The following is a 57,671-nucleotide window of genomic DNA, read 5'->3' on the forward strand; positions in this document are numbered from 1 at the left end:
GCGACATTCTCAATGACGTGCACGTCGAACTTGGCACGCTGTTGGAGCGTGAGAACGTGTTGCGCCGGGATGGGGTCGTGGAAGCGGAAACGATTAACGAGCGGTTCCATCATCACCGGGACGCGGTCCGGGCGATGGAAGGGACAATCCGTCAGGAGATGTGCGCAGATGGCCTGACCGCGCAGCAGATCGAGGACCGGGACTGGGAGGTTGTCTCACGGGCGGAGCGCCGGATCGAGACGGAGCAGCGTGCATATCTTGAGGCACACCCGGATCTGCTCGCTCGCCCTGGCGATGTGATTGACCGGTCTGAGCCTTACAGGGAGTCCAATACCGATGCAGCCCGCGCCAGCGAGATCACCCGCGAGGTCGACCGGATCATGGACGGACGCGACCTACGCATGCCCGTTGCGGACGCTGTCGCAGATGAGTTGCGCGCGCGCTATCCGGACATGCCGTCTCACCTCACCCGTGGGCTCGGCGCGACCTATGTGGCCGTCGCGCGGATACGCGACACGGAGGTCATCAATCAGGTCCGCCGCGAAACCGAGATGCGCGACGGGCTCGGGTCTGGCACGCGCGACGACATCCTCGCAACCCGCGATGAAACTGCGTCGCAGTCTGACCGTGCCGACCGTCTCGCAGACGAGATTGCGCGTGTCCTCGACCATGAGCGGGCGGGGGAGTTGTCCGCGCCCTTCGAGACCGAGGCGGAGCGGGACGCCTTCCGCGGCGAGATCGCGCGGGTGCTGGGTGACCGCCAATTGGGCCAGCTCACTTCCGGCGATGCCGATGCGCTGGACAAGGTTCTCGAGGACCGCCTCGACCGGCTCTATGTCGCCAAAGTCTACCTGCAATCGGATGCAGCGACGGCCAACACGGAGGCCTTGCGCCAGGTGGTCGATGAACTCGCCGTCGCCGAATACGAAAAACATCGCACCACAGACGTGGATGGTGATACCCAGCGGGGACAGGTCCATTGAGTGCCGCTATAGGAAAGGCGCGGATCGCGACCGGCGTTTTGCTGGTAACGCTGGTGACCGCCGCCATGGGCTATACCATTGCCTCGGCGGTGCTGACCTACCAGGATCTCGGCTTCGGGGCCAAGATCGACTTTGCCTATATTGCGCAGAACTATCTGGCGATCCTGGATCGCCGCCCCGAAGATGCCCAGCTCATCCACCTGATCATCGGCAGCTTTGCCGCCGCCGGCATGATGCTGAGTCTGGCGCTGTCGGGATCGGCCCTCACACGGTTTGGTCAGACCCATTGGCAGAGCGCGCGCGAAATGAAGGCCAACGGGTTCTTCGGTGCACCCGGGACAGGGTTTATCCTCGGCAAACTCGGCTCTCCAAAATCCCGCGCGAAATACATCTGCTCGAAGGTCTTCCCACATGCGCTGATCGTGGCCCCCACGGGTCGCGGCAAGACCACGGGCTTTGTCATTCCGAACCTGCTGACCTGGCAAGGCTCCGCCGTGACGCTCGATGTGAAAGGCGAGTGTTTCGAGGCCACGGCCCGACACCGCGCAGCCCACGGCGACAAGGTCTATCGCTTTGCCCCCACCGATTGGGAGGGCAAGCGCACGCATCGCTACAACCCGCTTCTGCGCATCTATCAACTGAAAGATCCCGCGCGCCAGCAGATGGAATTGCAGCTCTTGGCGACGCTCTTCCTGCAGAGTGACAACGACCGGGTGCAGGGGCTGCTCAAAGGCGGAATCGATCTCTTCGTGGCGGCAGGCCTGCTGGCCTTCCAGCGCAAGCGCCCCACCTTGGGCGAAATCTATCGGATCGCGGCCTCGGGCGGGAACAAGCAGAAGGAGTATTTCGCCCGCGGCCACGAGGTCGACAACAGTGCCGCCAAGCTGATCTTCGCCCGGCTGGCCTCGACCAATAACGATACGCTGACCTCTTACGTCTCGCTCCTGATGACCTCGGGGCTCGATCAATGGCAGAACCCGGCCATCGACGAGGCGACGGCGGTGTCGGACTTTGATTTCCGCACGATCCGGAAAAAGCCTTTCTCTGTCTACCTGGTCGTCCAGCCTTTGATGGTGAAGTCGCTCGCGCCCCTCATCCGGCTCTTCTTCTCCGATCTCCTCTCGGCAATGCAGGAAAGGGACCCCGGTCCTGATGAACCTTGGCCGGTGATGATCATGCTTGATGAGTTCAATCGCCTTGGCAAAATGCCGATCGTGGTCGAGAGTATTGAGACTCTGCGAACCTATCGTGGCCACCTGGCCGTGGTGACCCAAACCATCCCCGCCCTCGATGAAATCTATGGCGAGAACACCCGCCGTGCCCTGCAAGGCAATGCGGGCGTGAAGCTGTACCTGACGCCTTCGGATGAAAAGACCGTCGAGGAGCTGAGCAAGGCGGTCGGCAAAAGCACCAAGACTGTCGTTACGCGCTCGCGGTCGATTGGTAAGAACCCCTTCGAAGGGCGTAACGAGTCCATCCGCACCGAAGAGACGTCCCTGCTGCCCGAAGACGAAGCGCGGCGCCTGCCGCTCGATGAGATTGTCATGGTGATCGATGCCCAAATGCCGATCCGCGCGAAGCGGATTCAATACTTCAACGATCGATTCCTCAAGACAATTCATGATGAGCAGATAGGAGAACAGCCGCTCCCGCAGCCGGGGGGAATCGGATCCCAAGACAATCTGTCTGTAGGTGTTCAGGCGATACCCCTGTTCGAGCGATCGGATAGGGGAACAGATCAAAAGCCGTACGTCGCGAGCGCGGGTCCAGCCCGGGGTGACACACGACTGAACCAGCCAAAATATGACGGTGCAACTACTAACAAGGCCGAAGGAGTTGTACTGGCGGTTCCAGAAGAGGAACAGAGGCAGTTAGAGTTGGATTTTGAGGGACAGGAGTCGTCCGAAGATCTGGCGGTTGAGGTCGGCGATAAGCGGGTAGGGATCGCAGTGAATGATCTCGGCGAGCTTGAGTCATTGATGAAACGGGGGCAATGAGAAAATCTGCTGGTCTCAGCGCTAAAGTCTATTTTGGAAAACGCGTATAATGAGCCATACTCTCGACTGAATTAAGCCGTTATTGGTTCCAGAAAGCCTGACGATGAACACCCCGACAGGTGAAACTTCCGGGTACATAATAGCAAATAGGGGAATCTTGATTGCATGGCTGAAAACTCATTTGCAAAATACAAATATTTTTTACTTTTTGTTAACCAAGCTGCACTATCCCGCTGACGAGGGGAAGAAGTATGTCCGAGTCCAACTCAACAGTTTCAATACTGCTAAATGCGCAACCAGATGTTGACGGTTGTATCTCTTTTGAAGATGCGAGAGTAGTATCGCTGGAAATGCTCGGGGCGGATAGCAAAGTAAAATTTGGCTTCAGAACTCCCAAACTGATCACTGAACTTTTCCACGCCAATCTGAGCGATGAACTATTGACTGTGCTGATAGAATTCGGCGGTTCTGGAACACTATTGTCCATACCTGACTACGTGTTTGTAATGGATGGCTTGCTGCTGGCAAAACTTCGCGTTTTTGGTTATGAGCAAGAAGATGGAACTGTGAATGTAACAATCCGATGGGCGTTTGCTGAAGGTAATATCCTTGCAGCTTTAAAGATAGATTCCACCTATCTTTTGTCGCATGGATCGACGAATGCGCGGCTAGCGTTTGATGTGTTAGAATGCGTTTTGGAGCCAGTGTTCGATCTTACACGTTCCCAAGATACCAATGGTGTTTTTGCTTCCAAAATCGAAAACGTTGATGCCTTACTTCTCGATTTGCAATTGAAACGTGACGAGCTTGAGAAACACGCGGCTCTGCTTAAGATTTATTTGCAACACCAATTGAGTGCGGAGAGAAACGCGAGAACTGGTGCAAACTTTCTACAAAAAAAGCTTGAGTCCTTCCCTAAGTACCTGTGCTAGCGTCTGGACTCATAGCCAGTACATGACGAGCACTGCGAGAGCGACGGCGGACAGAAAGACCTTTAGACATCCGTCGTATCGCGTTGCCACACGCCGCCAATCCTTCAAACTGCCGAACATAATCTCGATCCGGTTTGACGTTGCCCCCTGATCCGGGCCGTTCAGGTGTAGAATCCGTTCTTGTTTCTTTCTGCTTGTAGTGTTGCGGTCAAGAGCGGCTGAGCGGAGCCCTTGCGGAGCTCAAGCGAAGCCGGTCGGGTGGAACGTAGCCATTGGGCGAACTCGGTTGGTGTTTGTCCGTTCAGCGACGTGTGTGGTCTTTTGATGTTGTAATCGATCCTCCATGTTTCGATGATCCGGCGAGCCTCGGCGAGGTTGCCGAAGAGGTTTTCGTTTAGGCACTCATCCCTAAGCCTGCCGTTGAAGCTCTCGACGAATGCGTTCTGCATGGGCTTTCCGGGTGCGATGTAATGCCAGCCGACGCCGGTGTCCTGGCACCATCGTAGGACGGCGTGAGATGTCATCTCGATGCCGTTATCGCTGACAATCGCGCCGGGTTTGCCCCGCCTCAGGATCAGTTCGCCTAGTTCACGGGTCATGCGCCGCCCAGACATGGAGCGGTCTACAACCGTGGCCAATGCTTCGCGAGTGCAGTCATCCACGATGCACAGAACCCGGAACCGCTGGCCGTCTGACAGGGCATCAGAGACGAAGTCCAGTGACCAGCGCTGGTTCGCCCTGTCGGGCACCAAGATCGGCCTCCTCGTGCCCAGGGCGCGCTTGCGACCGCCCCGTTTACGGACCATTGACCGTTCTTCTCTGTAGAGGCGGAACAGTTTCTTGTGGTTCACTTCGATACCTTCCCGCTGCAACAAGATGTGCAAACGACGGTAGCCGAACCGACGCCGTTCGTTGGCCAGTTCGCGCAGCCGCTTGCGCAACGCTTCATCGCCGCCATGCTGCTTCTCATACTGAAAGACAGACCTGTGCAGGTCCGCCAGCTCACACGCCCGACGCTCACCAAGACCGTGCCGATCCATCACGTCTCGCACGGCCCGTCGCTTCACATCAGGCGTCAGTAGTTTTTTGTTGCGAGGTCTTTCAGCGCGGCATTGTCGAGCATCGTATCCGCAAGCATGCGCTTCAGCCGGTTGTTCTCGTCCTCCAAGGCCCGAAGCTTTTTGGCATCCGACACGTTCATGCCGCCAAACTTGGCTTTGTATTTGTAGAACGCAGCATCGCTGATGCCGTACTTTCGACATAGCTCTTGGGCTTTCACGCCAGCCTCGTATTCCTTGATCATCCCGATGATCTGTTCGTCTGAAAATCTGCGTCTCATAGTCCATCCTTTGTTTGGACGGATCACCAGCACCTCGATGGCCTGATTTCAGGGGGCAACGTCATGATCGATGTCCCGGGGTCTTCCTGTCAGCAATCACTCTTACTGAAACCGTCAAACTTTGGTCTCAGGTCCTGACCGTGGATCTGGTCGGACCGGATCAATGATTCTCGCAGTATTCGCCGAATAGAAAGCCGAAAGCTGTGAAAGTGCAATCCGCAGAACGATCTTTCCGGACCTTGCAGACCAATCGAATTCTCTTTCGATATCCTCCATGCCTTTGAAATGACAGCAACACTGTACCGCTACATCTGCAAGCACTGGACCCAAGTAGTTCAGAGCATTCTCCAATCTTTCGCCTGGGTTGTGGAAGACAAAATCTAGTTCAGCTGACTGAGGAAAACTCTTAAAGCGATCTGCACTGTGAAAGACATCGGCAGCGGAGATCGTCAGGCTGTTCATTTCGTAGTCTTCGCGAAGAATTCTCCCTGCTTCAATCTGTTCCATTGTAAGGAAGGGGTTGCCATATCTGTCTCGCCTTCTAGCCAGAGACTGTAACGGAGCCTCCTTCCCATATCCATCGCCAGTTATCAAAACCGAGTTCCCGTGCGATACGGGTCTTAAACTGGGAAATGGCTGTCTGATGTCTGAGAATGTGCTGCTTCGATAGTTACTTTTCATACTTAGATTTCTATTGCCAGAACGCAGGTTTCGTCGGCCATATGGTGAGATTGAATATGTAAGTATTTTCTGTGTTTTCTGGTGCGAGGGTATGACCAAGCCTGATACCGCAAGTTTCTCTGCCGTTTCTGTGTCCACGGAGCAAGAGTTATTTGTTTGCCCGCTATTACTTTTGTGAATAATTGCGCAAGAAGAAAGATCCTCGGATGCAGCGAGTATCATACTCGGCTCGCTCAGTCTTTTCAGATGGTTACGTAAAGGAACACGATTTGTATGCGGTGTTTCCGAAAAACTGCCGCTGTTTCGAGAGAGGAGATCTTTTGGTCCTCTACGAGAATCACTATTGGACTGACTGACGGCACTTACAAGCCGATCAACACCGGAATAGAAAAGCGGATCAGCAAGATGGCCGGATACTTTCCGTACATTGCGCGAAACCGTTGACGGTTGTATCGACAACAGCTTTGCCGTTTCACGCATCGATAAGTTAAGCGCCTTGTAAGTTACATAGATCAAGACATGACTTGGGACCCAATCAGGCAGCATTTTATCAGGTTCCAAGAGTGTTGCATGTTTCATTTGTGGTTCCTCCGCAACAGCTGTGTCGCCGAATTGTTAAAGCTTCGTTCATACAATCAGGAATCATGGTTACTAAACCATTAACGAAGATCATACTTAAAATATTAAGGAAGCCGTTACGGCTATTTCTTCAAAAGCTTTGACGCACCGCAGGTTTTATTGCGGAACGCCTGGTAGGTTCGTTAACACTGTCAATTAACAGAGACTTACGCTGCTGCTGAGCGTTAGGTCTTTGGTAACTGGCATTGAAAAGGTGTTAAACGCCAGTTCTTTCAAGCCACTGTTTAACAACGATTTCGTCCGATTCTGTCACCACAACAAACAGTGGAGACAAAGATGTTGCATTTTTTGACTGGTGCGGAGTTGAGAAACGTTCCGGAGCTTAGGAAAAGTATGTTTAGAGATCGAAAAATACAGTTTATTGACCGACTAGGGTGGGGCTTGAAGGTCACGCAAGAACAGCTCGAAATTGATGAGTATGATCGGGATGACGCATTTTATGTAATCAATTCCGATGGTAAAAACAGACATGTTGGATCAATGCGGTTGCTTCCAACAAGTCTTCCAAACATGATCCAGGAGCACTTTAATCATGTTATTCCCGGTATTTCTTTCGCTTCAGAGAAAGTCTGGGAATGCACGCGCTTGTGTTCTGCAAAAGGGGCCTCGCCAAAAGTTGCGATCTCAGTATTGGCCGGAGCGGCTAAATTCATGGGTCATTTTGAGATCAATGCTTTTCTTGGGCTTTTTGACAAAAGAATGCATCGTACTTACCGGCGCCTCGGCATCAGCCCGATGGTGATAGGATCATCTGACTCAGTGGATGGATTAGTCAGTGTTGGCCTTTGGAGTTTTAATCACGCAACATATAAGAAGCTGGTGGAACATTCTGCTTACACAGGTGATGAAATTGAAGGGATGTTCGGAAACAACTCACTGTACAGACTAGGAGCAAAGCTTCCGATGAAAAAACAGGTTCGCACGCCGTCGTATCAAACTGAAGAACCGGTTGCGTGACGGCTGCAACAGACACACGAGTGACGGCTCCAGCGGGCTGAGTGTCAAATCCCTAACATGGCGGGTGGCATGCTGGATGCGTCGTGTATTCGTAGCGTGCCAAGTGCTAGTTCATGTCGCTCTCCGTTCGAAGGTGACCGAACTTTTCCAGCTCAAAGCTGAGTGCTTTCGGCATGGATTGTAGAAGCCGTTGATACACTGGAAGATGACGGCTTCTGCCGCTCGGCGATTTCGCCATGACTTGGGCGGTAATCCCCCCATTTTCAGAGGGGCGCTTCGGTAGAATCTAAGCTGCTTTCAATTTCTGTATCGGGGTCATCCCGCCGATCCCCATGTTTGGCCTTTCATTGTTGTATGTCCAGAGCCAGCGCTTGGCGTGCTCCTGCACCTCCTCAATGCTGTTGAAGTGATATCGCCCTAGCCATTCTGTCCGGACGGTTCTGTTATATCGCTCGACATAGGCGTTCTGCTGCGGCTTGCCGGGCTGAATGTAGATCAAGCCGATCCCTGCTTTTTCAGCCCAGTTCTGAAGTTTGGCGCTGACGTATTCAGGGCCATTGTCCACACGAATGGCCAGGGGCTTTCCGCGCCACGCAATGATCTGGTTCAATGTCCGGACCACGCGTTCTGACGGCAGCGAGAAGTCCACCTCAATGGCCAAGTCTTCTCGATTGAAGTCATCCAGCACGTTCAGTGTCCGGAAGGATCGCCCGTCTGCCAGTTGATCCGCCATGAAGTCCATCGACCAGACCTCGTTCGGCGCTTCAGGCACCGCCAGCGGCTCGGGCTTTTCGCGCTGCAGCCGCTTCCTGGGCTTGATCCGCATGTTCAGCTCCAACTCGCGATAGATGCGATAGACGCGCTTGTGGTTCCACTTGAGCCCTTTAACGTTGCGCAGATGCAGGAAGCAGAGGCCGAAGCCCCAGGTCTTCTTGGCATTCGTCAACGCAACCAGCCAATCGGCAATCAACTCGTTTTCATCGCTGAGCTTTGGTTGATACCGATAGCACGTTTCACTGATGCTAAACGCCCTGCAAGCCAAAGCGATGCTGGCGGATCGATAGCGCACCGCCCACTCGGCCATCTCACGCCTTTGAGACGGCCTCACCACTTTTTTCCAAGGGCTTCCTTCAGCAAATCGTTCTGCATGCTCTTCTCTGCATACATCTTCTTGAGCCGTTTGTTCTCTTCATCGAGTTCCTTCATCCGGGCCATCAAACTGGCATCCATGCCGCCATACTTGGATCGCCACTTGTAGAAGCTCGCACTGCTCATGCCGTGTTCCCGGCACAGGTCAGAAACAGGCACGCCGTTCTCCGCCTGCTTCAAGATCGCCATGATCTGTGCGTCGCTGTACTTCGATTTCTTCATCAGAATCTCCTCTTTCATCTTCGAGAAAATTCTACTTCCGCACACCCCTAATTTTCGGGGGATTACCGAGAGACTTCACCTAAACTGGCGGGCTCATAGACGCACATGTCTCAGGTAATGGAAAGTTCGGACCCATAAGGTAACTTCCAATCTCAACTATTTCTTTGGGACTAATGGGCTTGCGCAGCAAGTAGTCGACGCTCATAGCTTCGTTGTGATCACCGTGCTCAAAGACCGTCGCTCCAGTGATGGATAAAATTGGAATATTTGGAGACCTTATCCGGAGAAAATTTGAGAGTGAAACAGTTGCGCCATCGGTAACGAAAACGTCCAATATTGCTAGGCAATAGTTGACTCGAAGAATGCGACTCATACCGTCCGATACGGAGCGAACAGTATCTACCGAGTAGCCAAAACTGCGGAATTCCTCTGCAACCGAATGTGCAAAAACCAAGTCGTCTTCAACAAGCAAAATCTTCATGGTCACCTTCTCGTTCAACTTTTAGGTGTTTTGAACGAAAAAATTGAATAAACCGTAAATCAAAGGCGGGAACGATAAGTCAAAATGCTACAAATTCAAAAGGGGAAGTCAGACATAACAAGCGTTGACAAAAGCGCCTCAGTCGGACTGTGTCCGTAGAATATGCTTACTAGCCAAAGAGGCAGATCAGACCAAGTCGACACGACAACTGCTGGGCTTGGTGTGCTTCCAGCGCTCTGAAATCTTGACCTGCCCTCCGATGGTCCTTCATTTATAAGTTAGCTATGTTCAGGTATGATGTGCTACCCAACGCGCCCTCGGCCGTTATCAGAGTTTCCGCCCTTTGATCAGCTGCACGGGTTGGTCTCGTGCGCTGATTTCATCAGTTCCGCCGGGACCTTGTGCCCGATGGCGCTGTGCGGTCGTTCTTCATTGTAGTCTCTACGCCAAGCCTCCAACTTTTCGGCGGCATCTTCAAGACTCATGAACCAGTGAGCATTCAGGCATCCCGCCCGGAACCGACCATTGAACGCCTCGATAAAGGCGTTGTCGGTCCGGTTTTCCCGGTCGTGAGAAGTCGAGCGTGACGCCGCGCTGATGGGCCCGGAGCTCCATATCACGCGAGACAAATTCGCTGCCCTGGTCGACCCGGATCGTGTCTGGATAGCCGATTCGCCAATAGACGCGATCAAGGGTCGCGACGACATCCTCACCTCGATAACTGAACCGCGCATTGAGCACCGGCACGTATAGGGAGAAGGTGTCCACTACCGTGAGAACTCGGAACTTTCGGCCTGTGGCCAGTTGATCGTGCACTAAGTTCATGGCCCAGACTTCGTTCGGCCTGACTGCTTCCACGCGATCCTCCCGAAGCTTCACCATGACCCGGCGCTTCGGCGTCTTGTTCCTGAGCTGCATGCCCAACTCCTTGTAAATGCGATAAGTCTTCTGCGCATTGATCTCCCAACCCTCGTGCTTCAGCAGCACGTGCACACGCCGGTATCCGAACCGGATGCAGGTCAGGCATATCTCTCGGATGCGCTGTTCCGACGCGGCCTCGCCGGGCCGACGAGACTTGTAGCGACAGGTCCTAGGATCGAACCGGATCACCGCACAGGCCCGGCGGATCGACACCCGCCAATCCGCCCGTATCTCGTAGACCAGCGTCCTCTTCCGGGCAGCCCTCAAAGCTTTCGTTTGATGATGTCCTGCAGCATCTCTTTGTCCAACGCCAGGTCCACGACGATCTTCTTCAGCTGCGCATTCTCCTGCTTGAACTCTCTCAGCCGATTCATCACCGACGGCATCAGACCCGCATACTTCTTCTTCCAACTGAAAAACGTCGCCAAACTGATCCCGGCCTTCCGACAGACTTCCGCGACGGGTGTCCCGTCCTCCGCCTGCTTGATGATGAACGCCTTCTGCGCGTCCGTGAACTTCGATGCTTTCATGCGTTTCCACTCCTCTCCCAGTTAGGGAATCGATGCGGAAAACTCTAACCAAAATCGGGGGCGTTTACGGGCATCACATCAGGATACGAAATTGCGTTCGCCCGACTTAGTGCTACTGTGCGGAAGAACTCACCGCATTATCATTTTTGTCATTCGCCATACAAAGCTCAAATAACCGGCTTTGAGCTGCAGTAAGTACTTCTGCTGTGAACCGGAAATCGATTGAACTCGAACATATTTTTTCGCAATCGAAAGCGTAGTCAGTAAGGCAGTCGATCTTTTGTTTTGCACTCCACTGATACCAGTCGCCCCAGTCACATGCACGGCAAAGTAACTCTGTCCAGGTTTCCGCATCTTGCTTACTCACCTTTACACCAAGCAGTCCTGAAGACAGCGCTAATTCCAACACGTCAAACATTGAACTCTGAGCGAGGGCAGTATTGGCTCTTAGGTCGTTTGAAAGTGATCGTCTTAACGATCCTGAAAGCCATAGTTTCTCGACTAAAGGCTCGTCGATTTTCAGAAAACTGGCAATTTCATTTCGTGACAAAGGAACGTGCATTGGTACTGGAACCCATAACTTTCAATGATAAGCTAGCGGGTTTGCACTAAATTTGAGTAAATTTTCAGAATCGTATGTGTAACGTCAGCGCCCACCGGACAAATTTAGGTGTTTGAGCAACGGAGGATTTCTGGTTCATCGAAGCCATTATGGAGCGAAGATGAACAAGAAATCCGGAACATCGAAAGACGCCGCTGACAAGTTGGTCAGGGGCATCAAGCGCAAGACCCGCAAGCACTACTCGGCCGAGGAAAAGATCAGGATCGTCCTGGCGGGCCTGCGGGTCGAAGAGAGCATCGCTGCGCTGTGTCGCCGCGAGGGAATTGCGGAAAGCCTGTATTATTCCTGGTCAAAGGAATTCCTTGAAGCTGGGAAGAACTGGCTGGCGGGGGGACATGGCTCGTCAGGCGACATCCCCCGAAGTCAAGGAACTGCAATCGGAATCGGCTGCCCTGAAGGAAGTGGTTGCCGAGCTAACGCTTAAGAACCGCCTGCTCAAAAAAAGCATGATCGGGCCCTTTCGGCAGAATGCTCAGCATTCGCCTGTCAGGTAATAGATGGGGAGTTCGAAGCATGAGGTATCCCGCATCCGAGAAGCTTGAGATCATCCGTACGGTGGAAGCCTCGCACCTGCCGGTGAAGCAGACGCTGACGAAGATTGGCATCCCCAGTAGCACCTACTGCGATTGGTATGCGCGTAGGGTCGAGGGCGGGATCGATGCGCTTGCCGATCGTTCTCCATGGCCCGGATCCGTCTGGAACCGCATCCCTGATGATGTCCGTGAAGCCTTTGTCGAGTGCGCGCTGGACCACGAAGGTCTGACACCGTGCGAACTGGCGGTCAAATGTACCGACGAGAAGCGGTATTTTATCTCGGAATCTTCAGCGTATCGCCTTCTCAAGGCCGAAGAGACTACAATGAAGAAAGACAGCACAGCGCAATTGGGAACAACGTCCCAGCAGCGCTGATGAAATTGCCAGGCGCATCCAGCCCGTCTGTGTGATCAAAGGGCGAAAATCTAGCCCCGAGCGGGGACACTTCCGGTAGCATGGCAAAAGGGCGGAAACTCTGATACCGGCCGAGGGCGCGTTGGGTAGCACATCATACCCAATAACTACAGAACTAGAATTGAGTGGAAATTTTGGAGAAATTGGTCTCTAAAACAGCGATATCACTCGCTGCGAAGCGCTCGAGAAAAGTACATAGATAGCGGTTTCATGAGGTAGCTGATAGGTGACCGCTCATTTGTTTTGATGAAAGCTTCAACAGGCATTCCAGGTAAAAGTTCCTGGGCCCCTAGTTTGATCAGTTCCTTTTTGGGCAGTTCAACTTCGACTTGATAGTAAGAAGTTCCCGAAGTTTCGTCAGAGAAAACATCCGCTGATATTCTTGTGACTATTCCTTCAATTTCAGGAGATGTTTTGAGGTCCAGTGAAGGGAGCCTCACGGTTGCAGTTTGGCCCACGTAAACTTGATCGATGTGCAAGGGTTCAACCTTTGTTGAAGCAATCAGAGGTTGATCTTGTGGGACTATATACAAAATAGGTTCTGCCGGTGAAACGACGGACTGCAGAGCGTGAATTTTCGATCCATAAATAATTCCACTTACGGGTGCTCTCACCACCATATTGGACAGGGTAAAGGTGGAGTTGAGCAACCGTTGTTTGAGCTCTGCCTCATGAACCTGAAGGTCTCGTAAGGCAGAAATTGCTTCCTCCCTCATGCTACTGGACAGTGAGATTTTTTCAATTCTAAAATTGGCAATTTCGCCGTAGTATTGAGCGATAAGAGATGTCGTATTACCCAGTTCTCCGGTTAATCGTGCAAGTTCTCGTTTTAATGATGACACCCGCGAAGCAGGGGAAAGACCCTTCTCGAAAAGAACCGTGGCATCTCGGAGTTCTTCTCTGATCAGTTCTTCTTGAGTTCTTAAGGATGCCAGTTGTGCCTTCGCACCGGATATCTGGTTGAGCGTCTGCGAGATCTTTTCATCAATTTGCTCGGAGCGTCTCTTCAGAGAAACTGCGCGGGCACTAAAAAGCCGTGCCTGTCCGTTTACGAGTAACTGTACGGTTGGCTCTTGGTGGATCAAAGCCTCCAACTCATCTGAGATAGAAAACCGGGAACCGCCATCGCGCTCTGTCTCTAGTCTAACCTTCCGTGCCAGAATCTCATAGAGCTGGCTCTTAAAAATGGCAACTTCTGATCGCACTTGCGTGTCGTCAAACTCCAGTAAAGTATCTCCAGGGTTTACTGTGACTCCATCCTTTACATAAAGTTTTTTTACTACCCCACCCTGCGGATGTTGAATTACCTGTCGGTTGGATTCCACCTGAATTGTACCCCAAGCAATAACAGCGCCTGAAATATTGGAATGCATGCCCCATAACAGAGAGGCTGAAAGCAGTAGGAACGTGGTCGTAAATCCTATAACTAGGGGAATTCTTACAGACCAGTTTTGTTCTTTTTCCATCATTATGCCTGAGCCTGTATGTTCTGAGGAGCTAAAGAGGTTTTGTCTTTCCTATTGCATGCAGTTTCCAGTATCTGAGCTTGTGGGCCGTTCGCGATGACTCGTCCTCCATCGATGACAAGCAATCGATCACATTCTGCAAGCGCGTTAGTTCTGTGTGTCATTAGAATCACCGACTGCTTTCTTTTCTTGGCCGTTCTGATTGCTTGTTTCAGTGCTTCCGACCCGTCGCTGTCTAGAGCGGAATTCGGTTCGTCTAGAACCAGCAACACTGGATCTCCATATAGTGCGCGTGCTAAGGCGACGCGCTGTTTCTGGCCCCCGGACAAATATCCAGCGCTGCCGTTTACGACTGTGTCATACCCATCGGGTAGTGATAGAATCATATCGTGAGCATTCGCTTTTTTGGCTGCTTCAATGATTTCGGAGGATACAGAGTGCGGCAAGAAGCGAGATATATTCTCAGCAATTGAGCCGGAGTAGAGTTCAACATCTTGAGGTAGATAGCCAATGTATCTACCAACATCTTCCGAACCATACTGTGACAGCGTGGCGCCGCCCAGCCGTATTTCACCTAAAGTTATCGGAAGAGTTCCTAGCATCGCCTTTGCTAATGTACTCTTTCCTGAACCGCTCTTCCCAATGACACCCAGTACTTCACCTTCCTTCAATTCAAAGGAAATATTTGACAAAATTGGTTTTTGGGTTGTGGGAGCTCTGGCTGTAACACCGGTAACCTTCAAATTTGCGTTTGGACGGGGAAGCTTGACCGGCTCAACTATTTCCGGAAAGCTTGACAGAAGAGCTTTCAGTTCTTGCCAAGACTCTCGAGCCTGCTGGACTACGTTCCACTGGCTCAGCGTCTGCTGCATCGGAGCAAGTGCCCGTCCCACCAAAATAGAGCTTGCTATCATAGCACCGGCTGACAGTTCGTTGTGCAATGCCAAGTAGGCACCTGTTGCAAGCATTGCGGATTGAAAAAACAGTGTGAACGACTTGGTTGCTGAAGAGAAGAAGCCGCTCCAATCGCCGGATTGGACAGTCAAACTTTCAGCTTTGTCCCTGGCCGAGAGCCATCTTCTTGCGATCGACTTGTTCATTCCCTGCGCAAGAATATAGTCGGCTGAATCACGCGCTTGGTCAGCGAAGCCTTGAGCAATCACCCCATGCTTTTGAGCTTCTATTCGCGTGCGCTGGGACAAACCATTATTGAGAATCGTTGCAAGCATCAAAGCAATGCACCCTGCAATTGCAAGCCAGCCCAATAGTGGATGAAAAACAAAAATAATCATCAGAAAGAGTGGCGTCCAAAGTACATCAAAAATCGAAATCACTACCTGTGAAGAGAACAATGCTCGAACGTTTTCAAGATCTTTAAGCGCGCGCGATGGACGGAGGTCCACCGGGAGCTTAGAGGCGCGGTCAACCATTGCCAAAAACACCCGCTCTTTGAACATTGAGAACAGACGGCAGCCAAACCGTGTTACTAAATGCGCCCTTACGCAGTTCAAAACTGCCATGCAGGCATAAAGAATGGTCACAAGCAGAAACAACGTGAGCAGGGTTTCTTGTGACCTAGATCCCAGTACACGGTCGTATACCTGGAGCATGAACAAAGGTCCGGTCAGCATCAGTAAGTTACTGAACACACTGAAAAAAAATGCAGCAGCAAGCAACCAAATGTTTGCTTCGAGCGCTGTACCAAGTTCTGATCTTGCACTGATTTTGGAAATTCTCATGTCGGAGTTAGAACCCAGCCGGTTGCTTCGATCTTGCTGAAGTGTCTTTCACAAACTTAAATTCATAGTTAATTCTTCCGTCAATTTCTGTCTAAATTGGGCTTTCCTTCGATCGGTAGGGCGACAGTGTGACTGGAGGTCTCTAGACTCGTCTGTTCTGCACCAGGACCGCACTGACGGTTGTTCGAAATCGACACTGGTGCAAACAGGGAGATCGTCTGAGGGCAAAGAATAAGTTTGACTATAGGAATTTGCTGCTGCCAATCTGGAAGCGCGTAAAACCAAGGCGCGCCGACTACAATCACAACCGGCCTCACTCCAGCCTCGCTGGCATGACGCCATACGAATATGTTAACCGGTCAAATGGAGGCCAAAACCTGCACAGAGCTAACCTATGTACGCGGACTCCAAGGGGATCAGGTCACCCTGTGTCCAAAAATTGACAGTTTCTTGTCCAATACTTTGGCTAAACCCGACGAAGGAAGTCGTGCGGCACAAACACAACTCTGTTCGCGCGAAAGCTAATATCTTTACAGTTTTTTAACCAATTCTCGTCCACGGTTTTTGGTAGACTATGAACGAGGAAGATGAATGCAAGAAGATAATTGGCTGCTCTCTGCCCTGTCCGACTTAAGAGCATATTCGGAAGATAGTAATTTACCAAATCTGGTTGTTGGATTACAGCACGTCATTGCAACCTATGCTGAAGAAGCATCGCTATCTTCTGATGAGGCGAAACAGCTATTGAAAACACTGAGTTCTTGAGAAACTACAGTGGTCAAGTTTCCTTAAGCTCAGGTCCCAAAAATTGGTTTAATGTTGAACTACTGGCATGGTCCAGAGCTCTCAAAGTCTGGGGAGTTTATGAGTAATCTTTATTGGCTGACAGAGGCGCAGACGATGCGTCTTCGGCCGTTTTCCAAGAGGCCTTAGGTGTACAAGAGTTGATGACCGGCGTGTTCTGATGGATAATTTCTTTTTTAATCACAATGGTTTACGTTCGCGATGCGCCTGCCGCCTATGGTTCGTCAAATACTTTGTATAGCCGTTGGAAGCGCTGGAGTAACTTAGGAGTATTTGCTGCGATCATGAAAAATCTGGCAGGGGAAACCCGACAATAATTCCATATCGATTGACGCGAACTACCTGAAAGTACATCGCAAGGCTTCAAGTCCGAGGGTGAAAAAGGGGGCGTGGACGCTTGATCGGACAAACGAAAGGGGCAGAATACCAAGTGACCCAGTCCCCTGAAATTAGGCCACTGAGGTGCTAGTAATCCGTCCAAGCAAAGGATGGACTACGAAACGCAGATTTAGCGACGAACAGATCATTGGGATGATCAAGGAGTACGAGGCTGGTGTTAAGGCGCAGGAGCTGTGTCGGAAGTACGGGATCAGCGACGCTACATTCTACAAATACAAAGCCAAATTTGGCGGGATGAATGTATCTGATGCGAAGAAGCTGCGGGCGCTTGAAGACGAGAACAATCGACTGAAGCGCATGTTGGCAGACGCGATGTTGGACAACGCCGCGCTGAAGGACCTCGCGACAAAAAAACTACTGACGCCTGATGTGAAGCGCAGGGCTGTGTTGGACGTGATGGACCGGCACAGCCTGTCGGAACGTCGGGCGTGTGAGCTGGCTGATCTTCACCGATTAGTCATTCAATATACGAAGCAGGATCAGGGCGATGAAGACCTGCGCAAGCGGCTGCGCGAACTGGAGAATGAGCGTCGCCGGTTCGGCTATCGTCGTTTGGGCATTCTACTGGCTAGGGAAGGCTTTGAAGTGAACCATAAGAAGCTGTTTCGGCTGTACCGTGAAGAAGGGCTGGCGGTGCGCCGCAGACGGTCGCGCAGGCCTATTCTGGTGCCGGATCGCGCCAATCAGCGCTGGTCGCTGGACTTCGTGTCTGACGCTTTTGAGGATGGCCAGCGGTTCCGGGTGTTGTGCATCGTGGATGACTGCACGCGAGAAGCACTGGAGACGGTCGTGGATCGCTCATTGTCAGGCACAGGGATGACCCGCGAGCTGGATGATCTCATCCGACGACGTGGCCAGCCGGACATGATTGTCAGTGATAATGGGACGAAAATGACATCCCATGCGGTACTGCGATGGTGCTAGGATACCGGCGTTGGCTGGCATTACATCCTACCGGGAAAGCCGATGCAGAACGCGTTTGTGGTGTCGTTCAACGGTAGGCTCAGGGACGAATGCTTGAATGAACACGTCTTCGGCAATCTCACCGAAGCCCGGAAGGTCATCGAAAACTGGAGGATCGACTACAACACACAAAGACCACACACACATCGCTTTGCGGGCTAGGATCAGCCGTTTATGCCAATCTCAACCTTGCCATCCGGCCTGCTTCGCCTGAGCTACGCGAAGGCTCCGCTCAGCAGGCCTTGACCGCGACCATATCAACAGGAAGAAACACGAACGGATTCTACACCTGAGCGGCACGAAAACGCGACAGGTCCAGTTCCAACACATTTACTCTTCGAGACATTCGAACTCTTGGTCTATCGAGTGCGGCTTGTCTTCAGTCTGGGAGCTACTCAAGACTCCTTGCATCTGCTCTATCACTTTTCTCATCGCTATAGCTGTATTGGCAAATCCTTGCAGTTGTGCTTCCTCCAACACGGAATAGGCATGCGATAACGCTTCTTGACTATTCATTTAGGAATACCTCCCCATAAGGTGGATCTCAAAAGGTGGTTAACTGATAGGCAATGAATACTAATAAAACGTAAATCTACTGGTCAGTAGAACAAAAAACACTCTGGATGGGGTGTTCACACGAATAAAACTAGCCGCTAGGTTTGTAGTGAGGATTATGTCGACACTTTGTATGAGCTCATTTCGAACGACCACGTGCACAGATATGTGCTGCTGCCGCCACAGTTTGCGTACTCCGAGCTGGTACGCACAATGAAAGTTGCTTCTCCGGCATTGTTCAAAGTGAATTCTGACAATTTCACAGCTTTTGTTGCAGGCAGTACGGAAGAGAAAAAAGTCGAAAAAACTTGTAAGGTCCTTCATCGCCGCCCCAACCTTCCAAGTCTTGCAAGTTGCGCCAGCATTTGAGACCCGGCCCCCGGTGACCCAGTGCCGCTTGCCTGACCTGTCTGTCCCATGCCTTGCCGCACTGGCATCTGCTGCACACCAAAAAACTGCCGCGCCCTGAGGGCTGCGTATTCGGCGCCACTGGCACCGCCGATCAGATAGCGGTTGTAGGCCTGCTGGCTGCCCATGGCGGCACGGGCGAAGTTGTAACCACCACCTAGACCACCCGAGAGGGCGGGCATCATGATGTTGCCGGAGATCGCGCGGACGATGAATGGCGTTGCGATGATGAAGCCCTTGGCCATGAGCACCATCATGAAGAAGGGGATGAGCGCGCCAATGTTGGAAGCGCCTTCCGGATCGCCCAGTTCGCCGATCAGGGCTGATGATACCCCGGTGATCGTGGCGAACACGCCGGCGACAACGATGGGGTAGAGCGCAAAGGAAACCAGTGCTGAAAGCCATCGCGCGAAGTAATCCTTGGTCACTTCGAAGAGGGTCAGGAAAATCATGACTGGAGCGATCCCGATCAGAAGTGCGATCATCAAACGCGAGGCCACGAGTATGAAGGCTGCGAGTCCGCCGAGAATCGAGAGCAAGAGGACCCCGACAATGTCGAGCATGGCGCCGGCCATCCAGTTCAACTCGGAACCAGCGGCGTTCAAATAGTCCCCCAACTCGGCGATCAACCGGTCGAATTCTTCCGCGAACGTGCCAGAGGGCCCCGGGGTACCGCCACCGACCGAGGCGACAAGCGCACCCGCAATGCTGTCGATCCCGGCAAGGATAGCGGCGGAAAGCGCGTTGAACTGTACCCAGTTGGTAGAGAATATCCCGATCAGTCCGATCTTGACCGCGAGCCAGAAGGCCGTGCGGCCATCCATCGCTTTGTACTGGTAGATCATGTTCAGGAAGACGAGGATCACCACGAGCGTCGTGCCCAAAACCAGAAGCGTGCCGACCGTTGCCGCGACCGATCCGAACTGGGTTTCTGCGGCGGTGTCGAGATAGCCCTGGGAGGTTTCAACGAAATAGGTGACGACGCTCATCGCAGGGCTGCCTCACCAATTGCCCGCGGCTTCGCAGATGGCTTTGGCCTCAAGGCGAACTTCGTTGGCGCGCCGATTGTAGGCGTCGGATGCTTCCAGCATTTCCCATCGTTCGTCACTCGCGTGGACCTCGCGAAACACCGCCTCGGCTGCGTCCCAAGATGGGAAGCGGGTCTCGCAATCGCAGCTACCGCTCTCGACGACGCGCTCGAGGTTTTGGGCGCGGTAGATATCCTGGACCAGCACGCGCTGATAGGCTTGGCGCAGGGGGATCTCCTGCATCCAGACGGGCTCGGCGGCCCGGTCCGGACAGACGTTGAAGCTGCGACCGAGGGTCGGCACCAGATTGCGCTCGGCGAAGGCGGGGATAGCCAGTAGGCTCAGGGCCATCGCGGCCAAGGCGAGGTGCTGCGCCTGTCTCATGCCGTGGCTCCAGCAGGTGTGGTTTCGCGCTTCAGGAAAACGGTGTGCCCGATATTGGCGAACTCCGAGGAGCTGATTGACACCACCTCCCAGCCTTCGGCCCCCTTCGCGTTCAGGCTGGCCTGCATGTCGGCAAGACTCGTCTTGCGGGTCATGGGGAAACTGAGGATGTCATATTCAAAGGTCTTCATTGGGAAGCTCCAGTCTCATTAGCGCCGGGGAGGTAGAATTCGGTGATGCCGCGCCTACCGTCGTGGCGACCGGCCTGGATGATTACATCGATGGAATTCTCGATGTACTGGATCACGTCGGTGTAGGTCATCGGGATCTCGGTCTTGAGCGCCGCGATGGCGAGCCTCTGCACGGCAAGTTGAGGGGTTTCGGCGTGCAGCGTGGTCATGGACCCGCCATGACCGGTGTTGATCGCCTCGAGGAAGGTCATGGCCTCCTTGCCGCGTACCTCGCCGAGGATGATCCGGTCGGGGCGCATGCGGAGGGTTGCGGTGAGCAGCACATCGGCCGTCTGGAACTCCGAATCCCGATTGGCGATGAGGGTCACTGTATTTGGCTGGGTCGGCAGAAGCTCGGCGGCTTCCTCGATAGTGACGATGCGTTCCTCTGATGGCACGTGAGACAGGATCTTGCGCGCGGCGACAGTCTTGCCGGTGGAGGTACCACCCGAAACGATCATGTTGAGCTTGTTCTCGACGCAGAAGGCAAGGGCATCATCGATCACGCCCGCCGCCACCACTTCGCGCAGTTCCCGGGTTTTCTCGAGGCGGAGTTCTTCAAGCTTGCGTTCCTTGCCATAAAGGAAATCAAGCGCGATCCCGTCGAGCGGCAGGCTCGAGAAGAACCGCAGGCTGATCGACATCGCCGAGAGCACAGCAGGTGGCGTGATGACCTGTGCCCGGATCGGGCGGCCCTTGTAGGTGATCGAGACCGAGACGATGGGGCGGTCCTTGCTCATCGTTGTGTTGGCGGAGGAGGCGATCTGGTTGCCGAGGTCCTTCACTTCTGTTGCGGTCAGCTTTTGATCCAGCTTCCGCATGAAGTGATCGCCCTGGAATTCTCCCCAGCAGCTGCCGTCGGGGTTGATGCAGATCTCGATGACATCGTCGCGGGCGGCGGCGTCGATCCGATCAAGCGAGGTTTGGAGATAGCTCAGCGACATGGGCTCAGAATATCTCCAGATCGCGGTCGACCATCACCGTGACGCGGGCCCCCTGGTCGACATAGATGACCGGACCGATGGAGAGGTAATCGCCAATGACGCTGTCCGTGGCATCGGCAAGATCATCGCCCACGTCTTCGAGCACGTCCGCGGTGGTCTCATCCTGCACGTTTGCTGCAGTGGCGCTTGGAGCAGCCGATATTAGAGAAATCAGCGCCGCTGAGCCAAAGCGCTCATCAAAGCGGGTATCGACAAAACCTGTGACGCCGGAGCGGCCAAGTTCATCGCCCCCAAAGGAACTGATCTGGATAGTTTGATTGTCGGGCAGGATGATCCGGTCCCAGGCGATCGTAACGCGGTGCTGAGCGATATCGACGCCAGAACGATAACGTCCGATCAGGCGGGAACCACGCGGGATCAGAAGGCGGGAGCCATCGAAACTGAACACGTCTTCGGAAACGACGGCCTTGGTCTGCCCGGGCAGGGAGCTGTCGAGGGCGGTTTCCATGACGGCCTGGATCATCGTGCCCTGGGTGATGGTGTTGGACGGGTTGGCAATGACTTCGGCCTGCGTCACCGACGTGGGCAGCGCGCCGTTCAGCACGAAATCCGTCACCTCCCCAAAAGTCCGTTCGGTCAGTGCCGTCTCATTTGCGCCGGAGGTGCTGCCAAACGCGATGGTTGGCGAGGTGATACGACGCTCCTGAAACGCCCGTTCCTCGGCCGCGCGGCGTTCAAGTTCCGCGAGCTGTCTTGCTTCCTCCTCGCGGCGGATCCGTTCTTCTTCCCGCGCGCGCAGCTCGTCCTCGGTGGGCCCCAAGGGCGCGGGAACAGGGCGATTGGCCTCGAGCTGCGCAAGTTCAAGGTCCATGCGGAGTTGCTCCAGCTCGCGGTCGCGCACCGTGAGTTCATCGCGAAACTGCTGCTGTGCGGATTCTGACGCGGCTTGAAGGGCCGCGATCTGGGCCGTCAGCGCATCGATGGCTTCGGCGGCAGCCGTGTCTTCCGCGACGACCGGTTCGGGCGCGTTGCGCAATTCCTCGATCTGGGCCTGAAGGGCGGCGAGTTGCGCCAAAAGCTCGGCGTTCGGTTCCACCGGTTCCGGTGCGACCAGAACGACTTCGGGCTCCGGTGGGGGGAGGGATTCGATAGCGCCAAACCCGTCACCTTCGTTTTGGAACACGTCCGGCGTGGCTGTGGGCAAGGCTTCTTCTTCCTCGGATTGGGACATGAAATAGAGCAATGCACCGCCCGCCCCGATCACGAGGACAACGACCAAAGCGAGCAGCGGCGAGCGTCGCGGGGCAGGGGGCGAACCTGCGCCTTTGCCTTGCTCGAGGGCGGCGAGACGTTTCTCGAGGTCCGCGTTTCCAGTATCGCTCATGAGCCCACCCCCGCAGGCGGTGTGGCCTCGATGCAGACCACCTCGTCCCCGATCCGCAGCACCCATTGCCGGTTCACCCCCGAGACCCGGATGACGCCATCCTCGGTGGCCTGCGTGTTGACCGTCCGCTCACGGCCATTGGCGTAACGGAAGATCGCGGGCACCGGCGCGTTCCGCGGGAATGCGAAATACGTGAAGGTCCCGTCATCCCAGACGCGGCTCGGGGTGAACTCGGAGCGCGCACTGGCACCGTAATTGTAGTTCGGGGCTTGGGCCGCGATGGCACGTGTGGGCCGTGCATTGTCTTCGGGGTAGCGGAACTGGACCACGTAAAAAGTCGGACTGCGGGTCTCCTGGACGTTGAAGTAGTAGCTGCGGCGGTTGGTATAGACAGTCACGTTGGTATGGACGCCACGTGCGACGGGCTTGATCGCGAAGGCCTGTCCACCGGGCACGCCGTCGATCTCAAAACCCTCCGTGTCACCTGCGATGATTGAGCGGATGCTCTCGCCTTCCCCGAACTCGACCGTGGTCACATGGGTGAGCGAGACGTTGAGGCGATAGACTTGGCTCTCCTGGTAGGTGGCCAGGCGCACCCGGTTGTCATTGGGGCCGCCGCGCGGGATGGATTCGGCTAAGGCTAAGACTGGCAGTAGGGTAAATAGGCCCGCAACAAAGAGCTTACTGATCAAACTAATTCTCCAATCTGTCGGAGCGGATGGAATATTCGAGGACTGTGAAGCCGAAGGGGTTGGTCCAGACTTCATCGATGGAGCGACGGGTCTCGGGGCGGAACTCAAAGAGAAGCGTGGCGGTGAAAAGCCCGGTCTGAACGCCATTGATGGAGGTCAGGCGCTTGCGCAGGCGCACGGTGGCGCGGTTGTTGCCGATGCGATTGATGCTGAGGATTTCCACGTCGAGCCGGGCGTTCGGCCCGTAGACTGTCGGCGGGTAGTTCTCGTTGGCGCTGTTCCAGATCTGGCGCAATCCGCTCTCGGAGGCACCGTCCGAGCGACGCAGAACACTGCGGATGCGCAGATCATTGTCGAGCTGGTTGTAGACTTCGCGGTCGGTCACATAGCGGAAGACCTCCGCCTCAATAATAGCCAAGTTGGCTGTGACAGACGTCGCGCCCACCGAGGCCTCGGGGAGTGCGAAGCCTGTTTCGGGATCATAGGGCACGACTACAGGCGGCGGATCGACATCGAAGACTGCGACAGCCGCGGCGCTCAGGCATCCGAGGATGCCAAAGATCAGGCAGATGAGCCCAAGGCGTTGCCAGAGCCGCTCGCGGCGCAGCGCCCCATAGACCAGCTCTTCTTCGATGATTTCCTGTTCACGCGGCACGCGTCACACCCCTGAATCAATCTGCGCGCAGGTCAGGCAGCGTAAAGTCCATGAAGCGCTGTTCCTCTGCGATGGTGGCTGCATCGATCACGCCGCCGGTGCCGTCGCCCACGGTTTGCACGGCTTCGAGCTGCCACATGGCCACGAGCGCAATGGCGAGTTCCGCCGTCACGCGAGTATTGAGGTCGATGCTTTCCTTGAGTTCGTCCATGTCATCGATCAGTCCGACGAGCCGGTCGACGCGTTCGAGCGACTGGCCGGCATCCTCGTAGCTGTTTTGCGCTGCTGCTGAAACGAGGGCGCCAGTCGTGGCTTGCGTGGCCACGCGATTAGCCCCGGGATTGCCGCTGGTGGCCATTTCCGAAAGCGTGTCTTCGTCAAATCCGAGATCGGCCAGGACCCGGTCCATCTGGGTTTCGATCTCGCCCGCGCCGGAGCCAGAGAGGCTTGAAAAGTCTCCAGTCTTGATGGCTTCAATGGTGGCGAGGATGTCTCCGAACTCCTGATCGAGCAGGCCATTCAACTCGTCTTCCATCTCCGTGCGGATGATCTCAGGCAGTTCGGCCAGGCGTGTGAGGGCTTCGTAGGTCCGTTGCAGCTCCGCGAGTTGGTCCGTGAGTGTCGCAAGCTGTTCGCGGAGCTGCGTCAGCTGCTCGTTTTGGAGGATCTCGTCTTCGATCATCTGCCGGAGCTGCTGGATGTTTTGCGCGATGTTCTGGGTATCGACGACGGGCACGCCTTGCGCCAGGGCAGGGGCGAAGGTGCCAAGATGCAGGCCGATCCCAAGTGTCGTGGCCAAGGCCGTTCTCATGAGTAAATGTCCCATTAGTCTATCTCCCTGGTCGTGAATTCCATGAACGCGCTTTCGGCCATGCGGGCGCTGGCCTGGGCCAGCTCCTCGGCGTAGAGGACGCGGGTCCGCGCCGCTTGAAGTCGAATGCGGGCAGCGACCAAGCGGACCAACTCGGCACGGGCATAGGTGTTGAGCGCGATGCTTTCCTGCACATCTTTGGTCGTGGAAATCCGTTCGACGATATCCGCAATACGCAAGGCGGCCTGTCGGATCGCGGCGGGTGAGCTGTTGCCATAGAATGCCGCGCCATGCCCGGTGATCGAAAGGTTGGCATTGGCCAGAAGCGCGGGGTCGATCGAGCCGAGCGCTTCGATCCCGCCGATGCGGCTCAGATAGAGGTTATAGCGTTCGGGGATGGCCTGGACGTAGTGCTGGGTTTCGGCGAAGGGTGGCACCCCACCATACTCAAATACCCGGCCCGGCCCCGCGTTATAGGCGGCAAGCGCGTTGATGATATTGCCGTCGAAGGTGTTGAGCTGGGTGGCGAGATAACGCGCGCCGCCATGCACCTGCAGGTAGGGGCTGTCATAGTGTTCCGGGTTGATGCCGAGATCGCTCGCGGTGCCAGGCATGATCTGGGTGAGGCCAAAGGCCCCGACCGGCGAGCGGGCGCCAATCGTGAAGCGGCTTTCCTGCCAGATGAGGGCCTGCAGCAGGGCCCGCCACTGAACCGGGGAGAGGCCCGCGCGGCCCACTCCGGCAAAGCCGCTGGTCTCCTGGGCCACGCGGATGATGAGCTGCTCGATGTTTTCCGCCGCATCCCCGAACATCTGTGCGCCGCCGGGGTTGGGATCGATTTCGGCATTGCCATAGACGGCCTCGGCGGAACGGGCCGGATCCCCGCTGCCGCTTTCCAGCCCTGAGACCATAGCCGGCAAGCCCTGACCGCCGAAGCTGGTCTGGGCATCGAGGATGCGTTGCAGGGTCTCGAGTTGCTCGCGTTCGATCTCGGCGATGAGTTCGCGCACGGCAAGCTTGTCCGCCTGGACCGCGAGGTCTGCCTCACGATCGCCGGTCTCGACGATATCGCGCACTGTCAGCCCGCTGTCATTGGTTGGAACGCCCTGGGACAGGGCGAGACCGGGCAGCAGGCAAAGCGCAAGGATATGGGGCAGGCTAGACTTCAATGTCGCGCTCCGGCGCGCCAAGGGGCGTGAAGCTGCAATCTGGAGCGACAGGGGCTGTCGAGGCGAGGAAGGTGAAGCAATTGACCTGCGGTTCCTGGTACTGTGCGCAGGAGGCCAGCGCGCCGAGCGCGGCGAGCAGCAACAAAATGTGTGTCATGAAATCTTCCAGAAATCGGGGCGGTCACGGTAATCGGTGCCGACAAGCGCTTCGCCCTTTTCCATGCCGCCAAGGATCGTGAGATTGGGCCCAAGGGCGCTCAGATCGGCATCGAGGACGATTGAGCCTTGATCGTCGCGGATCAGCGCAAGGCGGCTGTTGCTGCCCGTGTTGAGAAGGACGTCGAGCTCCTTCTCCGTGAGGTTCAGCATGACGTAATCCGAGGCACTGGCGCGGATATTGGGGAGCAGGATCTGCGTCGGGACAGCCTCGACGATGGTCTTGCCCGTCCGTGTGCGCTCGAGCTGGCTGGCGTATTGCGTCATCATCACCGCGACGGTGTTCTGCTTGCGTGCGGTCAACAGCCAGTTCGACAACCGCTCTGCGAAATAGGCATTGTCGAGCGCCTTCCAGGCCTCATCAATGATGATGATCGTAGGGCGGCGGTCCTCGATCTCGCGTTCGACTCGGCGGACGAGATAGGAGAGGACGGCCATCCGTTCCTTCTCGGCCTCGCTGTCGAGAATGGCGGTGAGATCGAAGCCCACCACATCGCCGTCTAGCGAGAAGGTGTCTTCCAGGGTCTGTCCAAAGATCCAGCCATATCGCCCGTCTTCGGTCCACTCAAACAGTCGCTGGTGCAGATCGCCGCCATCATCGGTCGACACAAAAAGCGATGCGAAATCCCGCCAGTTCCGCAAGGCCGGATTGGAGGCCTGCGCGTTCTGGCGGACGACTTCTTGGATGCGGCTAGTCTGTGCCGGCATGAGCGGCTTGTCAGCGCGATGAAGCAGAGTGGCGAGCCAGTCCGACAGCCATGCCGTGCCGCGACTATCGGTTTCCGTCCAGAGGGGATTGAGGCCTGTGGGTTGCCCCGCTTTTAGGGACGCATAGCGCCCGTCATTGGCGCGGACCGCCATCTCCATACCAAGGCGGTAATCGAAGACGAAGATCCGCGCCCCTGCTCGTCGGGCTTGAGTCATGAGAAACGCTGACAGCACCGATTTGCCCGAGCCGGGTCGACCCATAATCAGGGTATGCCCGCTGGTCGGTTCTTTGTCGGGCGTACCTTGCTCATGATAGGAAAACCGGTAGGCACTCTGTTCGGGTGTGGGCAAATAGGTGATGACCTTGCCCCAGGGTGTTTTCGCGGCAGGCTTCCCTAGCTGCGTCCGATGAAACGCCGCGAAATCCGCGAAGTTGCGATTGGTGATCGCACTGGCACGGACGCGCTTGGGCTGGTTGCCGGGATGCTGGCTGAGGTAATGCGCCTTGGCCGCCACGCGCTCGCCGACCATTTTTACGCCTTCGGAGGCGGCGGCGTTGACGATCTCGGCGCTGAGGGTCTGCAATTCGTCCAGCGTGTCGCAAAAAATTGTCACGACCATATGGTGCTCTCCGAAGCTCTGGCGTTTGGCTTCGAGATCATCGGCGGCGATGTCGAGGGCTTCCATGAGCGACAGCGCCGCATCCTGAGAAGCCTGCATCTGACGCTTTTGCCGCTTGATGCGGCCTGCCATGAGGTTCGAATTGATCGGCGTGAAGGAATGCGTGACGATCATGTCGACGGGCAGGTTCAGCATGTCGAACATGGTGCAGGAGGTGGCCTCGGAGTATTCCCCGATGGTAAAGCTCTTGCCGTAGCGATGTCCCACGACACCTTCGGAGAGCTCGAAATGATCTCCGTGAAACGTCACGCGGGTATTGGCGACATTGAAGGACAGGAAGCCATAGGTGTTGGCCGGATAAAGCGGCAATTCCTGGCCGGTATTCAGCGCCCCTAGAAAGCCGATCAACTCGCCACTTTCGGCCGTAAGTACGCGCGGGTTCAACTCGCTCAAGCCCGACACGAATACACTTACGGCCTCGCCCAGACGACGCAGACGCCTCTCGGTTGCCTCTTTGAGGCGATCGGGGGCGCTGCGGTTCAGGAACGGCAGGACGCTTTTCGGGGGCGGGCGGTGAATGATTGTGAGGGTCAAGGTTTTGTCGCGCAACCCGCTGGTTTCGAGTTTCGCGCGCCAGAGCCGGTCGACTTCTCCGGCAAAACTGTTCTCACGCACAGGCTCGAGGTCTGGCGTGATCGCCTTGGAGACCTTGTGGACGTAGTAGCTGAACTCTGGTCCCAGTTGCGCGATGATGCGGGCAAAGAGCGCGGTTACCTTGTCGAGATAGGCATCATCCGTCGTGTAGCTGTTGACACCACCCAGCCGGATGCACTGGAATAGCTCGTTCACCCGCGTCCGCACGGTGCGGTCATCGACTAAGCTGACGTAAGGCAGCATATGTGCAAGGCGGGTTTCGCGCGCATACCAGTTCGGCGTCATGGTGCGGAGATCGAGCGTTTCGTCCAAGGCTGTATTAGGGCGCATAGCTGTCCCCGCCATGGATGGAGCGGTTCCGCGTGGGCGGCGTTTCCTGCAGCGCCGTCATCATCACGTCGATGAAGCGCGGATCCCAGTCGGCAGCTTTCCAAAGCACCGGGTAGAGCAGGACGGCTAAGCCCAGCACGGCGATGTGCTGGACCCAGACGAACAAGAGCACCGAGCAAAAGAGCCAGACCATCGCATACATGATGGGCAGGCCCAGAAGCTTCGGCGGCCGCACGAGGCCGAGAAAGAGGGGCGAGCGCTCAGCCACCGGCAAAGACCGCGGCAACAATAGTGGGTGCGGCAGCAACACCGGCGATGCCGACAAGCACCCAGAGGGCCTGGCGCAGATCGATGATGTTGAAGAACCAGCTCAAGAAAACACCGAGCACGGCGAGCGTGGCGATGACGACGCCAAGCGGGCCGGTCAGCGCATCGACGATACCCTGAAGCAGGCTCTGGATCGGGGAGAGATCAATGCTTTGTGCGAGGGCCGGCTCTGCGACGAGGAGGAAGAGCGCGAGCGAGGCGACGAAAAGGTGTGAAATCTGTCTCATGAATTTGATCCTTCCAATCGGGCCATGACGGCCATGACTCGGGCCACGTGGTTCTGGGTTTCTCGGTAGGGGGGAATGCCGCCGTATTGGCGGACTGCATCGGGTCCGGCGTTGTAGGCTGCGAGGGCAAGACGCGGTTCGCCGAACGTCTCCAGCATTAACGCAAGGTAGCGGGCGGAGCCGTCGAGGTTCTGAAGTGGATCACGCGCGTCGACACCGAGATCGCGCACCGTCGCAGGCATCAATTGACCGAGGCCGATGGCGCCAGCGCTCGAGACCGCATCCTGACGGTAGCCGCTCTCGACTTCGATATTTGCGCGGTAGAGGCTCAGCCAGTCTCGGACAGAAAGATCTGCGCGGCGCAGTGCAGGATGACCGGCATAGCGCAGAGCCGTGGCCTCTATGGCCGCCAGAACATCGACGCGAGGGAGGGGTGCTGGACGGGCGAGTGCTGCAAAATGCAACGCGTCAGGTTCAATAGCTGGTTCAGCTTCACCGAGGATCGCCAATTCATCAGCAGCGGACCCCTGTCCGATACCGTCATTGTAGTTCCGGGCAAAGTTGTCCTGGGAGCGGGACGGGGTGAGAGAGCCATCGCTCTCCATGACCAACACCATTTGCGCAGCGGCGGGACCCGCCAGGAACCAGCAAAGGAGAAGGCTACTTGCTGCCGCCCTTGTCGGTTGCAGCCAGCTTGTGCGTTGTCCGCTGGCCCTCCTCGAGCGGGACATCGGCATGGGAGAAACCAATCCCGATGAGGAAGGAGACCACGCCCGTGATTGTCTTGAACTCGCGGATCTTGATGTCGTTATAGGTCGTGCGGGTGCGGGCTGTGACGAGGAGTTTTTCCACGCCGTCGTCCGAGACGACACGCATGATCCAGACCCCGTAGTAACTTGGGCCCTTCTTGTGTGCCGACGCCTGGCACAGGATTTCAGCGCTATAGCCACTTTCCACGAGTTCGCGGAAACGTGCTTCCGTAACCACATTAGGTGCTTCGATGTCCCAGTTCATGGCCCGGCTCACGCTTTCTTCAAAGGCGCAACGCCCGGGCATTCCCACTTGAAGCCCAGAGTTACGAAAGTATACTTTCAACCGCAAGATATATTATTAGTTGACGCGGCGTTATGTCGTTGAACATCTGAATTGGCACGCGTGATGGAAACGATCAAGAAAATATGGGATTTCTTCCATCTTGGATTGAACCGGCGTGCCGGGCTGGCAGCAATAGTTGCAACTTTGGTGGTGATTGATCACGCCGATGCCGAGACGTGCATCGCGCCCCTGCCCCCGTTCATTCCGACCGATTCTGCGGCAGCTCAAGACTATGAAGACCTGACTCGGAGCGATTTCGATCTATACGTCAGGGATGTTCAAGCATATTTGCGCTGTCTTGATCGGGAGCGCACGCGCGCATTCCATGAAGCGCAGGCGGTCACCAACGCGTACAGGCCGTTTTTGCGTTTTGTGGAAAGATAGTAAAGTGCGCTTCTTGTTGGCAGTGTTTTGCTATCGCGGCTTGAGTAACGCAGATGGATCGACGTCCAAAGCCTCGGCGATCTTCTCCAGCATGTCGACGGATACGGCATACTTGGCATTTTCAAGCTTGCCGAAGTATCCGCGGTTGATCTCGGCCGCATGCGCAAGCGCTTCCTGGCTGAGACCGCGGTCCCGCCGTAATTCCTGGATATTCAACCCTACTCTTACACGAAGCTTCATGCCAAAGGCAGAGCCACGATGATGGGTATTTCACCACGCGATATACTATACTTTCGTCATCTAGGCTGTTGTTTTTTCGCGTGTCTCAACCAGATGTTGGTGACGCGGAACCGCGTCAAATTGAGTCAAATCCTGCTCGATCTGCGGATATTGCAGGATTTGCGGTTCCCAAGGATCAGAACGATCCAATCGTGCCGGCAGCACCGCGGCCTCCTCAAACCCAGTATGCCTTCTCCGTGTCTATCCGAGGCCCTCTCCAATCCGTATCGGATTTCAGCGCAGAGCTTCTCATAGCGGAAAGCATTTCAAAGTTTTGTGAAGTGAGTAAGAAGTTGATTGGTGAATTACGTGAAGCGAGACCCTTGGCGAAGCTGATTGCAGAGGATCGAGAGACAACAGTTGGTTGGGTTTATCTATGGAATACAGGAGAGTTGACTATTATATGGCTGCGAGAAGCCTGGGAGGTCAATTTCATAGATCCCAGTATCGATCCTCTTGTTCTTGACGAAGCCCGGTCGATTTCCGACCCAAGAGTACTCGAATTGTTGACGAGATTGCGCACGTTCTAGAACGCCATCTGCGAAACATGTTTAACTGCTCTGGTTGGATGCTCGGACAGGTCAAACGACACTTACGAACTATCGGTGCCGGGAATTCAGTAATTGACCTGCTCGAAGCCATAGTTGCCGCTGAAATCACGCCATTCAACGAAAACGGATCGATGATTGATGACCGGACAATCTTCGCCCCATCCTTCCAGCCCGATATGTGATGGCGGCAAAGCCGAGTCAGAAAAACGGTGCCAGGAAAATCCTCCCTGACTGTCATAAGTGCCCAAATCGACACGTGCGCTCTGAGTGCAATTCTGATCACTCCCGGTAATTTGCTGACGCGCAAACAACACATTGTACACGCGAATTGTGCGGACGAAATTGAACTCAGGTCCACTGATATCGATGTCTGCGCGATCTTGAATGAGCCGGGGAGACCGGTCGGCAGGAACATGGTCTCCTGAGGTTACTGGAGCGCGCCAAGCAGCCTCAATTGGGTCAGCGGCCTCGCGTGCTGCAAAAGATTGTCGCGGTCCAGTGCTGTCGTTCTGGAAGAACGCTTCAAAGATGCGGTCTGCACTGTTTAGTGCTGGAGCGGTCTCAAAGGACGCTCCCATGGGACAGCGCCAGATTTGCAGCGGCGGCTCCACCGGCCAGGGCGTAATGCGCCGGATGAATTCAGCTCGAGCTCTGGCGCAAGGGACGGAAGCTGGCCAACCGCCAGAAAGACACAAGAGGATCGCGCAATCGATCGGGTATGTCTGCGCTCGGGCGGACATCGGCAGCGAAAGACCTGTGAGAGTTAAAGCGACCGCGACGGAGGGGAGGAGTTTCTTGAGAAAGTGACGCATGCCGAGTAGCCCTCAAAAATGGAGTTCAGTATACGCACAAAAATATATTATTGAAGCACTAAGTGTATTTCCCTCTATTCCACTTATGTTATATTTGTGTTGCTATCAAACGCACAGCCACCCAAAAGACCCTTACTAGGTGGGCGACCCAGCGCTAAAAATGCAGACCTCCGAGTATTAGCCACAATATGCAGAAGCCAGATTGATCAGCAACCATTTATGCAAGGGTTTCGCGAGCACGTCTTCCAGCCCGTAAGCCGCCCTGTTCTCATAGTCATAGAGTGACTTGACGCCGGTAATGCCGATAACCGAAGGCCCCCCGTTGTCTCGCCGGGCAGCGATGGTGCGCGCGGCATTTAAACCTAACGCTTCTCCGCCGAACTCGATGTCCATGAAAACTAAACCGTAATTATGTGGCGATTTTGCCAATTGATCCATCGCATCTTCTGGATGGCTGCACGTATCGCAGTGGAACCCTTCGCTCACCATGAAGTCCTTGATCTGGAAACGTACAAAAAAATCATCGTCCACAGCGAGAACGCGCAAACGAGGCTTGTACGAGCGCGAGCTAAGGTCGGCCAATGAAGTCATCTCAAACAAGTGTCCAAATACACACGGGCAGGCGTAAAGTGTTTGTTAACCAAGTTAATATTTGATTAAATTTAATTGGGGAAATGCGTTTGAAATCAGATTTTCGAGGTAGCAGAATGTCAGACCGGCTTGATGAGGCTCAGATACAGGCTGCACTTGCAAGCTGCGCAGCTGAACCAGTACATATTCCAGGCGCTATTCAACCGCACGGTGCGATGGTGGCTGTCGGATCAACCAGTCAAGAAATTCTTTATGCAAGTCAAAATACGGAAGACCTGCTTGGTTGCAAGTTGCAGGAGTTGTTGGGCAAAACCCTGGATCAGGTCTTTGACCGCACCACGAATCACTCGCTTCTGAATGGCATGTTACGTGAGGAAATTGGCCAATTCACTAACGATCTCGGCGTTGTTGTGATCGGCGATGCGGTACTTGCAGTAACTTCCTGCGCTTCGGGCGATTGCACAATCTTCGAGTTCGAACCAGCATCTGAAGTGCCCCCACCTGATGCGAGAACGGTGCGAGATCTCGAATTCCTGCTTGCCCAGACGCGATCTGCAACGACCACCCAAGAGCTTTTCACGAACAGTACGATGCTATTGCAGATGCTTACCGGATACGACCGTGTTATGGTCTACCAGTTTGACGCGGAAGGAAACGGTCAAGTCAAAGGCGAGGCTTTAGTCACCGGTCTGGAGCCCTATCTGGGCCTCAACTATCCCGCCTGGGACATTCCGGCACAAGCCCGGCGGATAATGCTCAAAACGCCGATGCGCTACATAGCCGATGTCGATGCGCAGCCGGTTCCAATACAGGCTATTGAAGCAAACCTGCCGGACCTTGACATGACATACGCCCATTTACGTGGCGGCTCCAAAATCCATTTTGAGTATCTGCGCAACATGGGGACGAGAGCAACATTAACGCTCAATATCAAGCTGCATGACGACCTCTGGGGTATGATTTCCTTCCATCATGCCTCGTCGCGAATTCCGGATCAGCGTACTCGTCAGTTGTGCCGGACCTTTGCGGAAGTCTTCGCTTTGCAAGTCGATCTGCTGAGACAGAAGTTTCATCACCAGCAACTCGCACAAGCCGATGATCTTCGGCGCCGCATCAGCGAAAAATCCACTGAAATTTCTTCCGACAAGTTGTTCGAAGAAGCACTGCTCAAAGAGCTGCAAATTGCAATGGGTGCGGATGGCGCGGCGCTCTTGCACAAGAATTTTCTGCTTCAATCGGGTGACGTGCCACCAAAGGGCAGTCTTCTGGAAATCCTAACAACCGAAGGTTTCGACGTGGGTGTGGTGGCAACTTCCAAACTCGCAAAAGAATTACCCGCGCTGTCTGAAGCATCAGGACCCAAGTTCGCAGGACTTCTTCTGTCAAGGCTTTCCAACGACTGTGCGTTTGTCTTCTTCCGGAAAGACCGCGCAACAACTGTCACATGGGCGGGCAGGCCAGAAAAAGAAATCGTGGTCGAGAACGGTCAGGCTAGACTACACCCTCGGGGGTCTTTCGCGGCTTTCGTGCAGAAAGTGCAGGGCACTGCGGAACCATGGTCTATTGAACAAAGGAAGCTTGCTGAGGATCTCTGGTCCATGTTTGTTTCGGCGGAACGTGAACAGTTGATCAAGCAAGCAAACCGCCAGCAGTCAATAATGATTGACGAGTTGAACCACCGCGTGCGCAATATCCTCGCGCTGATCCGCTCTTTGTCTCATCAATCGCTGGAACATAATGGATCAATCGAAAGTTACGTCCGCGCCCTCGAAGCGCGCATCGCTGCCGTCGCCGCAGCGCACGATCTTGGAGTGGACAAGTCGAGCAACGTCGCATCGATAAAACAAATTCTGCGTATTGAAGCTACTCCCTATTGTCAGGAAGCCAAGCGCTTCACAATTGAAGGTGACGACATTGGCATCAAATCTGATCTGGCACCCATGTTTGCACTTGCAGTGCACGAACTTACCACTAACGCTGCTAAATATGGTAGCTTGTCGAAATCGGGTGGCGAAGTTCGCGTTCAACTTGTGAAGGTACCTGGTGGTTTCGAAATCTTTTGGCAGGAAATAGGCGGACCGGTAGTCACTCCACCGCGCAATAAAGGCTTCGGAACTACCTTGATCGAAAAAACGATCCCGTTTGAGATGAACGGGACCGTAGAGGTCAACTTCAAACCTTCAGGAGTATGTGCTTTGATCCAACTACCTGAAAATGTTTTGTTGGAAGCAGCTTCTGTCCCAGCAGTCACCGTGGACATGGAACCGTTGCATGGCGCCGGCGCAGCCATACCCCCCGAAGTTTTTACACACAAGTGCCTGTTGGTTGAGGACAACTATGTTGTGTCACTCGACACTTCCCGGGTGTTGAAGCTGGCTGGGTTCACAACCGTAGAAACTGCACTGAATGCCAAAGATGCACTCGAGAAACTCGATAGACTTGCGCCGGGAATCGCTGTTCTCGACATTAATCTTTCATCAGGTCGAACGTCGGAGGTGGTGGCCAGAGAACTCAAGGCAAGGAGCATTCCCTTCCTATTTGTGACAGGCTATGGTGATACCCAGAAGCTGGATCCCGAGTTTGAAGGCACTCCAGTACTGAAAAAGCCTCTGAACGAGGCCGACTTGCGTATCGCGCTGGTGGATCTCATCCTGTGAGACTCTATCTATAGTAGCTCACTCACGGTGCGGCGTTGCAACTGACCAAGACAGTGGGATCGGCACACAATGTTAAGGCTTCTTCAAGGTAGCAGCTTGATGGCGAAACCAACGTCCGCTTTCTTGCATGATCCGAACTATTCCAACAGAGCGCCTATGGGTTACCCCGGCACAGCCGGCCGGGTGACGCCAGAAGGTAACCCATGGGTTACCTTGTCCAACCAGATAAACGCAGCAGGGTAACCCGTGGGTTACCCTTTCTTTTTGGCAATATCATTTTAAATCAGTGGGTTACGCGAAAACACCTGCGCGGATCAGCTGTCGCGGTCCATCACAGAGAACTGGGCGGCTTTGGCCCCCATGGTGTCCGCTTCGCTTTCCAGACCCGCATCATCATTGACCGGCGCGCCGCCCACTTCGGTGGTCGGTTTCACGCGGCCCTGCTTTTGCTGGGCCACATGCCAGGCCTCGTGGCCCAGGTGTTTTTCCTGGCCCGGACCGAGGTGAATATCGGTGCCCTGGGCATAGGCATGGGCCTGCAGCGCGGCGGGTTTGGCAGAGTTGTAATGCACTTTGACATCATCCATCGCCACACCCGAGAGGCTCTCCACACCGGACTTCAAACCGGCCGGCATCCCGCCGTCCATCGCCTTGCCCTGGAGCGCTTCTTCCTCTTCCATCCGCTGGGCGGTGTCGGTGAACTTACCCTGCAGTTCTTCTTCTTCCATCCGCTGCACAGGGTCAGAGGCGAACTTGCCCTGCAGGGCTTCCTCCTCTTCCATGCACTGCGCGGGGGCGTCGATGAATTTGCCTTGCAGTGCCTCTTCCTCCATCCGTTGCGCGGGGCCGCGTTCGCGGTTCTGCAGCTGTGCCAGACGGCCCGTTGCACTGCTCTGATCCGCGGTGGCCTGGAGCCCGGCAAGCGCCTGTTCAGGCGCGGTGTCGCGCGTCTGTGTCGTGGCCCTGGCCGCCGGTGCATTGGCCTGGCTGCGTTCGGATGCGAAAATCTGTGCCATATCATCTGTCCTTGCCGGTGGCTTTCTCTCTAGCACGTCCGGATTTAAATTTCATCTCTCAGTTGAAATTGTTTCTGCAAGCTCTTCCAGTGCGTCATGGGTTTCCTGCAGCGCGCGTTCTGCGGCCTCGAAATCGGGCGGGGGGTCGGTGCTCAGCGCGTCCACGAGGGCAGGGGAGAGCACGCCGAGATTTTCCAGCACAAAGCGCACCACGGCGGGCCCGCTTTTCAGCGCGCTGTCGCCGGGCGGGGCGAGGTGGTTGCAGGTGTAATAAAGCATCTGCTCGTCCTCCATCGCCAGCACCTTACCTGTGGTCAGGGACATGTTCACGGTGTTGAGCATATTGCGCACCAGCGACCAGGCCCGGTCTGTGACGGCCTGGGCCGGGATCACCACGATCATCTGCCACAGCTCCAGATCCCCATCTGCCGAGTCGAGCAGATTGATGCGCAGCACCGGCTCGTCCTCAACGCTGAGGCCGGGGAAGGGCACGGCGATATGGTAGGGGTCGGGGGCGGCATCGATCAGTACCGGGTTCAACCCCGCCAGATCGAGCGCTTCGGCCATTTCCTCGGGCGTTGCCACAGGCGTCTACCTTTCCTTGAGGCTCTTGATAATGAGCGCCATTTTGGCCTGCTCCTTGTTAAAGCCCGGCGTGTCGTTGTTGTCGATGCGCTGTGCATCCCGGCGGATGTTGAGCGCGTCAAAAAACCATTTCCGCTCGTCCTCGGGCGCGCGCAGGATCTCCATCGCGGCGAAATTATAGCGGAATTCCTTGTTCGCGGTGGTCTTGTCCAGATCATAGCGCCCGCGTTTCTTTTTACCACCCAGCCGGTCCTGGGTGCGGGTCAGCGCGTGGTTCACGAACTCTTCTCCATCGGCGGTCATGGCGGCTTTTTCCAGGTTGGTTTCCTTGCCGCCCTTTTTGTCCCGCCGGTGCTGTTTGAATTTGCGGATGCCGATCTGGGTGAGTTTCGCCGCCGTCGAGACCATGCCGATGGCCGCCCCGATACCGGCCCCCAGACCGCTCACCGACAGCGCGCCCGAGGTGATCGAGGCGGCAGCGTGGATGATGTCGATGATCGCGCGGTGGATCTGTTTCACGAATTTGTCGCGGGTGACCATAAAGGCCAGATAGAGCGGTTCGCTGAACTGCGCGGTGAGCTTTTTGCCCATCGCTTTGGCCTTGTGCGCGGCGTGGCCGGTGCGGGCCAGTTTGATGCCCTCGCTGACGAAATCCATGCAGCCCTTGATCAGGCCCAGAACGGGGATGACGGGCACGTTGTTCACCGTGCCGCGCACCGCATCCGTGACCGTCCCGACGTTTTCCGAAGCGATCTGACCACCGGCGGCGATCTGTTCATAGAGCTTGCGCACGGCGGAATATGATTTGGCCACACTGTTGGTGGCCCCAGCGATTTCGTGCACGGAATCAAACAGGTCCTGGCCGTGTTCGCCCAGGGATTTGCTGTCATTTTTGACCGGTTTGGCGCGCTGAAAGATGTTCTTGCACATGGTCACGATGTTCTTGACGCTGTCCACGGCCCCCAGCACAACACCCGCCGCATCGCCTGTCAGTTTCATGTCCGTAGAGACGTCGGTACTGTCACTGCTGAACATGTTAGAGTCGAATTTCTGCCCGTCGCCCTTCATGATGTTGAAGGCCCCGCCGAGGTATTTGCCCAGCATTTCCGTGGTGCCCACGGTGGACAGAAAGGTCAGCTCGGCAATGGCCTTGCCGCGCTTTGACTTAAGGGATTTGTTTTTCGGATCGGTCTTGAGGCGGCGGTTGCAGTCAGAGACAATGGCAAAGAGCCGCCCGAGCTCTGCGCCCAGTTTCACGCTCATCACCGCGCTGGCCCCGATGTCGGCGCTGCCCGAGACCTTGTCCATGGCGCCCTGGTTGTCCTCGATCGCGCTGTGCAGCCCGCCCATGATCGTCGTTGCCATCTGTTTGGCGGCGGTTTTCTGCGCGCTCTCGCCCTCGGGGATGGTGGTTTTCCAGTAGTCCTCCAGCCCTTCGTTGCCCTTGCCGCCGGTGCCCTGCATGCCGAGCGCGTTCATTGCCTCGCCCGCCAGATCCATCGATTCGTCAAAGCCCTCGGGCAGGTCGAAATCCGGCTCTTCGCCGTTCCCCTTGCCCGCGATTGCGCTGTAAAGCCCGATGTCCTCGCGGGTTTTCTGCATCGCGGCCAGCACATGCGGCGCGACGGTGTGGCCGGTCGCGTTCTGCCGGGCAATCTGTTGTTCGGCGCGCGTATAGTGGCGTTTGTAGCGGGCCATATAGCGGGCCAGAGGGGCCTTTTTCGTGTGGTTCCGGCGGGTGCGCGCGGCCACGGCCACATTCAGGCGGTCCTCGCCCAGGGCAATCAGGATCGAACAGGCATCCCAGATGGTTGTGACGGGGTCATGCGCGATATCGATGTCGCGCACCTGCTCGCGCATCTCGGCCAGACCGGCCACCATCTTTTCGGCCACCGGGATTTTGATGTCGCGCGGGGGCACGGCCATGATCTGCTGCACCCGCAGGCGGATGCGGTTGTAGACGTCGAAGGAGAAGCTGGTGCGCTGGCCTACATCGGGGCTTTCATCGGGCACCTCGTCCAGCTCGGCCGTCTTGGCCGCCACCTGGTTCTGCAGCTCGCGGACCTCGCTCATCCGGCGGGAATTGCGCTTTTTACCGGCGTATTTCGTATTTTTGGCGTCGATCCAGGTGTTGATTTTACCGGCCAGGGCCGCGAGGCGGGCTTTCTGGGTTTTGACATCCATAAAGACCGCAGACTGGTAGAGGATCAGCGCCTCGTCGATGCGCAGCAGCATGTCCGAGCGTTTCATCCCGGCCTTGGTGCTGCGGGTCCGCCAGACCTCATAGGGGATCACGGCGGCGCGCTGGAGCACGGGCACCGGCGGGCGGGCAGGGGCCGCGCCCGGTGTGCGCGCCCGGGCCTGCAGGGTTTCGGATTTCTGCCGCCAGGGGCTGAGATCGGCGGCGGTCTGCATCTGTGTCAGACCGTTTGCGCTGCGGGACAGGCCGTTCGGGCGGGCAGGGGAGGGAGCCACCTGCCGGGGATGTTCCAGCTGCGTGCCGCGTGTCCTCATCCTGGGGATGCCCCTGCATTCGGTGGGAGGGAAAACGAAGTGATCACTTCCCGCGAGGCTAGAGGTGACGCTGTGTCAGATCAAGGGCGGTGAAATCAGCCCCGCGCAAAAGTTCCCGTATGAATTGTTTTCTTGCATATGAGCGGAAACTTGCCTTAGGGTTGTGAGAGTTTCGGTGTTTCTATTTTAAATAGTTGAATCTAAACCATAATTCATCGAAAAGAGCGAACACCAATGATCCGCGCCCTGCTTTTGCTCTCTGTGCTTGTCAGCACAGTGACCGGATTTGCCCCTGCCGCACATGCCTGCCCCCAGTCGCGCCCAGATGGCGATATCGTCGTTGCCCTGCGCGACAATGCAGAGCCCTTTGCCTATTTCGATGCGGGCGGCGCACCGGCTGGGTTTGCCTATGATCTGTGGCGGCGGGTCGAGCGGTCGCTTTATGTGCTGGATGATGTGGGCCGGGCCGTCGCGCCCGAGGTGACCTTTGTCGCCTGTAATACCATTGACGGGCAGGAGATCGCGCTGGTGTCGGGGCGAATCGACGTGGTGATCGCCCCGCTGACGATCACTTCGCAGCGGATGGAATCCTATGATTTCTCGCAGCAGTATCTGTCGTCGGGCCTGGCGCTGGCGCTGCCGCCATCGAATGCCATCGACTTTTCCCAGGCCAAGGACATTGTGGCAGAGACCATTCTGCACCCCACGGTCGCCCAGGCGGTACTGCTGTTTCTGACGTTCAACCTGGTGATGGCCTTTCTGATCCGCTGGCTGCTTTTTGGCGGTGACAGCGCAACAGAGAGCCGGACCTCCACTTGGCTGCGTTCGCTGCTGGAATCGATCATCCGCACCATCGGGCTGCGCGGGGTCGGGGACGGATATTCAACTGCTGTGGCCAAGGTGCTGGAAATCTTCCTGGCCGTGGTGGGCACGGCGCTGTCGGCGACGCTGCTGGGTGTTCTGACCTCGGCCTTTGTCGGGTCGGTCGGGGCAGAGCAGAAAGTGCCCGCCGCCGGTCTGACGCAGATGTCGATTGCCACGCTGGACTGTTCCACCGCCCAGGCGCTGCTGCTGACTGAATACGGCAAGCGCAAGGGGGATGTGGAGGCCGGAACGGCCGAGGCCGCGGCGCTGGATCTGCGGGTCAGTCAGCTGGTCTGTAACCCCGAGGACCCCGAGCGCGAGGATATCACCGTCGATGACAGCCCGGACCTGGCGGGATCGGTGCGTCTGGTGAGCAGCTGGCGGCAGGCGGCCAATCTGCTGGTTGAAGGCAAGGTTGATGGTGTGCTGGGCGACTGGATCGCGCTGACCTATCTGAGCCGTCAGGACACCTGGGCAGGTCAGATGGCCGTGCTGCCCACGGTGTACCGCAATGAGCCCTATGGCTGGGGTATTTCCAATACGTCTGTGTCCGAGGATCTGCGCCGCCAGATTGACCGGGCGCTGATCCGCCAGATGCGCAACCGGGACTGGCGCAAGCGGCTGGAGGACGTGCTGGGGACCGGCAGTGTCAGCCCGAATTGACCGTCCAGGAAACAGAAAGGCCCCGGACGGATACACCGCCTGTGACGCCGGGCGATGCCACGACGCGGGCCTCTTATCAGCTGTATTTCACCTCTGGTTTTTATGACCGGCGCTATCCGGCGCCGAACCGGACGATGTGGGGCCGGATTGCCGGGTTCCTGGGGCCCGGGGCATCGGTGCTGGATTTCGGCTGTGGCAGCGGGCGCTATCTGCTGCGCCTGCAGGGCAGGGTGGGTCGTGCCGCCGGTTTCGACGTGAGCCCCGCCGCCCTGGAGACGGTCCGCGCGCGGGCGGCTGAGCTGGGCTGGGAGGATCTGGCGGTGCTGGGCCCCGAGGCGGCAGACCTGGACAGGTATATCCGGGAACAGGGGCCGGTTGATCTGGTGCTCTGTCTCTTTGGGGTGCTGGGCCATATCACCGACACCGACGCGCGGGCGGATGCGCTGGAGCGGATGCGCCGTGCGCTCAGGCCCGGATCGGGGCGGATGCTGATTTCGGTGCCGAACCGCGCGCGCCGGTTCCGCCGGGAGCAGGCCACCAGCGCCCGCGACGGTCTGGTGCGCTATAAACGCCGCACAGAGGACGGCCAGGAGGTGGTGCTGAACTATCAGTTGTTTGATCCGCTGATGCTGACGCGCGAGCTGGTCGCCGCCGGGTTCAGCCTGGAGAACATCTGCTGCGAGAGCGTGCTGCCGGAAAGCTGGCTGCTGCACCACGCGGCGGCGCGCTGGATCGACGGGCTGCTGACGCCGCTTTGTCCGGCGCGCTGGGGTTACGGCATCTGCGCGGAGGTCTCATGCTGAGAGCGCTGGCGCTGATACTGGCCCTGACGGGTGCGCTGCTGCCGCAGGCGGGGCAGGCGCAGAATGTGCCGCCCGAACTGGTCGCGGAAATGCCACAGGAGGTGTCGAGCCGGCTGGCGCATATCCTGCAGCGCGGCACGCTGATTGTCGGGGTCAAGGATGACTATCCGCCCTGGGGCATGCGCAACGAGGCCGGCGCGCTGATCGGGCTGGAGCCGGATCTGGCGCGTGAACTGGCCGACCGGATGGGCGTGGAACTGGAGCTGCAGGCGGTGAATTCGGCCAACCGGATGGCACGGGTCAATCAGGGGGTTGTCGATGTGGTGATTGCCACCACCGGCGACACCGCAGAGCGCCGCCGCCAGGTCGGCATGCTGCAGCCGAATTACTATTCCAGCGGTGTCGTGGTGCTGACCCGCGAGGGCTATGATTTCAATTCCTGGGAAGAGCTGCGGGGCCGCAAGCTCTGTCTGAAGCGCGGGGCCTATTACAACCGCACGCTCGAGGAAGACTATGGGATCGACGGGGAGTATTTCAGCTCGAACCGGGATTCGCGGCTGGCGCTGCAACAGGGGCGCTGTGTCGGCTGGGCCTTTGATGACACGGCACTGGTGCAGCTGATCAACAGCCAGAACGATGCCGCGGCAGGCGCGGGGCAGGGCGCCAGCGGCACGTTCCGCATCATGGACGAGACGATCCTGGTATCTCCCTGGGCCATTCTGGTCGCAAAGGGCGAGGAAGACGCGCCTCTGGGCCGGTTCGTGTCGGACATGATCGGCGAGTGGCACGCGGCGGGGCGCATTCTGGATCTGCAGGACAAATGGGGCATCCCGCGCAGTGACTTTGTCGTGGCCAAACACGCGTTGTGGCGCGCGGTTCAGTTTGGCCGGGCGGTCTGTGCCCGCGATCCGGAGACCGGGGATCATCTGTATAAATGTCTCAACGAGGCCCCGCTGCAGAGCGCGCCTGATCCTGATCCGCCTGGCTGGATTGTCACCCTGTACGAGGTGACGGGGATCGACCTGCGCGCCGCCGCCAGCCCCTATAACTTGGAGCGTCTGCAGCGCGGGCTGATGCTGACCCTGGCGCTGAGCCTGTTTGCCATTATCGGCGCGCTGCTGGTGGGGGTCACCCTGTCGATGATGCATATCGTGCTGGCGGGTTTCGGGCTGATCGGGCGCATATTGCTGCTGCCCCAGAAACTGCTGGTCACGGTGGCGCGGATGACGCCGCCCATTCTGCAGCTTTATATCGTGTTCTTTGGCCTGGGCGGCATTCTGGGCAATTCGGGCGGGTTTTTGCCCGGCTCTTTCGCCATCGCGGTGGTGATCCTGTCGCTTTATGCCGGGGCCACCAATTCGATCATCCTGAGCCATGCGCTGGAGGCCGAGCGCGCGATCCATCCGGACAAAAGCGCGCTGGCGCTACTGCCGGGGGCGGTGTCGCGGGGGTTTGACGGGCTTGTGGCGGCCTGTGTGAACATCGTCAAGGGGGCGGGCATGGCCAGCGCCATCGCGGTGGGCGAGCTTATCTCTACCATCAACCTGCTGGTGTCTGAGGGGGCGGATACGACCACGCTGATGAACGGGCTGCTGCTGTTCTACTTTCTGTTCATTCTGGGCCTCGTCTGGCTGTTCAAAGCGCTGCGGCGCAGGATGGTGCGGTCATGATCCAGGCGCTTGCTGAAAAGATCCCGCTGCTGGCGTATCTTTATGATCTGCTGATTGCGCCCTGGAGCCCGGCGCTGGCCTTTACCGGGCATCTGGCGGGCGGTTTCACGATCAATCTGCTGATCTCGGTGGTGTCGATGACGCTGGGCACGGTGATCGGGGTGATCCTGGGGCGGATGCGGTTTGCGGGCGTCAGGGTGCTGGATGGCCCGTCCCGCCTGGCCACGAACATCTGCCGCAATGTGCCCAGCTTTGTGCTGCTGTTCTATATGGCATCGATGATCCCCAGCGAGGTGAATATCGCCGGTCAGATCATGGCGGTGCCGCTGTGGATCAAGGCGGCGCTGGCGCTGCTCTTTCCGGTGATCGGCTTTTGTTCGGACCAGTCCTGTGGCTATTTCGAGCAGCGCAAAACCGACCCTGCCGGCGCGCGCGAGACCTTTGTGATCGCCTGGACGCAGTATTTTCTGATCATCATCATGGCCTCTGCCACCGCCTCTGTCATCGGGGCGGACGAGATCGTGGGCCGGGCCAATTCGATCATTTCGCAGACCAATGACGACCAGCTGATGCTGAGCATCTATTTTTATGTCTCGCTGTGGTTTCTGGCCAGCGGTCTGCTGGTCACGGGGCTGATTAAAACAATTCTGAAACTTGGCCCAAAGGTAGAAAATTAGTCAGATGTACCCGGAAAAATTGAAAAAATGGCGGGACTCATATTGCTTTTGATCAACTCCTGGTTACGCTGCGGCAAGTTGCCACCGAAAGTAAGAGGTGCTGCCTTGCTTCCAGTTCGCCAGTGTTCCAGCCCAGTCGACCTCTGTGAGCGCGGAGGACCGGTACCGCTGTGATTGATCAGGCCCTGACCCTCGTGAGTGACCGGCTGAACGCGCATCTTTCTGCGCTGTTCTCGGTCTCGGAGGATCTGGTGGCCGTGGGCCCGCTGTCTGACGCAGAGGGCAAACCCACAGCAGAGGCGCGCAACCGGCTGACGCTGTTTCTGACCAATATCGCGCAGGATTCTGTACCGCGCGGAGGGCGTCCGCGCGGATCGCTGCAGATAGGGCAGGCGCCGCCTGTGCATCTGGATGTCTATTTCATGCTGGCTTCGGGCCACGACCCGGAGATCTATGGCGAGGGGCTCAAACTGATCTCGGCGGCGCTGATGTTTTTTCAGGCCAACCCGGTGATGACGCCGCAGCTGGTGCCGGAAATGCCGGACGGGATTTCGCAGCTGACGGTGGAAATCTCGAACCTGAAGGTCGAGGAAGTGGGCCAGCTCTGGGGCAATCTGGGGGGGCGCTATGTGCCTTCGGTCATGTTCAAGATGCGCTCGGTCATGATTGATGCCGGTGCGATCCGCTCGATTGTGCCGCTCATCCGTGCGCCGGGTGGCGAAACCAGACCCCGGGAGACAAGCTGATGACCTGGGCGGCAATTGCACAGCTGCGACTGGTGCACGACTATTATGCCCCGAACATGCCCCCGGTGACCGTGCGCCCGGCAGACCCGACCGCCTTTGACAAGGAGGGCCTGCTGCTGCGCCAGATGGGTCCGCGCGTTCTGGTGGTGGCCGAGGAGGACAATACCGAACTGCCCGAAAGCGTCACGCTGGATCTGGATGTGCAGAACCCGGATGTGATCGCGCTGACCGAAGGGGCCAGCTGGACGCATGTGCCGCAGATCGGTCTGCCGCTGCATCTGGACAATGCGCAGCTGAGTGCTGCCGGACCCTCGGACGTGCCGCAGCCCCCGTCGAGCCGGAAACTGGCGCAGGTGAGCATCGGGCTGAGTGCGGGCAGTCTGCGGCGGATGACCCTGCGCTGCGAGGCCGTCGCCTCGCACTGGGCCTATCATGTGACCGGCCCGGGCAGCGAAGAGGTGGTCATCGAGGATACCGAGGGCGCGGTGCTCTTTGATGCGCTGGGGGCCGTTGATCTGCCCGATGGCACGCCCGCCCATGTGATCCGCTCGCGCGATGCGCTGCCCGCCCGGGCGCGTCCGCTGCAGCGGTTCAGCCTGTCGCGTCCCGGCCCCTTTGGGCCGCGCACCCTTATTCCTGTGCTGCCCGCGCCGCAGCCGCTCTTTACCACGGTGCCCACCCCTGACGGGGCGGGGGCACTGATCCAATCCGACATTTACGTATCGATCTTTTAAAGGAGGACCCGCAGCATGGTCATGAAAACCCCCGGCGTCTACATTGTCGAGAAAAGCGCCTTTCCCAACTCTGTCGTGCAGGTAGCCACGGCAGTTCCGGCCTTTATCGGCTATACTGAAAAAGCAGTGAACGGGAATGTTTCCCTGCACGAGACCCCGATGAAAATCACATCGGTGTCCGAGTATCACGGCTATTTCGGGGGCGCGCCCGAGCCCTCGTTCAAGCTGCGCCCGTTCGAGGAGCGCACCGGCCAGCCTTATGGTGAGGATGCGGATATGGCCGCCGCCGCCGAACTGCCTCAGGCGGTGTTCACGGCCAATGGCCCTGCCGGGCCGGAAAAGTTCGAACTGGTTCAGACCAACACGGCCTATACGCTGTATTCGGCGATGCGGGCGTTCTTCCTTAATGGTGGCGGCAACTGCTATGTGACCTCGATCGGGTCCTATGCCGATCCGATTGATGCGGATGCGATGCTCAAGGCAATCAAGCGTCTGGAGAAAGAGCCCGAGCCCACGATGCTGGTGATCCCCGAGACCACCCGCCTGAACCGCCAGAACGGTGCCAAGGTCCAGCAGCAGATGCTGGCGCACTGCGGCTACACCATGAAAAACCGCTTTGCCATTCTGGACGTGCATGGCGGCTATCTGGACGAACGCAGCCCACGTGGCGATCCGATTGCACGGTTCCGCATGGATGTCGGTGCCAACTATCTGGATTACGGCGCGGCCTATTATCCCTGGCTGGACAGCGCGGTGTACCAGTCGCGTGACTTTACCTTCGAGAACATCGAGCTGGAAAGCCGCAACAAGTTCATCTCGCTGCTGAAACGCTCGGTGAATATGGACAAGGCGCTGGTGCCCGAGATCCTCAAGGTTGGCACAGCCGAGGTGACGGGTGACTTTACGATCTCTGTCACCAAAGGCGGGATTTCGGTGCTCAAGTCGACGGATATCCATGCCGCTGACGATCTGGCCGAGGCCGCAGAGCTTCAGTATATGATCGAGGGCGACGCCACGGCCCTGCAGGCCCAGATGAAGGGCAAGCTGGTCACCGGGGCCAAAAACGCAGGGGCCGAGGCGCTGGCCGCAGCCGATCCGGTCTTTTCCTTTACGCAAAAGGACATCGACGACGGCAAGATCCGCTTTGTGCACAACGGCAGCGAGGGATCGGGCGGATTCTTTGAACTGGTGATCACCGACAACGAGGGCGTGAAAACATCCGCGCGCAAGATTGTCGTGTCTGTCGGGTCGGACGTCATTGCCCTGCCTGATGTGGTCAAGGAAAAGCCGGTCAAAATCTCTGTCGCCGAAGAGGGCGTTGAGATCGAGGACGTTGTCCTGCTGGGCGCGGATCCGGTCGACGAAGTTGCCGAGAAAAACGGCTCTGACGCTGTTAAGACGGCGCGCCAGGCCCTGGCAGATGCCGCCGATGGTACTGATCTGGCGCCGCTGCAACAGGCCGTGGCCGATGCAGAGGCCGCAGCGGTTGCCGCTGTGCTGGACAAAACGGTGACCCGCAAGGGCGTCGGCGTCTGGAAGGTAGAGGGCACGGATGTCATCCTGGCCCCCAACAAGGAGTTCCGCGGCGCGGAAACCGCCGTGCGCTACAAGCTGGTTGTCGGTGGTGAGTTGTCTGAAGCCAAAGAGATCAAGGTCCTTGTGGACGGCATCACAGACGACAACCCGCCGCCTGATCCGATGACGGCGACAATCGACAAGACCATGCGGGCAACCGTGCCGCTCTATACGGATGTGATGAATGCCATCGCCGCCTATATGAACGTCATGCCCCCTGCCGCTGCCATGGCCGGTGTCTATACCGCGGTGGACAACACGCGCGGTGTCTGGAAAGCCCCCGCGAATGTCTCTGTGGCCGGTGTTACCGGACCGATGGTCAATATCGATCACGGCCAGCAGGAAAACCTCAACGTTTCCACAACGGGCAAATCGATCAACGCGATCCGGCCGTTTGTGGGCGAGGGGACCCTTGTCTGGGGCGCGCGTACACTCGACGGCAACAGCCTCGACTGGCGCTATATCAACGTGCGCCGCACGATGATCATGATCGAGGAATCGATCCGGCTTGCCGCCAAAGCCTATGTGTTTGAGCCCAACACGGCACAGACCTGGGTGACCATCCGGTCGATGATCGAAAACTTCCTGACTTCGGTCTGGAAAGCGGGCGGTCTGGCCGGTGCGGTGCCTACGGATGCCTTCAGCGTCCATGTGGGTCTGGGCGAGACGATGACGCCGGTGGATATCCTGGAAGGCAAACTGCTGATCACCGTTCTGGTGGCGGTCGTGCGTCCTGCGGAATTCATCGAGATCACGTTCCAGCAGCAAATGCAGAAATCATAAGTTTTGAACAGGAAGGAAATTTAATATGGCAGATGATGGTTCCGCCCAGACGAATGCGGTCTGGCCGCTTCCCAAGTTCCACTTTCAGGTAAAGTGGGACGATACGGAGCTGGCCTTTCAGGAAGTCTCCGGGCTCGACATCGAAAGCGAGGTTCTGGAGTACCGCGCGGGCAACAACCCGGTGTTCTCCAAAATCAAGATGCCGGGGATGATCAAATCCGGCAACATCACCATGAAGAAGGGCGTGTTCATTCAGGACAACGCCATCTGGGACTGGTTCGCTGAAATCCAGATGAACGTGATCAAACGCAAGGCGATCACGATCTCACTGCTGGATGAGACCCAGGCGCCCACGATGGTGTGGAAAGTGCAGAACGCGTTCCCGGTCAAGGTGACCAGCACGGATCTCAAGGCCGAAGGCAATGAGGTCGCGGTGGAGAGCATCGAGATCGCACATGAAGGTTTCGTGATCGAGAACGCGTAATCACATGGATCTGCTCAGCCCTCCTGTTGCGTTTCATTTTACGGTCATGTTCGTGGGAATGGTCCCGCCCGTGCCCGACATGGCGTTTCAGGAGGTTTCGGGCCTTGAAAGCGGTCTGGACACCGAGCCCGTGGTCGAGGGGGGAGAAAACCGTTTCGTGCATCAGCTGCCGAAGCCTGCCAAGCGCGGGAATCTGAAGCTGAAGCGCGGGATGTCCACCCAGGCCAGCGGTCTTGTGCAGTGGTGCAAATCGACCATCGAGGGCGATTTTGCCGAGGCCATCGTGCCCAAGGACATCACGGTGTCGTTGCTGAATCAAATGCGTATTCCGGTGGCCGTCTGGACCGTCGGGAACGCCTATCCGGTCAAATGGACGGTGGGGGGATTTGACGCGATGAAAAACGAACTGGCGGTCGAGACGATCGAACTGGCCTATACCACGCTGGTCAGGTCGGTCTGATGGCTGTGGAAATCGGAACGCTGGTGCTCAGGGGCCGGTTCGGGCCTGCGCGCGAGGATACGGGCGCACAGGTGCCCGATATGACGGAGGCTTTTGAAGAGCTGCGCCGCGATCTGCTGCGCGCGATGGACGAGCGCATGGACGAGGCCGCGCGCCGGAGCCGGGAGCGCTGATCCATGGCCAAGCTCAAGATCATCCGGTGCTCGATTGAAGCGAGCAAGATCGAGCCCAAAAGCGGTGCGGCTAACACCTTTGAGGCGACGATCAATCCTGAAAGCTACAGCCATAACTTTTCGCTGAAATACACCGGTACAATGGGCAAGGGCGACGGGGCCGTGGGCAAATCGGGTGCCATCCCGAAATATTCCATGGCTGATCCCGAAAAGATGAGCTTTTCGCTGACCGTGGATGGCACAGGTGTGGTGCCGGATGCCGCCGATCTGACGGTGGCGGACCAGATCGATCAGCTGCGCACCGTTTGTTATGATTACGACGGCGACGAGCACGAGCCCACGGCGGTCAAGATCATCTGGGGCAACGGGCTCAAGGAGTTCTTTGGCCGGCTGACGGATATGTCGGTGGATTACACGCTTTTCAGCCCGGATGGCACGGCCCTGCGCGCCAAGATCAAGCTGAACTTTATCGAGGCCCGCACCGCCGCCCAGGAAGCACTGGAGGCCAAGCGGCGCTCGCCGGACCTGACGCATGTGATCCGGGTACAGAGCGGCGATACGCTGCCGCTGCTGTGCCACCGCATCTACAAGGATGCGGGCAAGTACCTCGAAATCGCCGCCTTTAACGATCTCGACAATTTCCGGGACCTGGAGCCAAACACGCTCCTGCGGTTCCCGCCGATGAGGTGAGGGATCATGGCTGACAGTCCGGAAACAGGTTCAACAGGCCCCGTCGGGATCACCCTCAAGATCGAAGGGGCTGCCGTCTCTGACGAAATCCTTATAGCGTCGGCGCGGGTGCGCAGCGGTCTGAACCGCATCCCCGAGGCACAGGTCACCATTTTGTCCGGATCGTTGCAGACAGAGGATTTTTCCCAGCTCGACGCCGCAGACTTTGTGGCGGGCAAGGAAATAGAGATTGCCGCCTTTTACGGCGAAGGGGCGGAACAGTCGCTGTTCAAGGGGCTGATTATTTCGAGCCGCGCCAGGATCGACAGCAATACAGGTCTGCGTCTTGAACTTTATTGCCGCGACAAGGCCATCGGCATGACCGAAATCCGCAAATCGGTGCGCTATGAGGCGCAAAAAGACAGTGACATCATGTCGGCCATCATCGGCGATTTCGCTCTGACGGCGGATGTGGAGGCCACGACGGATACCGCCGCAGATAAGCTGCGCGCAGGCACAACCGACTGGGACTATCTGCGCCTGCTTGCGGACCGCAACGGCCAGGTGATCAGTGTCAGTGCAGGTAAGGTTTCTGTCAAAGCGCCGGATACCTCGGCGGCGGCGGGCCTGGAGGTCACCGTGGGTGCCGATGTTCTGGAGCTCGACATCGAGATTGATTCCCAGCGCATGATCAAATCGGCCAGCGCGACATCCTGGGACGACATCACACAGGAAACCGTGTCGGGCACCTCGACGACCGTGACCGGGCTGACACCGGATAATGTCACTGCCGCAAATCTCGCCAAAGTTCTCAGCGACCGCGAACATACAGCCTTTACCGCCGCAACAATTGCATCTGCCGAGCTGACCACGCGGAGCAAGGCGCGGACCACGCGGGCAGGTCTGGGGGCAGTGTCGGGGTCGGTTACCTATCAGGGAAACAGCACGGTTGAGCCGGGCAAAACCCTGGACATCAAGGGTTTTGGTGAACGCTACAGCGGCACAGGATATGCCGTCTCTGTCGAGCACAGAATAGAGACAGGCACCTGGCTGACAGTGTGCCGGCTGGGCCTGCCGCCGGACTGGACGTCTGACAGCGCGGGTTTTGCCAGCCCCGCAGCAGAGGCCATGAATACGCCGGTACACGGGTTGCAGATCGGCAAGGTCCTCGCTGTGGCCGAAGACCCCGATTCCCGGCTGCGCATCCAGATCCGCCTGCCCGTGGTCGGGGACCCGGCCGCAGAAGTCTGGGCGCGCTATGCGCAGCCCTATGCCTCGTCGGGTGCAGGTATCCAGTTTCTGCCCGAAGTGGACGACGAGGTGGTTGTGGCCTTTCTGAACGCTGATCCGGAAGCGCCGGTCATTGTCGGCTCGCTGCACAACGGAACCGCCGCGCGGCCGATCGAGGCCGAAGAGGACAATAACTTTAAAACGATCACCACCCGCTCGGAACTCAAGATGACCTTTGACGACGACAAAAAGATCATCACCGTCAGCACCCCGGGCGGGCATATCCTGACGCTGGACGACGACGCCAGCACCTTTTCCATGGTGGATATGAACGGCAATTCCATCGTCATGGACGACAGCGGCATCGCCATCACATCTGACAAGGACATTACCATTACGGCCACGCAGAACATCACGGCAGAGGCCACGCAGGATGCAACCATCGAAGGCATGAACATCACCTGCACGGCACAGACCGAACTGACGGTCGAGGGCAATGCAAGCGCCAAACTGTCGTCCGGGGGGCAGACCACGGTCGAGGGCTCGATCGTGATGATTAACTGAAGCGACACGACAACAAGAGGGGGGTCCGGGGGGATGCCACCAGCAGCAAGACTGACCGATATGCACACCTGTCCCGCAGTGAACGGGGTGGTGCCCCATGTGGGCGGCCCGATCGTCGGACCGGGTGAGGCGACGGTACTGATTGTCGGCCTTCCGGCGGCGGTGCAGGGCGATAACTGTGTCTGCGTGGGGCCAACAGCCTCGATCACCAAAGGCTCGGCCACGGTGATGATCGGCGGCAGCCCTGCGGCCCGGATGGGGGACACAACCGCGCATGGCGGCGTCATTGTCGCGGGCGCGCCAACTGTGATCATCGGGGGCTGAGAACATGGAAGAAAACGATCCAGGGTTCCTTGGCCGCGGCTGGCATTTCCCGCCCGTGTTCGACCCCGCAACAGGAGAAGTTCAGATGGTCCAGTCCGAAGAGGACGTGGCCGAGAGCCTGCGCATTCTGATGAACACGCGGCCCGGCGAACGGATCATGCAGCCCGCCTATGGCTGCCGCATCCATGACTATGTGTTCGAGCCGAACGACGCCGAAACCCAGGCCGGGATCGAAACCGCGATCCGCCAGGCCATTTTGTTTTTTGAGCCGCGCGTCACTCTGCACCGGGTTGAAGTGATCATGACAGACTGGCTGGAAGGCCGGATCGGCGTGATGCTGGATTACACCGTGGACCAGTCAAACTCGCGCTCGAACATGGTCTACCCGTTCTACATCCGCGAGGGCACGCTTGTGTCCGATACCCCGTTACCGGCGATCTGAGGGCACATGGCAATAGTTACCATAACTACTGTTATCAAAAAGACCAGCGCGGGCGCTGCCGTGCTCGCCCTGGCGGGGTGCGGCGTGTTTCCCGAAGACTTTCCCGTCGTGCCCGATGTGCTCAAGGAACAGGACACCGGGCGGTTCACCGGGCTGCCCCCCGCCCAGTCCTGCGACCGCAACGAAGTTAAGGACAAGAACATGACCGGCGCGCTGCTGCGTCAGTCCGAAGCGGCGGGTTTCGCCTTTGATATTGTCTATGTGACCGGGCGCAGCTCGCGGCTGGGGCTCGCGCCCGAGATTTCCTTTGCCGACCGGTCCGATGCGGACCTGCCCGAAGAGATCGAAGGCGCGGTGTTTCGCGGATCGCGCAAATCCACCGCCACGCAGCGCAGCGGTTTTGGCCCCGATGACACCCTGCCCAACGTCTATGACATCACCTATTCGGTCTGGGAAAAGAACTTTTCCGGGCCGGTCGTGCTGGGCCCTGGTGCTGTGGGCGCAGAGATCCCCACCACAGGCGCGTCCACATTCTCTGGCAGGATTGCGCTGCAGCTGATCACCGCAGACAAAGACGGCAACCCGGTGGAAACCAGCGCCACGGGCAGCTTCAGCCTGCGCGCGGGCTATGGATCGGGGCGGGCATCTTTTGCCGCCAGCGGCTTTGACGCCGATCTGCCCTTTGACAGTCTGACCTGGGAAAACCTCTTTCTGTGTGGCACGCGCTTTGTCAGCAGCGGCAAGGGCGTTGTTTCTGTGCGCACAGGCGACGGCCCCGCCCTGCCACCCTTTAAAACCGGGCGCGAACCTGTGCCCTTTACGGCTGTTTTCGAATCCTCGCAGTTTGCGCCCGAAGAGCGCCCCGGCCCGCCGGTTGCCGCCGGTGGTGTCTTTGCCATTGAAAGCGATGCGGGCACGCTGACGGCTGTGTTCCTCTCGGATCTGCCGCCCGCGGTCGAAGACGAAGAGGAGGCCGGATGACATGAGCCACCGCTGGCAGGACATCCGCGTGACCCCGGGATCGCTGGCCACCCAGCGGCTGCCGCGTGCCCTGTCGCCGCGCCGGTTCCGGATCAGGCACGACAGTCTGGCGGCGGCTTTTGCGGCTGCGGGCGCGCGTCTGGGGGCTGCGGATGTTGCTGTAGCGCGCACCGCCCGCCGGGCACCGCCCTGGGCGCGGCTTTTTCAGAATGAACCGGCCTATCTTTATGCCGAACTGCTGGCCTTCCGCGCAGATGATGCCGGTTTCGCCTTTGCCGAGGCGCTGGAGCAGGATCCGGGCCAGGCGCTGGTGCTGATCGGGCAACTGGCCACGCGGCTGGATGGCTGGCTGCAGCGGATCAGGATGGAACGCCCCGTCGTGTTCTCGCGCCAGCTCGAACAGCTCGACCGCGAGGCGGATCTGACAACTCTGGTACGGTCGCTGACCGGCGCGCAGCCCTCGGTGGTGCTGCGCCGTGCGGGCGAGCATCACACTGTGCGCGAGGCGGAACGCACCAAAGGCGCGCTCGTTGCCGCACGGGCCACCCGCGAACGTCTGCGCGCCATCCACACGGTGCTGCGCAACACGGTAACCGCGCTGCAACCGGTGGCGCAAAAGGCCTTTGACGCCCGCATTCATTCGGGTCAGATGGACCCCGGGCTGGGTCTGCTGGTGGCGGAACTGCGCACAGCGGCCCATGTGGATGCGGCGATCAACGCGCTGCCGGAGCGCCATACAGAGCTCTACTACCGTGACATCATCGGCCAGACACCCGCCGGGGCCAGCCCGGAGATGGTGCTGCTGGGTCTGGGTGCCGTGCCCAAACGCGGGCATCTGCCCCAGGGTGCCGGGCTGGAGGCGCTGTTGCCGGACGGCACGGTACAGCATTTCACCACAGAGGCAGCCGTCCCCGTCAGCACCGCGCGGATCAGCGATATCCGCACGCTCAGCTACGAGACCAACCCCGACATCTCTTATAACCGCGCGCTTGGCGGCATCACCGGCCTGCGCGCCGCCCATATCGGGCCACAGCCCGCCGCCGGCGCTGCGACGCTCTTTGACAGCGGGGCGGAGGTGCCGCTGAACACCGGGCTCGATATCTGCTCTCCGATGCTGTCGCTGGCCGAAGGCACCCGCCGTATCGAGGTCACGCTGCACATGAACCGCAGCTCCAGCCTGCCCGCCGGGTCGGACTGCGTCGCCTGCGATGATTTCCGCGCCCGCAGTGCACAGCGCGCAGAGGGCACGGCGCGCGATGTGCCGGACCTGCGCCGCCCGCTCGGCGCGGACCCCGAAAAATATGCGCCGGATGTGCGGCTGGCCCTGGCCGCAGATGCGGATCTGGTGCGCCTTTTCGAGCCGGGCAAGATTGAAACGGGCATCGACACGCTGACCCGTGACGTCACGGATTACGCGAAAGCCCATGCGCAGACGCCTTCTGTCTCGCTCATCTACCGCGTACTGATGGGCCGGGTCGAGCGCCCCGACCAGCTGCGCCTGTTGCTGGGGCGGATCGTGAAACTGTCGCTGATCGAACAGCACCCTTTCCCGGCCAACGACTACTGGGACCAGATCTATGCGCTGGTCGACCGCTTCCGCCCGGAGCTGACCGGTGCCCGCAAAGGGGCGGACCCGGATCACGGGCAAAGCTCGATGATCTTTTCGGCGTTTTCGCAAAAACCTGATGGCACCATCGATTATCCGCCCGAGGACGTGTTCCAGAGCCTGCTGGGCGATGCCTTTGACATCACGATCACGACCGATGACGGTCCGCGCCGCCCCGACATCATGCAGGTGCTGCCCATCCGCCGCAAACAAAGCGCGGGCGGACTGACCCTGAGCCTGCGGTTTGACGAGAGCGCCCCCGCCCTGACCGGGCCGGACCATGCCCCGCGCCTGGCCCTGCGCTATGCCACAGATTCGCGGCTCTGCCCGATCTCCTTTTTCGAAGACTACGCGCTGGAAACCATCACCATCCGCACCCAGGTCACCGGGCTGCGGCGGCTGGCGGCCTTTTCAGACGCGGGGCCGGTGGTGACAGACCAGACCTTTATGCCCTTTGGACCCCAGCCAACCGACGGGGCGACCTTTCAGGTCGGCTGCGCCGAGATGGCCCGCAAACCGGTCACAGAAATCGGGATCAGCCTGGGCTGGACCGGAATGCCCAACCCGGTGGGCGGCTTTGAAAGCCATTATGAGGCCTACGGCAAAGACGTCGATATTCCGGCGCCGGAGCTGACCGTGGAATACCTCAGCGGGGACGGCTGGAAACCGGTCAGCAACGGGCCGGTGCCGCTCTTTCAGAACGAGGAGGTCACCGGCGCGCTGCTGCCGGACTGGCAGTTTACCGGCAGGGTCACGGGACACTCTATCCCTGCAACCGGCGTTGTGACCGCCAGCGAATACCAGTCCCGCCAGACGATCCGCGCGGGCATGATCCGCATGCATCTTACCGGGACGGCTGGCGGCTTTCTGGCCAGCCAGTACCCGATGGCACTGGTCGATGCGATGCGACCCCGCCTTATTCCTCTGGGCGCGCGCAAGGTCCCGCCTGCGCCCTATGTTCCCAAAGTCAGCCGCTTTTCGCTGTCCTATACCGCCGAATCCACGATTGAGCTGAACGCGCCCGATGCTGCGCGCGCCGGCGAGACCGTGTATCAGGCCGGTCCGTTCGGGTCGGTCTGCGTCTTTCCCAAACGTATGCTGCGGCGCATCCGGCTGTTCCCCGAGCGTATGGGCTATGGCCATGTCGCTTTTCAGCTGACGGGCCGGGACGCCGCAGGCCCTGTGGCCGTTGCCTTTGACATGGCCCAGTCCGGGCACCTGCGCCTGGTGCCTGCGCCCAACCCACTGCGCTGGGTCTACCTGTCGGCCACAGGCTGGACCGATCTGCCGGAAACGGCGCTGTCCTCGGACACCACCGCCGGGCTGATGCGCTCTGGTCTCATTGTGATCGACCTGCCCGACGACGCGACAGATCATTCGCCGGAAATGCCCCCGGGCGGTGTCTGGATTGCCGCCGTGGCCACCCGGCCCCATCTGCAGATTTTCCCCGCGCTCAGCGCTGTTGCGGTCAACGGGGTCTGGGCGCGGCGGCAGGACGACACCTGGAAAGACTTTGGCACGCCGCGCACATGGTCCTTTGCCCCTGCCCGCCCCAGCCTGAATGCACCGTCAGAAATTGCCACCCCGGCAGAAATACGCCCGCCCGAACCCCCGGGCGCCTTTATCGCGCGGGTGGGCGAACGGCTGCGCCACCGGCGCCGCGCAGTACGGCCCTGGGACATGGAGCGCATGGTGCTCGAGGCCTTCCCCGAGGTCTGGATGGCCAAATGCCTGCCCCACCTCAGCCGCCACACGCCCGCACCGACGCCGGGCACGATCACCATGGTGGTCACGCGCAAACCGCCAACCGATGCAGCCCTGGACAACCCGGCACCAGCGCTCTTTGACGTGGCCACGCTGGAACGGATCAGCGCCTGGCTGCGCGACTATGTCACCGAAGAGGCCGCCGTCGATGTGGTCAACCCGACCTTTGAACGCCTGCAGGTACGGGCCAAACTCTCTGTCACGGCAGACCGCGAAAACGGTGCAATGGCCCAGATGCTGCGCCGGGATCTGGCGCGCTATCTGTCGGTCTGGACGGCAGACAGCTCGCTGGCGCGGTTTGGCTGGTCGCTGAATGTGCATATGCTGCGCGCCCATATCAACGGGCTGCCCTATGTCCGCGACATCACCGATTTCTCTGTGCTCCACCTCGCCGGAGACGACGGCCGCAGCTATCAACTGCTCGACACCGCACAGGCCGGGAACGACCCGCGCGGCGGTGGCTACGGGCCGGTTCTGACACCCCGGTTCCCCTGGAGCCTGCCGCTTTCAACACCCGATCACATACTCACAATCCTGCCAGAAATTCACGATGAAACGCCCGCGGCCGCCGGTATCGGCAGCCTGACCGTCGGCGACATGCTCATCGTAGGCCAGAGGACAATCCCGTGACCAAACAAGACCGCGCAACCCTCAAATCCTTCTTTCGCAGCGGGGCCCTGCCCACCGCCACGGAATACCGCGATCTGATCGACAGTACCGTCAACCAGGTTGATGACGGCTTTGCCAAGACCGACGCAGACGGGCTGCGGCTCAATTCGGTCGGCTCGTCGCTGCGGGTGCTCAGCCTGTATCAGGGGCTGGGCACGCCGAAACCCTCCTGGGTGCTGGAACATGGCGAT

Annotated in this window: 52 protein-coding genes and 6 pseudogenes (1 of these 58 running past the window's edge); 27 read left to right on the plus strand and 31 right to left on the minus strand. The window is 57.9% G+C overall.

Annotated elements, in window-relative coordinates:
• From Q1A34_RS19485 to Q1A34_RS19495, 3 genes and pseudogenes are all read left to right on the plus strand, one after another.
• Positions 1-983: pseudogene (locus tag Q1A34_RS19485) on the plus strand (endonuclease); the annotation flags it as partial.
• A gap of 8 nt (positions 984-991) precedes the next feature.
• Positions 992-2,980: a type IV secretory system conjugative DNA transfer family protein gene (locus Q1A34_RS19490; protein WP_300038729.1), complete on the plus strand. Its 1,989-nt coding sequence runs from the start codon at positions 992-994 to the stop codon at positions 2,978-2,980.
• A gap of 251 nt (positions 2,981-3,231) precedes the next feature.
• A complete protein-coding gene (locus tag Q1A34_RS19495; RefSeq protein WP_300038493.1) occupies positions 3,232-3,912 on the plus strand; it encodes a hypothetical protein in 681 nt (226 codons plus the stop codon).
• Between the two features lie 9 nt (positions 3,913-3,921).
• Here Q1A34_RS19495 and Q1A34_RS19500 read toward each other — a convergent pair.
• The 3 genes and pseudogenes from Q1A34_RS19500 to Q1A34_RS19510 form a co-directional block, all read right to left on the minus strand.
• Positions 3,922-4,047, minus strand: a pseudogene (locus Q1A34_RS19500) (IS5/IS1182 family transposase); the annotation flags it as partial.
• Positions 4,048-4,073: 26 nt separating this feature from the next.
• Positions 4,074-5,251, minus strand: a protein-coding gene (locus Q1A34_RS19505) for an IS3 family transposase (RefSeq protein ID WP_300038495.1) whose coding sequence is annotated in 2 segments (ribosomal slippage) — positions 4,074-5,005 and positions 5,005-5,251 — 1,179 coding nt in all. Because the reading frame shifts where the segments join, the coding sequence is not laid out codon by codon here.
• A gap of 114 nt (positions 5,252-5,365) precedes the next feature.
• The gene (locus tag Q1A34_RS19510; RefSeq protein ID WP_300038496.1) at positions 5,366-6,511 is read right to left on the minus strand and encodes a DUF6456 domain-containing protein; all 1,146 of its coding nucleotides are present in this window, start codon (positions 6,509-6,511) and stop codon (positions 5,366-5,368) included.
• A gap of 336 nt (positions 6,512-6,847) precedes the next feature.
• Here Q1A34_RS19510 and Q1A34_RS19515 point away from each other — a divergent pair, with 336 nt between their 5' ends.
• Positions 6,848-7,528: an acyl-homoserine-lactone synthase gene (locus Q1A34_RS19515; protein WP_300038499.1), complete on the plus strand. Its 681-nt coding sequence runs from the start codon at positions 6,848-6,850 to the stop codon at positions 7,526-7,528.
• A gap of 286 nt (positions 7,529-7,814) precedes the next feature.
• Here Q1A34_RS19515 and Q1A34_RS19520 read toward each other — a convergent pair.
• The 4 genes and pseudogenes from Q1A34_RS19520 to Q1A34_RS19535 form a co-directional block, all read right to left on the minus strand.
• Positions 7,815-8,899, minus strand: a protein-coding gene (locus Q1A34_RS19520) for an IS3 family transposase (RefSeq protein ID WP_300038502.1) whose coding sequence is annotated in 2 segments (ribosomal slippage) — positions 7,815-8,647 and positions 8,647-8,899 — 1,086 coding nt in all. Because the reading frame shifts where the segments join, the coding sequence is not laid out codon by codon here.
• Between the two features lie 79 nt (positions 8,900-8,978).
• Entirely contained in the window at positions 8,979-9,380 is a 402-nt protein-coding gene (locus tag Q1A34_RS19525) for a response regulator (protein ID WP_300038505.1), read from the minus strand.
• Between the two features lie 347 nt (positions 9,381-9,727).
• A pseudogene (locus Q1A34_RS19530) lies at positions 9,728-10,831 on the minus strand (IS3 family transposase).
• 112 nt (positions 10,832-10,943) lie between these two features.
• The gene (locus tag Q1A34_RS19535) at positions 10,944-11,393 is read right to left on the minus strand and encodes a hypothetical protein (RefSeq protein ID WP_300038508.1); all 450 of its coding nucleotides are present in this window, start codon (positions 11,391-11,393) and stop codon (positions 10,944-10,946) included.
• Between the two features lie 160 nt (positions 11,394-11,553).
• Here Q1A34_RS19535 and Q1A34_RS19540 point away from each other — a divergent pair.
• Positions 11,554-12,305 (plus strand): annotated as a pseudogene (locus tag Q1A34_RS19540) (transposase); the annotation flags it as partial.
• Between the two features lie 260 nt (positions 12,306-12,565).
• On the opposite strand, the gene Q1A34_RS19545 reads toward Q1A34_RS19540, so the two are convergent.
• The gene (locus Q1A34_RS19545; RefSeq protein WP_300038511.1) at positions 12,566-13,870 is read right to left on the minus strand and encodes an HlyD family type I secretion periplasmic adaptor subunit; all 1,305 of its coding nucleotides are present in this window, start codon (positions 13,868-13,870) and stop codon (positions 12,566-12,568) included.
• Positions 13,870-15,606, minus strand: coding sequence for a type I secretion system permease/ATPase (locus Q1A34_RS19550; protein WP_300038514.1), 1,737 nt, complete (start codon positions 15,604-15,606; stop codon positions 13,870-13,872). Before Q1A34_RS19550 ends, Q1A34_RS19545 begins: the two co-directional genes overlap by 1 nt.
• Before the next feature lie 591 nt (positions 15,607-16,197).
• On the opposite strand from Q1A34_RS19550, the gene Q1A34_RS19555 reads away from it, so the two are divergent.
• From Q1A34_RS19555 to Q1A34_RS19565, 3 genes and pseudogenes are all read left to right on the plus strand, one after another.
• Complete coding sequence (locus Q1A34_RS19555) at positions 16,198-16,371, plus strand: hypothetical protein (protein ID WP_300038517.1); 174 nt, start codon at positions 16,198-16,200, stop codon at positions 16,369-16,371.
• A 99-nt stretch (positions 16,372-16,470) separates the two neighbouring features.
• Positions 16,471-16,828: pseudogene (locus tag Q1A34_RS19560) on the plus strand (transposase); the annotation flags it as partial.
• Between the two features lie 113 nt (positions 16,829-16,941).
• Positions 16,942-17,916, plus strand: a pseudogene (locus Q1A34_RS19565) (IS3 family transposase); the annotation flags it as partial.
• 186 nt (positions 17,917-18,102) lie between these two features.
• On the opposite strand, the gene Q1A34_RS19570 reads toward Q1A34_RS19565, so the two are convergent.
• The 16 genes from Q1A34_RS19570 to Q1A34_RS19645 form a co-directional block, all read right to left on the minus strand.
• Entirely contained in the window at positions 18,103-18,288 is a 186-nt protein-coding gene (locus Q1A34_RS19570) for a hypothetical protein (RefSeq protein WP_300038520.1), read from the minus strand.
• 359 nt (positions 18,289-18,647) lie between these two features.
• Complete coding sequence (locus Q1A34_RS19575) at positions 18,648-19,724, minus strand: type IV secretion system protein (protein ID WP_300038523.1); 1,077 nt, start codon at positions 19,722-19,724, stop codon at positions 18,648-18,650.
• Positions 19,725-19,736: 12 nt separating this feature from the next.
• Positions 19,737-20,147: a hypothetical protein gene (locus tag Q1A34_RS19580; RefSeq protein WP_300038525.1), complete on the minus strand. Its 411-nt coding sequence runs from the start codon at positions 20,145-20,147 to the stop codon at positions 19,737-19,739.
• On the minus strand, positions 20,144-20,338 hold the full coding sequence (locus Q1A34_RS19585; RefSeq protein WP_230798254.1) for a DUF4177 domain-containing protein: 195 nt from the start codon (positions 20,336-20,338) through the stop codon (positions 20,144-20,146). The genes Q1A34_RS19580 and Q1A34_RS19585 overlap by 4 nt, the downstream gene beginning before the upstream one ends.
• Positions 20,335-21,321, minus strand: a complete 987-nt coding sequence (locus Q1A34_RS19590) for an ATPase, T2SS/T4P/T4SS family (RefSeq protein WP_300038529.1) — start codon at positions 21,319-21,321, stop codon at positions 20,335-20,337. The genes Q1A34_RS19585 and Q1A34_RS19590 overlap by 4 nt, the downstream gene beginning before the upstream one ends.
• 4 nt (positions 21,322-21,325) lie before the next feature.
• Positions 21,326-22,705, minus strand: a complete 1,380-nt coding sequence (locus Q1A34_RS19595; protein ID WP_300038532.1) for a TrbI/VirB10 family protein — start codon at positions 22,703-22,705, stop codon at positions 21,326-21,328.
• Entirely contained in the window at positions 22,702-23,397 is a 696-nt protein-coding gene (locus Q1A34_RS19600; RefSeq protein WP_300038535.1) for a TrbG/VirB9 family P-type conjugative transfer protein, read from the minus strand. Before Q1A34_RS19600 ends, Q1A34_RS19595 begins: the two co-directional genes overlap by 4 nt.
• 1 nt (position 23,398) lies before the next feature.
• Positions 23,399-24,052 carry a virB8 family protein gene (locus Q1A34_RS19605; RefSeq protein WP_300038538.1) on the minus strand — a complete coding sequence of 218 codons (654 nt, stop codon included), beginning with the start codon at positions 24,050-24,052 and terminating at the stop codon, positions 23,399-23,401.
• A 16-nt stretch (positions 24,053-24,068) separates the two neighbouring features.
• Positions 24,069-24,878: a type IV secretion system protein gene (locus tag Q1A34_RS19610; RefSeq protein ID WP_300038541.1), complete on the minus strand. Its 810-nt coding sequence runs from the start codon at positions 24,876-24,878 to the stop codon at positions 24,069-24,071.
• Positions 24,878-26,032 carry a lytic transglycosylase domain-containing protein gene (locus Q1A34_RS19615; protein ID WP_300038544.1) on the minus strand — a complete coding sequence of 385 codons (1,155 nt, stop codon included), beginning with the start codon at positions 26,030-26,032 and terminating at the stop codon, positions 24,878-24,880. Before Q1A34_RS19615 ends, Q1A34_RS19610 begins: the two co-directional genes overlap by 1 nt.
• Positions 26,022-26,189: a hypothetical protein gene (locus Q1A34_RS19620; RefSeq protein ID WP_300038547.1), complete on the minus strand. Its 168-nt coding sequence runs from the start codon at positions 26,187-26,189 to the stop codon at positions 26,022-26,024. The genes Q1A34_RS19615 and Q1A34_RS19620 overlap by 11 nt, the downstream gene beginning before the upstream one ends.
• A complete protein-coding gene (locus Q1A34_RS19625) occupies positions 26,186-28,561 on the minus strand; it encodes a type IV secretion system DNA-binding domain-containing protein (protein ID WP_300038550.1) in 2,376 nt (791 codons plus the stop codon). The genes Q1A34_RS19620 and Q1A34_RS19625 overlap by 4 nt, the downstream gene beginning before the upstream one ends.
• Complete coding sequence (locus tag Q1A34_RS19630; RefSeq protein ID WP_300038553.1) at positions 28,551-28,829, minus strand: VirB3 family type IV secretion system protein; 279 nt, start codon at positions 28,827-28,829, stop codon at positions 28,551-28,553. Before Q1A34_RS19630 ends, Q1A34_RS19625 begins: the two co-directional genes overlap by 11 nt.
• On the minus strand, positions 28,822-29,115 hold the full coding sequence (locus Q1A34_RS19635; RefSeq protein ID WP_300038556.1) for a TrbC/VirB2 family protein: 294 nt from the start codon (positions 29,113-29,115) through the stop codon (positions 28,822-28,824). The genes Q1A34_RS19630 and Q1A34_RS19635 overlap by 8 nt, the downstream gene beginning before the upstream one ends.
• Complete coding sequence (locus tag Q1A34_RS19640) at positions 29,112-29,732, minus strand: lytic transglycosylase domain-containing protein (RefSeq protein WP_300038559.1); 621 nt, start codon at positions 29,730-29,732, stop codon at positions 29,112-29,114. The genes Q1A34_RS19635 and Q1A34_RS19640 overlap by 4 nt, the downstream gene beginning before the upstream one ends.
• Positions 29,733-29,775: 43 nt before the next feature.
• On the minus strand, positions 29,776-30,129 hold the full coding sequence (locus Q1A34_RS19645; protein ID WP_300038562.1) for a hypothetical protein: 354 nt from the start codon (positions 30,127-30,129) through the stop codon (positions 29,776-29,778).
• A 144-nt stretch (positions 30,130-30,273) separates the two neighbouring features.
• On the opposite strand from Q1A34_RS19645, the gene Q1A34_RS19650 reads away from it, so the two are divergent.
• Positions 30,274-30,594 (plus strand): hypothetical protein, encoded by a 321-nt coding sequence (locus tag Q1A34_RS19650; RefSeq protein ID WP_300038565.1) that lies wholly within the window; start codon positions 30,274-30,276, stop codon positions 30,592-30,594.
• A gap of 30 nt (positions 30,595-30,624) precedes the next feature.
• On the opposite strand, the gene Q1A34_RS19655 is transcribed toward Q1A34_RS19650, so the two are convergent.
• From Q1A34_RS19655 to Q1A34_RS19665, 3 genes are all read right to left on the minus strand, one after another.
• Positions 30,625-30,810 (minus strand): helix-turn-helix transcriptional regulator, encoded by a 186-nt coding sequence (locus Q1A34_RS19655; protein ID WP_300038567.1) that lies wholly within the window; start codon positions 30,808-30,810, stop codon positions 30,625-30,627.
• A 679-nt stretch (positions 30,811-31,489) separates the two neighbouring features.
• Entirely contained in the window at positions 31,490-32,236 is a 747-nt protein-coding gene (locus Q1A34_RS19660; protein WP_300038570.1) for a hypothetical protein, read from the minus strand.
• Positions 32,237-32,413: 177 nt separating this feature from the next.
• Complete coding sequence (locus tag Q1A34_RS19665; RefSeq protein WP_300038572.1) at positions 32,414-32,827, minus strand: response regulator; 414 nt, start codon at positions 32,825-32,827, stop codon at positions 32,414-32,416.
• A 116-nt stretch (positions 32,828-32,943) separates the two neighbouring features.
• On the opposite strand from Q1A34_RS19665, the gene Q1A34_RS19670 reads away from it, so the two are divergent.
• Complete coding sequence (locus Q1A34_RS19670; protein ID WP_300038575.1) at positions 32,944-35,484, plus strand: HWE histidine kinase domain-containing protein; 2,541 nt, start codon at positions 32,944-32,946, stop codon at positions 35,482-35,484.
• Positions 35,485-35,798: 314 nt separating this feature from the next.
• Here the strand turns inward: Q1A34_RS19670 and Q1A34_RS19675 are convergent, their stop codons facing one another.
• The 3 genes from Q1A34_RS19675 to Q1A34_RS19685 are packed head-to-tail and all read right to left on the minus strand — an operon-like array spanning position 35,799 to position 39,560.
• Positions 35,799-36,500 carry a DUF4157 domain-containing protein gene (locus Q1A34_RS19675; RefSeq protein WP_300038578.1) on the minus strand — a complete coding sequence of 234 codons (702 nt, stop codon included), beginning with the start codon at positions 36,498-36,500 and terminating at the stop codon, positions 35,799-35,801.
• Between the two features lie 51 nt (positions 36,501-36,551).
• Complete coding sequence (locus Q1A34_RS19680) at positions 36,552-37,085, minus strand: hypothetical protein (protein ID WP_300038581.1); 534 nt, start codon at positions 37,083-37,085, stop codon at positions 36,552-36,554.
• 6 nt (positions 37,086-37,091) lie between these two features.
• Positions 37,092-39,560, minus strand: a complete 2,469-nt coding sequence (locus tag Q1A34_RS19685) for a hypothetical protein (RefSeq protein WP_300038584.1) — start codon at positions 39,558-39,560, stop codon at positions 37,092-37,094.
• 273 nt (positions 39,561-39,833) lie between these two features.
• Between Q1A34_RS19685 and Q1A34_RS19690 the strand changes: the two genes are divergently transcribed.
• From Q1A34_RS19690 to Q1A34_RS19770, 17 genes are all read left to right on the plus strand, one after another.
• Positions 39,834-41,126 carry a transporter substrate-binding domain-containing protein gene (locus Q1A34_RS19690; protein ID WP_300038587.1) on the plus strand — a complete coding sequence of 431 codons (1,293 nt, stop codon included), beginning with the start codon at positions 39,834-39,836 and terminating at the stop codon, positions 41,124-41,126.
• Positions 41,127-41,167: 41 nt separating this feature from the next.
• Entirely contained in the window at positions 41,168-41,929 is a 762-nt protein-coding gene (locus tag Q1A34_RS19695; RefSeq protein ID WP_300038590.1) for a bifunctional 2-polyprenyl-6-hydroxyphenol methylase/3-demethylubiquinol 3-O-methyltransferase UbiG, read from the plus strand.
• Positions 41,923-43,599: a transporter substrate-binding domain-containing protein gene (locus Q1A34_RS19700; RefSeq protein ID WP_300038593.1), complete on the plus strand. Its 1,677-nt coding sequence runs from the start codon at positions 41,923-41,925 to the stop codon at positions 43,597-43,599. The genes Q1A34_RS19695 and Q1A34_RS19700 overlap by 7 nt, the downstream gene beginning before the upstream one ends.
• Positions 43,596-44,276 (plus strand): hypothetical protein, encoded by a 681-nt coding sequence (locus tag Q1A34_RS19705; RefSeq protein ID WP_300038596.1) that lies wholly within the window; start codon positions 43,596-43,598, stop codon positions 44,274-44,276. The genes Q1A34_RS19700 and Q1A34_RS19705 overlap by 4 nt, the downstream gene beginning before the upstream one ends.
• A 170-nt stretch (positions 44,277-44,446) precedes the next feature.
• The gene (locus tag Q1A34_RS19710; RefSeq protein ID WP_300038599.1) at positions 44,447-45,022 is read left to right on the plus strand and encodes a DUF4255 domain-containing protein; all 576 of its coding nucleotides are present in this window, start codon (positions 44,447-44,449) and stop codon (positions 45,020-45,022) included.
• On the plus strand, positions 45,022-45,756 hold the full coding sequence (locus Q1A34_RS19715) for a hypothetical protein (protein WP_300038602.1): 735 nt from the start codon (positions 45,022-45,024) through the stop codon (positions 45,754-45,756). Before Q1A34_RS19710 ends, Q1A34_RS19715 begins: the two co-directional genes overlap by 1 nt.
• Positions 45,757-45,771: 15 nt before the next feature.
• Positions 45,772-48,114, plus strand: a complete 2,343-nt coding sequence (locus Q1A34_RS19720; RefSeq protein ID WP_300038605.1) for a phage tail sheath C-terminal domain-containing protein — start codon at positions 45,772-45,774, stop codon at positions 48,112-48,114.
• Between the two features lie 25 nt (positions 48,115-48,139).
• A complete protein-coding gene (locus Q1A34_RS19725; protein ID WP_300038608.1) occupies positions 48,140-48,598 on the plus strand; it encodes a phage tail protein in 459 nt (152 codons plus the stop codon).
• A gap of 4 nt (positions 48,599-48,602) precedes the next feature.
• Positions 48,603-49,058 (plus strand): phage tail protein, encoded by a 456-nt coding sequence (locus Q1A34_RS19730; protein WP_300038611.1) that lies wholly within the window; start codon positions 48,603-48,605, stop codon positions 49,056-49,058.
• The gene (locus tag Q1A34_RS19735; protein ID WP_300038614.1) at positions 49,058-49,231 is read left to right on the plus strand and encodes a hypothetical protein; all 174 of its coding nucleotides are present in this window, start codon (positions 49,058-49,060) and stop codon (positions 49,229-49,231) included. The genes Q1A34_RS19730 and Q1A34_RS19735 overlap by 1 nt, the downstream gene beginning before the upstream one ends.
• 3 nt (positions 49,232-49,234) lie before the next feature.
• Complete coding sequence (locus Q1A34_RS19740; protein ID WP_300038617.1) at positions 49,235-49,921, plus strand: peptidoglycan-binding protein; 687 nt, start codon at positions 49,235-49,237, stop codon at positions 49,919-49,921.
• A gap of 6 nt (positions 49,922-49,927) precedes the next feature.
• Positions 49,928-51,694 (plus strand): type VI secretion system tip protein VgrG, encoded by a 1,767-nt coding sequence (gene vgrG / locus Q1A34_RS19745; protein ID WP_300038621.1) that lies wholly within the window; start codon positions 49,928-49,930, stop codon positions 51,692-51,694.
• A gap of 60 nt (positions 51,695-51,754) precedes the next feature.
• Positions 51,755-52,018, plus strand: a complete 264-nt coding sequence (locus Q1A34_RS19750) for a PAAR domain-containing protein (RefSeq protein WP_300038624.1) — start codon at positions 51,755-51,757, stop codon at positions 52,016-52,018.
• A 4-nt stretch (positions 52,019-52,022) separates the two neighbouring features.
• Positions 52,023-52,460: a GPW/gp25 family protein gene (locus Q1A34_RS19755; protein WP_300038627.1), complete on the plus strand. Its 438-nt coding sequence runs from the start codon at positions 52,023-52,025 to the stop codon at positions 52,458-52,460.
• Between the two features lie 6 nt (positions 52,461-52,466).
• Positions 52,467-53,441 carry a hypothetical protein gene (locus Q1A34_RS19760; protein ID WP_300038630.1) on the plus strand — a complete coding sequence of 325 codons (975 nt, stop codon included), beginning with the start codon at positions 52,467-52,469 and terminating at the stop codon, positions 53,439-53,441.
• 1 nt (position 53,442) lies between these two features.
• A complete protein-coding gene (locus tag Q1A34_RS19765; protein ID WP_300038633.1) occupies positions 53,443-57,441 on the plus strand; it encodes a hypothetical protein in 3,999 nt (1,332 codons plus the stop codon).
• Positions 57,438-57,671: the start of a hypothetical protein gene (locus Q1A34_RS19770; protein WP_300038636.1), read on the plus strand. The gene runs 630 nt beyond the window's last position; 234 of the gene's 864 nt are visible here — the first part of the coding sequence; its start codon is at positions 57,438-57,440; its stop codon lies off the right edge, out of view. The genes Q1A34_RS19765 and Q1A34_RS19770 overlap by 4 nt, the downstream gene beginning before the upstream one ends.

Source organism: uncultured Roseobacter sp. (assembly GCF_947491795.1).
GTDB lineage: Bacteria > Pseudomonadota > Alphaproteobacteria > Rhodobacterales > Rhodobacteraceae > Roseobacter.

Bases quoted from the DNA above. Each gene is read 5' to 3' on its own strand.
- Q1A34_RS19620 (WP_300038547.1), bottom strand. From the start codon at position 26,189: ATGACACACATTTTGTTGCTGCTCGCCGCGCTCGGCGCGCTGGCCTCC.
- Q1A34_RS19660 (WP_300038570.1), bottom strand. From the start codon at position 32,236: ATGCGTCACTTTCTCAAGAAACTCCTCCCCTCCGTCGCGGTCGCTTTA.
- Q1A34_RS19705 (WP_300038596.1), top strand. From the start codon at position 43,596: ATGATCCAGGCGCTTGCTGAAAAGATCCCGCTGCTGGCGTATCTTTAT.
- Q1A34_RS19590 (WP_300038529.1), bottom strand. From the start codon at position 21,321: ATGTCGCTGAGCTATCTCCAAACCTCGCTTGATCGGATCGACGCCGCC.
- Q1A34_RS19730 (WP_300038611.1), top strand. From the start codon at position 48,603: ATGGATCTGCTCAGCCCTCCTGTTGCGTTTCATTTTACGGTCATGTTC.
- vgrG (WP_300038621.1), top strand. From the start codon at position 49,928: ATGGCTGACAGTCCGGAAACAGGTTCAACAGGCCCCGTCGGGATCACC.
- Q1A34_RS19525 (WP_300038505.1), bottom strand. From the start codon at position 9,380: ATGAAGATTTTGCTTGTTGAAGACGACTTGGTTTTTGCACATTCGGTT.
- Q1A34_RS19665 (WP_300038572.1), bottom strand. From the start codon at position 32,827: ATGACTTCATTGGCCGACCTTAGCTCGCGCTCGTACAAGCCTCGTTTG.
- Q1A34_RS19740 (WP_300038617.1), top strand. From the start codon at position 49,235: ATGGCCAAGCTCAAGATCATCCGGTGCTCGATTGAAGCGAGCAAGATC.
- Q1A34_RS19625 (WP_300038550.1), bottom strand. From the start codon at position 28,561: ATGCGCCCTAATACAGCCTTGGACGAAACGCTCGATCTCCGCACCATG.
- Q1A34_RS19585 (WP_230798254.1), bottom strand. From the start codon at position 20,338: ATGAAGACCTTTGAATATGACATCCTCAGTTTCCCCATGACCCGCAAG.
- Q1A34_RS19760 (WP_300038630.1), top strand. From the start codon at position 52,467: ATGGCAATAGTTACCATAACTACTGTTATCAAAAAGACCAGCGCGGGC.
- Q1A34_RS19735 (WP_300038614.1), top strand. From the start codon at position 49,058: ATGGCTGTGGAAATCGGAACGCTGGTGCTCAGGGGCCGGTTCGGGCCT.
- Q1A34_RS19570 (WP_300038520.1), bottom strand. From the start codon at position 18,288: ATGAATAGTCAAGAAGCGTTATCGCATGCCTATTCCGTGTTGGAGGAA.
- Q1A34_RS19640 (WP_300038559.1), bottom strand. From the start codon at position 29,732: ATGGTGTTGGTCATGGAGAGCGATGGCTCTCTCACCCCGTCCCGCTCC.
- Q1A34_RS19580 (WP_300038525.1), bottom strand. From the start codon at position 20,147: ATGAGACAGGCGCAGCACCTCGCCTTGGCCGCGATGGCCCTGAGCCTA.
- Q1A34_RS19645 (WP_300038562.1), bottom strand. From the start codon at position 30,129: ATGAACTGGGACATCGAAGCACCTAATGTGGTTACGGAAGCACGTTTC.
- Q1A34_RS19515 (WP_300038499.1), top strand. From the start codon at position 6,848: ATGTTGCATTTTTTGACTGGTGCGGAGTTGAGAAACGTTCCGGAGCTT.
- Q1A34_RS19765 (WP_300038633.1), top strand. From the start codon at position 53,443: ATGAGCCACCGCTGGCAGGACATCCGCGTGACCCCGGGATCGCTGGCC.
- Q1A34_RS19550 (WP_300038514.1), bottom strand. From the start codon at position 15,606: ATGAGAATTTCCAAAATCAGTGCAAGATCAGAACTTGGTACAGCGCTC.
- Q1A34_RS19755 (WP_300038627.1), top strand. From the start codon at position 52,023: ATGGAAGAAAACGATCCAGGGTTCCTTGGCCGCGGCTGGCATTTCCCG.
- Q1A34_RS19545 (WP_300038511.1), bottom strand. From the start codon at position 13,870: ATGATGGAAAAAGAACAAAACTGGTCTGTAAGAATTCCCCTAGTTATA.
- Q1A34_RS19575 (WP_300038523.1), bottom strand. From the start codon at position 19,724: ATGAGCGTCGTCACCTATTTCGTTGAAACCTCCCAGGGCTATCTCGAC.
- Q1A34_RS19595 (WP_300038532.1), bottom strand. From the start codon at position 22,705: ATGAGCGATACTGGAAACGCGGACCTCGAGAAACGTCTCGCCGCCCTC.
- Q1A34_RS19650 (WP_300038565.1), top strand. From the start codon at position 30,274: ATGGAAACGATCAAGAAAATATGGGATTTCTTCCATCTTGGATTGAAC.
- Q1A34_RS19720 (WP_300038605.1), top strand. From the start codon at position 45,772: ATGGTCATGAAAACCCCCGGCGTCTACATTGTCGAGAAAAGCGCCTTT.
- Q1A34_RS19750 (WP_300038624.1), top strand. From the start codon at position 51,755: ATGCACACCTGTCCCGCAGTGAACGGGGTGGTGCCCCATGTGGGCGGC.
- Q1A34_RS19675 (WP_300038578.1), bottom strand. From the start codon at position 36,500: ATGGCACAGATTTTCGCATCCGAACGCAGCCAGGCCAATGCACCGGCG.
- Q1A34_RS19690 (WP_300038587.1), top strand. From the start codon at position 39,834: ATGATCCGCGCCCTGCTTTTGCTCTCTGTGCTTGTCAGCACAGTGACC.
- Q1A34_RS19610 (WP_300038541.1), bottom strand. From the start codon at position 24,878: ATGGGACATTTACTCATGAGAACGGCCTTGGCCACGACACTTGGGATC.
- Q1A34_RS19555 (WP_300038517.1), top strand. From the start codon at position 16,198: ATGCAAGAAGATAATTGGCTGCTCTCTGCCCTGTCCGACTTAAGAGCA.
- Q1A34_RS19670 (WP_300038575.1), top strand. From the start codon at position 32,944: ATGTCAGACCGGCTTGATGAGGCTCAGATACAGGCTGCACTTGCAAGC.
- Q1A34_RS19510 (WP_300038496.1), bottom strand. From the start codon at position 6,511: ATGAAACATGCAACACTCTTGGAACCTGATAAAATGCTGCCTGATTGG.
- Q1A34_RS19495 (WP_300038493.1), top strand. From the start codon at position 3,232: ATGTCCGAGTCCAACTCAACAGTTTCAATACTGCTAAATGCGCAACCA.
- Q1A34_RS19700 (WP_300038593.1), top strand. From the start codon at position 41,923: ATGCTGAGAGCGCTGGCGCTGATACTGGCCCTGACGGGTGCGCTGCTG.
- Q1A34_RS19725 (WP_300038608.1), top strand. From the start codon at position 48,140: ATGGCAGATGATGGTTCCGCCCAGACGAATGCGGTCTGGCCGCTTCCC.
- Q1A34_RS19535 (WP_300038508.1), bottom strand. From the start codon at position 11,393: ATGCACGTTCCTTTGTCACGAAATGAAATTGCCAGTTTTCTGAAAATC.
- Q1A34_RS19715 (WP_300038602.1), top strand. From the start codon at position 45,022: ATGACCTGGGCGGCAATTGCACAGCTGCGACTGGTGCACGACTATTAT.
- Q1A34_RS19635 (WP_300038556.1), bottom strand. From the start codon at position 29,115: ATGAGACAGATTTCACACCTTTTCGTCGCCTCGCTCGCGCTCTTCCTC.